The 57,099-nt window shown below is 49.7% G+C and carries 55 protein-coding genes and 1 pseudogene (1 of these 56 cut by a window edge); 25 read left to right on the top strand and 31 right to left on the bottom strand.

Annotated features, from left to right (window positions below; all coding sequences use genetic code 11):
- From ACXYMU_RS11070 to ACXYMU_RS11035, 8 genes are all read right to left on the bottom strand, one after another.
- A protein-coding gene (locus ACXYMU_RS11070; RefSeq protein WP_458986453.1) for a PAS domain-containing hybrid sensor histidine kinase/response regulator crosses the window boundary here: on the bottom strand, window positions 1-419 show its beginning. Its footprint begins 1,624 nt before the window's first position; the window shows 419 of its 2,043 coding nt (coding positions 1-419); its start codon is at window positions 417-419; the stop codon falls past the left edge of the window.
- Window positions 420-435: 16 nt separating this feature from the next.
- Entirely contained in the window at window positions 436-1,170 is a 735-nt protein-coding gene (locus tag ACXYMU_RS11065; RefSeq protein WP_458986452.1) for an alpha/beta fold hydrolase, read from the bottom strand.
- An 850-nt stretch (window positions 1,171-2,020) separates the two neighbouring features.
- Window positions 2,021-4,606 (bottom strand): BamA/TamA family outer membrane protein, encoded by a 2,586-nt coding sequence (locus ACXYMU_RS11060; RefSeq protein ID WP_458986451.1) that lies wholly within the window; start codon window positions 4,604-4,606, stop codon window positions 2,021-2,023.
- Window positions 4,607-4,814: 208 nt separating this feature from the next.
- Window positions 4,815-6,062: a glutamate-5-semialdehyde dehydrogenase gene (locus ACXYMU_RS11055; RefSeq protein WP_458986450.1), complete on the bottom strand. Its 1,248-nt coding sequence runs from the start codon at window positions 6,060-6,062 to the stop codon at window positions 4,815-4,817.
- A gap of 4 nt (window positions 6,063-6,066) precedes the next feature.
- Window positions 6,067-7,158 (bottom strand): glutamate 5-kinase, encoded by a 1,092-nt coding sequence (gene proB / locus ACXYMU_RS11050; RefSeq protein ID WP_458986449.1) that lies wholly within the window; start codon window positions 7,156-7,158, stop codon window positions 6,067-6,069.
- A gap of 192 nt (window positions 7,159-7,350) precedes the next feature.
- On the bottom strand, window positions 7,351-8,016 hold the full coding sequence (locus ACXYMU_RS11045) for a pyrroline-5-carboxylate reductase family protein (RefSeq protein WP_458986448.1): 666 nt from the start codon (window positions 8,014-8,016) through the stop codon (window positions 7,351-7,353).
- Window positions 7,998-8,243 (bottom strand): pyrroline-5-carboxylate reductase family protein, encoded by a 246-nt coding sequence (locus ACXYMU_RS11040; protein ID WP_458986447.1) that lies wholly within the window; start codon window positions 8,241-8,243, stop codon window positions 7,998-8,000. Before ACXYMU_RS11040 ends, ACXYMU_RS11045 begins: the two co-directional genes overlap by 19 nt.
- 632 nt (window positions 8,244-8,875) lie before the next feature.
- The gene (locus tag ACXYMU_RS11035) at window positions 8,876-10,306 is read right to left on the bottom strand and encodes an FAD-binding oxidoreductase (RefSeq protein ID WP_458986446.1); all 1,431 of its coding nucleotides are present in this window, start codon (window positions 10,304-10,306) and stop codon (window positions 8,876-8,878) included.
- A gap of 525 nt (window positions 10,307-10,831) precedes the next feature.
- Between ACXYMU_RS11035 and ACXYMU_RS11030 the strand changes: the two genes are divergently transcribed.
- Genes ACXYMU_RS11030 through ACXYMU_RS11020 form a run of 3 tightly spaced genes read left to right on the top strand, consistent with a single transcriptional unit; the run spans window position 10,832 to window position 14,535 of the window.
- Window positions 10,832-11,980, top strand: coding sequence for a hypothetical protein (locus ACXYMU_RS11030; protein ID WP_458986445.1), 1,149 nt, complete (start codon window positions 10,832-10,834; stop codon window positions 11,978-11,980).
- 18 nt (window positions 11,981-11,998) lie between these two features.
- Complete coding sequence (locus ACXYMU_RS11025) at window positions 11,999-13,663, top strand: BCCT family transporter (RefSeq protein ID WP_458986444.1); 1,665 nt, start codon at window positions 11,999-12,001, stop codon at window positions 13,661-13,663.
- Window positions 13,660-14,535, top strand: coding sequence for a universal stress protein (locus ACXYMU_RS11020; RefSeq protein ID WP_458986443.1), 876 nt, complete (start codon window positions 13,660-13,662; stop codon window positions 14,533-14,535). The genes ACXYMU_RS11025 and ACXYMU_RS11020 overlap by 4 nt, the downstream gene beginning before the upstream one ends.
- Before the next feature lie 101 nt (window positions 14,536-14,636).
- On the opposite strand, the gene ACXYMU_RS11015 is transcribed toward ACXYMU_RS11020, so the two are convergent.
- The 4 genes from ACXYMU_RS11015 to ACXYMU_RS11000 form a co-directional block, all read right to left on the bottom strand.
- Window positions 14,637-15,251, bottom strand: a complete 615-nt coding sequence (locus ACXYMU_RS11015) for a MarC family protein (protein WP_458986442.1) — start codon at window positions 15,249-15,251, stop codon at window positions 14,637-14,639.
- Between the two features lie 118 nt (window positions 15,252-15,369).
- Window positions 15,370-16,050 (bottom strand): site-2 protease family protein, encoded by a 681-nt coding sequence (locus ACXYMU_RS11010; protein ID WP_458986441.1) that lies wholly within the window; start codon window positions 16,048-16,050, stop codon window positions 15,370-15,372.
- Between the two features lie 138 nt (window positions 16,051-16,188).
- A complete protein-coding gene (locus tag ACXYMU_RS11005; protein WP_458986440.1) occupies window positions 16,189-16,644 on the bottom strand; it encodes a YybH family protein in 456 nt (151 codons plus the stop codon).
- An 82-nt stretch (window positions 16,645-16,726) separates the two neighbouring features.
- Window positions 16,727-17,239 (bottom strand): glycine zipper domain-containing protein, encoded by a 513-nt coding sequence (locus ACXYMU_RS11000; RefSeq protein ID WP_458986439.1) that lies wholly within the window; start codon window positions 17,237-17,239, stop codon window positions 16,727-16,729.
- Window positions 17,240-17,694: 455 nt separating this feature from the next.
- Between ACXYMU_RS11000 and ACXYMU_RS10995 the strand changes: the two genes are divergently transcribed.
- From ACXYMU_RS10995 to lepB, 4 genes and pseudogenes are all read left to right on the top strand, one after another.
- Window positions 17,695-17,991, top strand: coding sequence for a Sec-independent protein translocase subunit TatA/TatB (locus ACXYMU_RS10995; RefSeq protein ID WP_458986438.1), 297 nt, complete (start codon window positions 17,695-17,697; stop codon window positions 17,989-17,991).
- 128 nt (window positions 17,992-18,119) lie between these two features.
- Window positions 18,120-18,467 carry a S26 family signal peptidase gene (locus ACXYMU_RS10990; protein ID WP_458986437.1) on the top strand — a complete coding sequence of 116 codons (348 nt, stop codon included), beginning with the start codon at window positions 18,120-18,122 and terminating at the stop codon, window positions 18,465-18,467.
- A pseudogene (locus ACXYMU_RS10985) lies at window positions 18,413-18,559 on the top strand (S26 family signal peptidase); the annotation flags it as partial. The gene ACXYMU_RS10990 and the pseudogene ACXYMU_RS10985, both read left to right, overlap by 55 nt.
- Before the next feature lie 90 nt (window positions 18,560-18,649).
- A complete protein-coding gene (lepB, locus tag ACXYMU_RS10980; protein ID WP_458986436.1) occupies window positions 18,650-19,207 on the top strand; it encodes a signal peptidase I in 558 nt (185 codons plus the stop codon).
- A gap of 43 nt (window positions 19,208-19,250) precedes the next feature.
- Here the strand turns inward: lepB and ACXYMU_RS10975 are convergent, their stop codons facing one another.
- Both ACXYMU_RS10975 and mtgA read right to left on the bottom strand, forming a co-directional pair.
- Window positions 19,251-19,703, bottom strand: a complete 453-nt coding sequence (locus ACXYMU_RS10975) for a YybH family protein (protein ID WP_458986435.1) — start codon at window positions 19,701-19,703, stop codon at window positions 19,251-19,253.
- A complete protein-coding gene (mtgA, locus tag ACXYMU_RS10970; protein WP_458986434.1) occupies window positions 19,693-20,433 on the bottom strand; it encodes a monofunctional biosynthetic peptidoglycan transglycosylase in 741 nt (246 codons plus the stop codon). Before mtgA ends, ACXYMU_RS10975 begins: the two co-directional genes overlap by 11 nt.
- A gap of 154 nt (window positions 20,434-20,587) precedes the next feature.
- Between mtgA and ACXYMU_RS10965 the strand changes: the two genes are divergently transcribed.
- Window positions 20,588-21,223 carry an LON peptidase substrate-binding domain-containing protein gene (locus tag ACXYMU_RS10965; protein ID WP_458986433.1) on the top strand — a complete coding sequence of 212 codons (636 nt, stop codon included), beginning with the start codon at window positions 20,588-20,590 and terminating at the stop codon, window positions 21,221-21,223.
- A gap of 18 nt (window positions 21,224-21,241) precedes the next feature.
- The gene (locus ACXYMU_RS10960; RefSeq protein ID WP_458986432.1) at window positions 21,242-22,465 is read left to right on the top strand and encodes a metallophosphoesterase; all 1,224 of its coding nucleotides are present in this window, start codon (window positions 21,242-21,244) and stop codon (window positions 22,463-22,465) included.
- A 2-nt stretch (window positions 22,466-22,467) separates the two neighbouring features.
- Here the strand turns inward: ACXYMU_RS10960 and ACXYMU_RS10955 are convergent, their stop codons facing one another.
- Window positions 22,468-23,379, bottom strand: a complete 912-nt coding sequence (locus ACXYMU_RS10955; RefSeq protein ID WP_458986431.1) for a diacylglycerol/lipid kinase family protein — start codon at window positions 23,377-23,379, stop codon at window positions 22,468-22,470.
- A 582-nt stretch (window positions 23,380-23,961) separates the two neighbouring features.
- Here ACXYMU_RS10955 and ACXYMU_RS10950 point away from each other — a divergent pair.
- The gene (locus ACXYMU_RS10950) at window positions 23,962-24,159 is read left to right on the top strand and encodes a hypothetical protein (RefSeq protein WP_458986430.1); all 198 of its coding nucleotides are present in this window, start codon (window positions 23,962-23,964) and stop codon (window positions 24,157-24,159) included.
- Window positions 24,160-24,234: 75 nt separating this feature from the next.
- Here ACXYMU_RS10950 and ACXYMU_RS10945 read toward each other — a convergent pair whose 3' ends face one another.
- On the bottom strand, window positions 24,235-25,053 hold the full coding sequence (locus ACXYMU_RS10945; protein WP_458986429.1) for a murein L,D-transpeptidase catalytic domain family protein: 819 nt from the start codon (window positions 25,051-25,053) through the stop codon (window positions 24,235-24,237).
- A 247-nt stretch (window positions 25,054-25,300) separates the two neighbouring features.
- On the opposite strand from ACXYMU_RS10945, the gene ACXYMU_RS10940 reads away from it, so the two are divergent.
- Window positions 25,301-25,705, top strand: a complete 405-nt coding sequence (locus ACXYMU_RS10940) for a hypothetical protein (protein ID WP_458986428.1) — start codon at window positions 25,301-25,303, stop codon at window positions 25,703-25,705.
- A 39-nt stretch (window positions 25,706-25,744) separates the two neighbouring features.
- Here ACXYMU_RS10940 and ACXYMU_RS10935 read toward each other — a convergent pair whose 3' ends face one another.
- Window positions 25,745-26,137, bottom strand: coding sequence for a hypothetical protein (locus ACXYMU_RS10935; protein ID WP_458986427.1), 393 nt, complete (start codon window positions 26,135-26,137; stop codon window positions 25,745-25,747).
- A gap of 303 nt (window positions 26,138-26,440) precedes the next feature.
- On the opposite strand from ACXYMU_RS10935, the gene ACXYMU_RS10930 reads away from it, so the two are divergent.
- Entirely contained in the window at window positions 26,441-26,674 is a 234-nt protein-coding gene (locus ACXYMU_RS10930) for a hypothetical protein (protein WP_458986426.1), read from the top strand.
- A gap of 89 nt (window positions 26,675-26,763) precedes the next feature.
- On the opposite strand, the gene ACXYMU_RS10925 is transcribed toward ACXYMU_RS10930, so the two are convergent.
- Window positions 26,764-27,222 (bottom strand): DUF4199 domain-containing protein, encoded by a 459-nt coding sequence (locus ACXYMU_RS10925; protein WP_458986425.1) that lies wholly within the window; start codon window positions 27,220-27,222, stop codon window positions 26,764-26,766.
- Window positions 27,223-27,275: 53 nt separating this feature from the next.
- Entirely contained in the window at window positions 27,276-27,746 is a 471-nt protein-coding gene (locus ACXYMU_RS10920; protein WP_458986424.1) for a DUF4199 domain-containing protein, read from the bottom strand.
- A gap of 338 nt (window positions 27,747-28,084) precedes the next feature.
- Between ACXYMU_RS10920 and ACXYMU_RS10915 the strand changes: the two genes are divergently transcribed.
- Together ACXYMU_RS10915 and ACXYMU_RS10910 are read left to right on the top strand one after the other, a co-directional pair.
- Window positions 28,085-29,710 (top strand): ABC-F family ATP-binding cassette domain-containing protein, encoded by a 1,626-nt coding sequence (locus ACXYMU_RS10915; protein ID WP_458986423.1) that lies wholly within the window; start codon window positions 28,085-28,087, stop codon window positions 29,708-29,710.
- A gap of 27 nt (window positions 29,711-29,737) precedes the next feature.
- The gene (locus ACXYMU_RS10910; protein WP_458986422.1) at window positions 29,738-30,457 is read left to right on the top strand and encodes a hypothetical protein; all 720 of its coding nucleotides are present in this window, start codon (window positions 29,738-29,740) and stop codon (window positions 30,455-30,457) included.
- A 78-nt stretch (window positions 30,458-30,535) separates the two neighbouring features.
- On the opposite strand, the gene ACXYMU_RS10905 is transcribed toward ACXYMU_RS10910, so the two are convergent.
- Both ACXYMU_RS10905 and ACXYMU_RS10900 read right to left on the bottom strand, forming a co-directional pair.
- Window positions 30,536-30,685 (bottom strand): lmo0937 family membrane protein, encoded by a 150-nt coding sequence (locus ACXYMU_RS10905; RefSeq protein WP_377480564.1) that lies wholly within the window; start codon window positions 30,683-30,685, stop codon window positions 30,536-30,538.
- Window positions 30,686-30,752: 67 nt separating this feature from the next.
- Window positions 30,753-30,905, bottom strand: coding sequence for a lmo0937 family membrane protein (locus tag ACXYMU_RS10900; protein ID WP_108212983.1), 153 nt, complete (start codon window positions 30,903-30,905; stop codon window positions 30,753-30,755).
- Window positions 30,906-31,301: 396 nt separating this feature from the next.
- Here ACXYMU_RS10900 and ACXYMU_RS10895 point away from each other — a divergent pair, with 396 nt between their 5' ends.
- A complete protein-coding gene (locus ACXYMU_RS10895) occupies window positions 31,302-32,192 on the top strand; it encodes a 3-hydroxyacyl-CoA dehydrogenase family protein (RefSeq protein WP_458986421.1) in 891 nt (296 codons plus the stop codon).
- Between the two features lie 85 nt (window positions 32,193-32,277).
- Here the strand turns inward: ACXYMU_RS10895 and ACXYMU_RS10890 are convergent, their stop codons facing one another.
- Entirely contained in the window at window positions 32,278-33,090 is an 813-nt protein-coding gene (locus ACXYMU_RS10890) for a 2,3,4,5-tetrahydropyridine-2,6-dicarboxylate N-succinyltransferase (RefSeq protein ID WP_458986420.1), read from the bottom strand.
- Between the two features lie 54 nt (window positions 33,091-33,144).
- On the opposite strand from ACXYMU_RS10890, the gene ACXYMU_RS10885 reads away from it, so the two are divergent.
- The 5 genes from ACXYMU_RS10885 (at window position 33,145) to ACXYMU_RS10865 (ending at window position 39,180) form a co-directional block, all read left to right on the top strand.
- Window positions 33,145-34,284, top strand: a complete 1,140-nt coding sequence (locus ACXYMU_RS10885) for a glycosyltransferase family protein (protein ID WP_458986419.1) — start codon at window positions 33,145-33,147, stop codon at window positions 34,282-34,284.
- A 72-nt stretch (window positions 34,285-34,356) separates the two neighbouring features.
- Complete coding sequence (locus tag ACXYMU_RS10880) at window positions 34,357-35,355, top strand: 3-oxoacyl-ACP synthase III family protein (RefSeq protein WP_458986418.1); 999 nt, start codon at window positions 34,357-34,359, stop codon at window positions 35,353-35,355.
- 149 nt (window positions 35,356-35,504) lie between these two features.
- The gene (locus tag ACXYMU_RS10875) at window positions 35,505-36,161 is read left to right on the top strand and encodes a metal-dependent transcriptional regulator (protein WP_458986417.1); all 657 of its coding nucleotides are present in this window, start codon (window positions 35,505-35,507) and stop codon (window positions 36,159-36,161) included.
- A 101-nt stretch (window positions 36,162-36,262) separates the two neighbouring features.
- Window positions 36,263-38,146 carry an Nramp family divalent metal transporter gene (locus ACXYMU_RS10870; protein ID WP_458986416.1) on the top strand — a complete coding sequence of 628 codons (1,884 nt, stop codon included), beginning with the start codon at window positions 36,263-36,265 and terminating at the stop codon, window positions 38,144-38,146.
- Between the two features lie 50 nt (window positions 38,147-38,196).
- Window positions 38,197-39,180 carry an ABC transporter ATP-binding protein gene (locus ACXYMU_RS10865; protein ID WP_458986415.1) on the top strand — a complete coding sequence of 328 codons (984 nt, stop codon included), beginning with the start codon at window positions 38,197-38,199 and terminating at the stop codon, window positions 39,178-39,180.
- A gap of 46 nt (window positions 39,181-39,226) precedes the next feature.
- On the opposite strand, the gene ACXYMU_RS10860 is transcribed toward ACXYMU_RS10865, so the two are convergent.
- The 4 genes from ACXYMU_RS10860 to ACXYMU_RS10845 form a co-directional block, all read right to left on the bottom strand.
- On the bottom strand, window positions 39,227-41,884 hold the full coding sequence (locus tag ACXYMU_RS10860; RefSeq protein ID WP_458986414.1) for a malectin domain-containing carbohydrate-binding protein: 2,658 nt from the start codon (window positions 41,882-41,884) through the stop codon (window positions 39,227-39,229).
- Window positions 41,885-42,859: 975 nt separating this feature from the next.
- Window positions 42,860-45,313 carry an ATP-dependent helicase HrpB gene (gene hrpB, locus ACXYMU_RS10855; protein ID WP_458986413.1) on the bottom strand — a complete coding sequence of 818 codons (2,454 nt, stop codon included), beginning with the start codon at window positions 45,311-45,313 and terminating at the stop codon, window positions 42,860-42,862.
- Between the two features lie 91 nt (window positions 45,314-45,404).
- Window positions 45,405-46,403, bottom strand: coding sequence for a DUF4435 domain-containing protein (locus tag ACXYMU_RS10850; protein ID WP_458986412.1), 999 nt, complete (start codon window positions 46,401-46,403; stop codon window positions 45,405-45,407).
- On the bottom strand, window positions 46,390-47,853 hold the full coding sequence (locus ACXYMU_RS10845) for an AAA family ATPase (protein WP_458986411.1): 1,464 nt from the start codon (window positions 47,851-47,853) through the stop codon (window positions 46,390-46,392). Before ACXYMU_RS10845 ends, ACXYMU_RS10850 begins: the two co-directional genes overlap by 14 nt.
- Before the next feature lie 245 nt (window positions 47,854-48,098).
- Between ACXYMU_RS10845 and ACXYMU_RS10840 the strand changes: the two genes are divergently transcribed.
- Complete coding sequence (locus tag ACXYMU_RS10840; RefSeq protein WP_458986410.1) at window positions 48,099-48,644, top strand: REP-associated tyrosine transposase; 546 nt, start codon at window positions 48,099-48,101, stop codon at window positions 48,642-48,644.
- 353 nt (window positions 48,645-48,997) lie between these two features.
- On the opposite strand, the gene ACXYMU_RS10835 is transcribed toward ACXYMU_RS10840, so the two are convergent.
- Both ACXYMU_RS10835 and ACXYMU_RS10830 read right to left on the bottom strand, forming a co-directional pair.
- Window positions 48,998-49,348, bottom strand: a complete 351-nt coding sequence (locus ACXYMU_RS10835) for a DUF3140 domain-containing protein (RefSeq protein WP_458986409.1) — start codon at window positions 49,346-49,348, stop codon at window positions 48,998-49,000.
- A 189-nt stretch (window positions 49,349-49,537) separates the two neighbouring features.
- Window positions 49,538-49,909, bottom strand: coding sequence for a hypothetical protein (locus ACXYMU_RS10830; RefSeq protein WP_458986408.1), 372 nt, complete (start codon window positions 49,907-49,909; stop codon window positions 49,538-49,540).
- A 249-nt stretch (window positions 49,910-50,158) separates the two neighbouring features.
- On the opposite strand from ACXYMU_RS10830, the gene ACXYMU_RS10825 reads away from it, so the two are divergent.
- Entirely contained in the window at window positions 50,159-50,551 is a 393-nt protein-coding gene (locus tag ACXYMU_RS10825) for a spore germination protein GerW family protein (RefSeq protein WP_458986407.1), read from the top strand.
- A gap of 222 nt (window positions 50,552-50,773) precedes the next feature.
- Here ACXYMU_RS10825 and ACXYMU_RS10820 read toward each other — a convergent pair whose 3' ends face one another.
- The 3 genes from ACXYMU_RS10820 to ACXYMU_RS10810 all read right to left on the bottom strand — a co-directional run bounded on the left by ACXYMU_RS10820 (window position 50,774) and on the right by ACXYMU_RS10810 (window position 54,432).
- Window positions 50,774-51,226 (bottom strand): hypothetical protein, encoded by a 453-nt coding sequence (locus tag ACXYMU_RS10820; protein ID WP_458986406.1) that lies wholly within the window; start codon window positions 51,224-51,226, stop codon window positions 50,774-50,776.
- A gap of 165 nt (window positions 51,227-51,391) precedes the next feature.
- On the bottom strand, window positions 51,392-53,248 hold the full coding sequence (locus ACXYMU_RS10815; protein WP_458986405.1) for an OmpA family protein: 1,857 nt from the start codon (window positions 53,246-53,248) through the stop codon (window positions 51,392-51,394).
- A gap of 2 nt (window positions 53,249-53,250) precedes the next feature.
- Entirely contained in the window at window positions 53,251-54,432 is a 1,182-nt protein-coding gene (locus tag ACXYMU_RS10810; RefSeq protein ID WP_458986404.1) for a hypothetical protein, read from the bottom strand.
- 415 nt (window positions 54,433-54,847) lie between these two features.
- On the opposite strand from ACXYMU_RS10810, the gene ACXYMU_RS10805 reads away from it, so the two are divergent.
- From ACXYMU_RS10805 to ACXYMU_RS10795, 3 genes are all read left to right on the top strand, one after another.
- On the top strand, window positions 54,848-55,072 hold the full coding sequence (locus ACXYMU_RS10805) for a hypothetical protein (RefSeq protein ID WP_458986403.1): 225 nt from the start codon (window positions 54,848-54,850) through the stop codon (window positions 55,070-55,072).
- A gap of 500 nt (window positions 55,073-55,572) precedes the next feature.
- The gene (locus ACXYMU_RS10800; protein WP_458986402.1) at window positions 55,573-55,905 is read left to right on the top strand and encodes a CBM20 domain-containing protein; all 333 of its coding nucleotides are present in this window, start codon (window positions 55,573-55,575) and stop codon (window positions 55,903-55,905) included.
- Window positions 55,895-56,965 (top strand): DUF4932 domain-containing protein, encoded by a 1,071-nt coding sequence (locus ACXYMU_RS10795; protein WP_458986401.1) that lies wholly within the window; start codon window positions 55,895-55,897, stop codon window positions 56,963-56,965. The genes ACXYMU_RS10800 and ACXYMU_RS10795 overlap by 11 nt, the downstream gene beginning before the upstream one ends.
- Window positions 56,966-57,099 lie beyond the last annotated feature (134 nt).

Below are 57,099 nucleotides of genomic sequence, written 5' to 3'. Positions count from 1 at the left end.
TGCTCATACACTTTCCGGTCAGTGATGTCAAAAAAGGTGGTACGGAACAGCAGCGGCTCTCCGGTGGCGTCCTTCAGCATGCGGCTGTTAAGCAGCACCGGAAGCAGCTTGCCGTTTTTGCACCTCAGGTCGAAGTTTACCTCATTCACATAGCCCTGCATCTGAAGAAGCGGCCCGAAATGGGTTTCATAGTACATTTTGCCCCCGATCGGGAAAAGGTCCTGTAACTTTTGCTTGCGCAGGACTTCTTCCGGCCTAAAGCCGAGCCAGTTTAAAAGCGTCGCGTTTATCTTAACGATTGTACCGTCGGGCAAAGCGGACATATACCCGCACGGCGCATGTTCATACAGATCCTCCGCACTTTCAGCAATCAGTGCACTCAATCCTCCCTCATTCAAATCATCATCCTGTACCTGCATTCGTTTTGTTATTAACCTACAAGAATGCCTTCATCGCAACTATCGTTTCCTGGGGTGCACTCAGGTTGGGGCAATGTCCGGTTGCCTTCAATACCATCAGTTCACTGTCAGCAATGTTCTGCTGGGTATAAGCGCCTACTTTCATAGGGGCGATCACGTCTTCAGAACACTGCAGGATCAGCACTTTGGCTTTAATCTTTTTCAAATCGGCACGGTTATCCGAGAGGAAAGTGGTGCGGGCGAAATGCTTGGCAATTTCAGGGTTGGTGCGGCAAAAACTGTTGGTCAGTTCCTGCCCTAACTCCGGACGGTCCGAGTTACCCATAATTACGGGAGCCATGGCAGCAGACCAGCCCAGATAGTTGCTGTCTAATGACTCCAGCAGTTCCTGTATGTCCTGCTCAGAAAACCCGCCGGTATAATCATCCTTGTTAATGTAACAGGGAGACGGGCAGATCATCACCAGTTTTTCGAAGTGCTCTGGTCTGTCAATCGCCGCCAGGGCACCGATCATCGCGCTCACCGAGTGGCCTACAAAAACGATGTCTTTTACATTTAGCGCGTCACAGATCTCGTTCACGTCATTGGCATAGCCGTGCAGCGTTTCGTATTTTACTTTGTTGAAAGCCGAGCTGTCGGACTTGCCTGCACCCACTAAATCAAACAGAACAATTTTGTAATCGTCCTGAAAAGCCGGGGTGATGTAGCGCCACATGTTCTGGTCACAGCCATAGCCGTGGGCAAAGAGCATAACTTTATCGCCGCTCCCACTTATCTGTACATTATTTCTTTTTAGAATATCCAATGTTTTAGAATTAAGTGATTTAATCACGTGTGAAGTTATTTACCCAAATGTACTAATTGTACGCTTAAGTTTTATATGCAATTATATTGCATGATAGTTTGTAGTCCGAAGCGCTAAACGCTGCATGTAGCACGTATCAAAATAATTTGTGTCAAATCCGCTGTTCCTAAGCAATTTACTGGTACACGCAACAATGAAGTTGAAGAATCAACAGTAGGTATGATTTTTTGATTATCCTATGCCCAGGAAATTTCCAGATGCATTACTAAGGTTTCCAAAGAACTCTTTTAGTTACATACCAATTAACTTTATTGTGAGTTCGCTCCAAATAGCCGAAGCTTGGTTTAAACTGTACCGCACCCTCCGTCACTTCGTCTAGCCAAACCCTTAAATAAGATGTAACAGCCTACAATCATTTAACCTTCATTCGCATACGATCACATGCAATAATAAAACGTTTTTTTGTTATATTTATTATAATAAAGTTATTATAACCAATTATATCCTGGTCTATTTTATATCTTACATTGCATAGATCGGTCCACATTTCTCCCCCCATTAGATACGGGCTATATCAAGTGCCTGGATGAATGCAGGATTTGCCCCGCTTATCCAAACATGTTGGCAGTTCGCCCTGTATGCTTTGTTCCTGCGTTTGATAGATCATGCGTCTACAGACACCGGTTGATTTTATCCTGATGGGATTCGCAAGAAAAGAGTGAAAGCGCTTTCAACGCAAATACACTTAATACCCTTGGAAGCAAAGCGAAAGTCCAGCCATCACGTGGCCGTCTGCTTAAAACCTGAAACCCACCGATACATAGGGCAGTACGTCTTCTTCCGAGACGCCCACTACTCCCTGCAGTAAAATCAGTTTGGCAGGTACCAGATAAAAGCCACCGCCATAACCGGTGTGCCATTTATCGGAAGGCATGCCCTCCGCCCACACGCGGCCAATATCATGAAAACCGATCAGGCCAACGGAGCCGGGGAAGAGATATGATTTGAAGTCAAACAGCTTGTAGCGCAGTTCCAGGTTATGGTATAACATGCTTTCGCCGGCAAAACGGAAGTTGCGGTAGCCGCGCAGGTTGTTGTTCCCACTAAGGTACAGCAACTGATAGAAATCCGGCTGCCCGATGGTGGTACCGCCCCCTACCCGGTTCGCCAACACCAGATGGCTGTTGCCTCCTGGGTTCAGGTAGAAACTGAAAGCTGCCTGCGCCTGCCCGAAGCTGTTCCTGGCGTCATCTAACTGCTTCATGGCTTTTACCAACAAATCAAAATGCACCCCGCTAGACGGTAGCATTTTATCTGAACGCGTGTCCAGTTCAAGCCCCGTAACAGCACCCGCGAAGAGTTTTCCGGAGAAGATGCGCTCTGCAGGGCGTTGCTCCTGATAAGACACGATAAAGCGCCCCTCGTTGTCCGAAGCCTCATTGTTGTAAACCTGGGCAGCGAGTCCAGCATTAAGCTTTAGATGCGGCCCCATGTTGCGGTGCAGTTTTATTTCAGAAGTTACAAAGTCGTAGCGGGTGCGGTAGTAGCGGATGGGCCTGTCCCCCACTTCCAGAAAGTTGGTCTCGTTGCCGATACCGAAGAAATTGCTTGTATTGTTTGGGGCGCGCCCGTCCACATCCACCGACAAGCTCGTTTGGCCCCATATATCCGTAAAATAGCCGTTGTACCTGAAAAAGGTCGCATTGGTAGCAAGGGCATGGCCCAGCAGCAGCCGGTGTCGGGCCGCAAAGGGCTTTTTGCGGAAACCGTGCCTGGTATACAGCAGGCCTGCACCAACCAACACCCCATCGTCCAGGTTATACCCCACCGTCAGTAGGGGCATCACCACATCATACTCAAATGCCCGTGGATCAAATTCATTGATCGCATCGTTTTTAGCTGTGCGGATTTTGGCAAGCGATGCCTTCGGGAACACATCGTCCTCGTCTGAGCGGTCATAGATGTATAACCTTTGCCTGTTGCGAAAGCTATCCTCCACCTGAAACGTGTCGTCGCTGCCCCCGCCAACCAGCCTCACCTTAATAGGCGTCTTTGCCTGCCCCTTCACCACAAATGTGTCATCATCGCCCCTTCCGTAAAGGCGCACCTCCTTGGTTACCGCGGGGTCAAAGGTGCGTTGGTAGAGCAGCCTCCCTCGTTTGTCATTGTCCACTTTCTTGTGAATACTGACAGTTAGAGGCCCGTTTTCGTTTCCGTAGCTTATCTTAAACAACTCGTCTTTATCCGAAGCGGCCACATCCACGGTTTTTGCCAGGAAGCGGTAGTACCGCATGGCCTGCTCCATCAGGTTGTCGCGCCGCGCCAATAGCTTCGAGGCGATTTCCTTCCCCGACAAGCGGTAGATCGGGTCAGGCAACCGGCGAACTGCCTCCTGAATCAACTGGTCGGTCAGGGCCTGCTGCACGTTCTTCACCTGCGCCTGCCATTCCGACTCGCTAAGCCCGTTCAGGAACAGCCTGTCAAAGTAGCGGGCATTAAAATTATACCCTTCAATATCCCTGATCTTCTCATCAAACCCCTGAAACTTGGGCATGATCCACTTTCGGGAAGCCACTGTCGGGATGACGCCGGTATTCACAAAAAAAACCTGGTCCCGATCGCGGGGCAAGGGCAGGTATAAGTCGCCTAACGAATCCTCGCGCTCCACCCAGCGCCACTGGTCATCGTGCCGGTCCCAGTCGCCGATCACGATGTCAAGCAGCCTGGCCCGTAGCACCAGGGTTTGTTCCACGCGGTTGTCGTTGTCGTCTTCCAGCTCTTCCAGTACTTTCTCGGTATTGTCGGTGTCTCTGGCCAGGAGCGGCTCCCGCTCTTCAAACAGGTATACCTTCTCGGCAAACTCTTTTCTGTATTCTCCCAGGGCCTGGTCGTCGGGGAGGTATACGACCTCCGGGTTGGCGTGGGGCACCCCCAGGGCTTTGGCTAGCGGTGGCACCACCAGGGCCCCGAACGGGTGGGATGCAGAGATCTGGTCCTGCACAATGGATTTGGCCACAGTGGCGCGCAGGTTCTCAGGCAGGGCTAATCCGGGGTCTTTCTGGATCGTGCGCAGCACCCACTCGTTACCGTCCGCGTCTTCGAGCCGCAGTGATTTCGTCTGCTGCCCACCGCCCTGCTTCAGGATCTTCATCCCCCCTCTTTCCGCGCCCATGTTAAACACGCGCATTTTGACGGGCGTTGCCCAGATGGTGCGGTAGTTCTCGCCAAACCAGTACCGGTGGGCGTTGCTAACATCATTGTATTCAGGGGCAATGGCAAGGGTGATGCTATCTGGGAAAGCCGTTTGGCTGAAGCTTTGAGAGGCACTACCTAAGCAGATACTAAGCGATAAGGCGCTTAGCTTAATAAACTTTAGCAGCATATAGGGTTTAAATGTGTATGAAGCACATGTACGGAAAAAGAGGCATCACAGTCAACCTGATCTGCTGTTTGCCCCCAGGCAATCCAGGCCAAGGCCACCGAAGTATGCTGATAATGCATACTTCGGCCTAACCAAGGGGGTATAAACACAGCAGCCGCCAGCAGGACTTCCTGCTGGCGGCTGCTGTGTTAAGGATACTTTCATAAGGCTATGCCCTGACCAGTCCGTTGCTCTTCACGAGCCATTTATAACTGGTAAGCTCTTCCAGGGCCATAGGGCCTCGTGCATGCAGCTTCTGGGTACTGATGCCTATCTCGGCACCTAAACCAAACTGGGAGCCGTCTGTGAAGGCGGTAGAAGTATTCGCGTAAACGGCAGCGGCATCCACGGCACGCATAAACTGGTCTACATGCTCCTCGTTTTCCGAGATAATGGCCTCACTGTGCTGCGAGGTATGGGCGTTGATATGGTCAATCGCCTCGTCCAGGCTGGCAACTGTTTTAACCGCCATTTTCAGCGACAGGAACTCTGTGCCGAAGTGCTCGTCGGTAGCCGGGTGCAGCAGGTTTTCCGGGTAAGTAGCCTTCAGTACACCGTAGGCAGGCGCATCGGCAAACACCTCCACTTGCTTCTCGGCCAGACCCTTGCCAATCGCCGTGAGGTCTGCCAGCCTGCTTTGGTGAATCACCAGGCTGTCCAGGGCATTGCACACGCTTACCCGGCGGGTCTTGGCATTCACCACGATCTCTTTGCCTTTCTCCAGGTCGGCAAACTCATCGAAGTAAGTATGCACAATGCCTGCGCCGGTTTCGATCACAGGGACTTTGGAGTTTTCGCGCACATAATTGATCAAGCCCTGGCTTCCGCGCGGGATAATCACGTCCACATACTCCACAGCGTGCAGCATTTCGTGCGTGGCCTCGCGGTCTGGCGGAAGCAGTTGCACAATGTTCGTATCGACGCCATGCTGCGCCAGCACTTCATGAATCAGCTTCACGATCGCCACATTCGATTCGTTGGCATCGCTGCCGCCTTTCAGGAGCAGGGCATTGCCTGAACGAAGGCAAAGGCTGAAAACGTCAAATGTCACGTTTGGCCGGGCCTCGTAAATAATACCGATCACGCCGAGCGGCACGGATACTTTCTTCAGCTGCAGGCCATTCTCCAGGCTACGCTCCGACAGCACCCTGCCAAGCGGCGAAGGCAATTTGGCCACGCTGCGCAGATCGGCGGCGATGCCTGCGATACGGTCAGCGGTCAGCTTCAGCCGGTCGTATTTGGGGTCATCAGCGTCCATGCGGTCCAGGTCCCTTTGGTTCGCGGCCAGGATGGTATCGGTAGCCTCCACTGCCCGCGACGCCAGGTCCTCGAGCACCTGCACGACTTTTTCCTCTGGCAATAGGCTCAGCTTTCTGCTGGCCTGCTTAACACTGCTAAAAACCTGTTGTAAACTCATATTGTTAGACACTGTGGTATTCAAATAAATAAAGATAATCGTAATGTACGATAGGTTTTTGATTACTCAAACCTATTCTCTCGGTTGCTTTCTTAGAGCCGTACTCTGCTTTTCCGAGGCCCAGGCGTTCGCCCTGCTCATCGGTCACCCGGATGATGTCCCCTTTCGAGAAGTTGCCTGACACGGCTACGATGCCCACCGGAAGCAAGCTGTTGGCGTCATCGGAATGCAGGGCCTCTTTCGCCCCCGCGTTAATCACCACTTCGCCCTTGGTGTAGTTATCGCTGTGAGCGACCCACTTCTTCAGGCCCGGCTTCATCGACTCCGGCTCAAAATAGGTAGCCGTCAGTTCGTTATTGTAAAAATCGACCAGCACATTGTCGCGGTTACCGTTGGCAATAAACACATGGATACCCAGGTAAGCGGCCTTCTTGGCCATCTTCATCTTGCTCTGCATCCCCCCGCGCCCAAACGACGACTTGGAGGAAGATACATAGCGGCCCATACCCCTGCTTCGGCTGGCTACGCGCTCTATGAGTATGGAGGCAGGGTCATCGGGGTGCCCTTTATAGATACCGTCCACATTGGTCAGCAGCAACAGGGTGTCGGCGTCGATCATGGCGGCGGTCATACTGGCCAGCTCATCGTTGTCCGTAAACATAAGCTCCGTTACAGCCACAGCATCGTTCTCATTGATGATCGGGATGATGTTGTGGTTTAGCAGGCCCGTCAGGCACCCTTTGATGTTCAGGAAGTGCCGTCGCGACAGGAAATCCTGGGGCGTTACGACAATTTGCGCTACCTGGTGGCCTGCCTCGCGAAAGAGGTCCTTGTAAGAGTGAATGATGTCGATCTGCCCGACTGAGGCCAGGATCTGCCGCTGCACGACAGCCTCCGTTTTTTCATCAAACGTGATGTTGTTGCGGGCAAAGGCAACCGCCCCCGAAGAGACGAGCACTACTTGAACGCCTTTCTCCTTCAAATAAACAATCTGGCCGACAATTTTGGCCATTCGTTCTTTGTCTGGTGAGCCGTCTGCTTTGGTCAGTACATTAGAACCGACTTTCACGACGACCCGCTGAGGTTGATAATCCATGTTTGTTTTTGCTGATGTATAAATAGGCAGCGGGCAGAAAACCACTGTTAACTGCCGCGCTGTCAGGCTTTAAAAAGTATTGTAGTACAGAAGCACCCCGCCTGGCTGCTTAAGCAGCCAGGCGGGGTGCTTGGGAGGAGCGCCGATTGGTTAGCCTTCCGGGAACAGTCTGTGAAAGAGAAATGGCGTGCCTTACTTCAAGAGATCCTGCAAGGCACCCAGGGTAATTCTATCGTTGCTATTGCTGCCTGCGCTTTTCTCGCGCTGCTCTTTTAGGGTAAGGATACGCTGATGCGACTCTACCAGTCCTTTGATCACGGCAGAACTCAGGCCCTGGTGCTCCATCTCGTTCAGGCCGGTAATCGTGCAGCCCTCCGGAGTGGTTACCTTATCAATTTCCTGCTCTGGGTGCGATCGGTTGATCTTAAGTAGCGTGGAAGCGCCTTTACTTACCTGTACGGCAATCTTCTGGGCGTCCTCGGCATCCAGCCCCAACTGAATCCCACCCTGCGTTACAGCCCGGATGAACCGCATGTTAAACGCGATACCGCTGGAACAAAGTACCGTGGCACCGGCCATCAGTTCCTCCTCGATCACCAGGGTTTCGCCAAGGCAGTTGAATATTTCCTGCACGTCATCCTCCACACCGGCTGCTCGCGTGTTGAAAGCAAGGCTGGTCATGGACTCATGCACCGATATAGCGGTGTTTGGCATGCACCTTACAATCGGGAAGTCTCCCGCCAGGTCATAAATGTTTTCGATCGTGACCCCGGCGATTACGCTCATCAGTACATGCTTCTCAGGGTCCAGGTCAGGCTTGATGGCGTTGAGGACATGCTCTAATTGAGCGGGCTGCACACAAAGCCGGGCTGCACACAAAGCAATATATACCGGCAATTCTTCACTGCAAAGTTATTGTCGCTGGTCACGTGCAGGCCTTTATCTTTGAGATGTTGTAGTGATTTCGTGTTTCTCCTGGTCACATAGATATTCTCCGGCTCATATTTCCCATTGCTCAAAAGTCCTTCTGCAATGGCTTTTCCAAGATTACCTGCTCCCAGGATGGCTACGTTATCAATCTGCATGCTAATGTGTTTTTTGTTTGTTCGGTGAATATAAATGTCAGGCGATTGTTGAATTGCCTGACTGCAAAAGTACAAAAAAATGAGGTGGATAAAAAATAGACAGGGTGTTACGCACCACTGGGACACTGTTTCTGAAGTCGTTTCACATAGCCAATCTATATAGCTAATTATACCGTGTAAATTGCGGTAATATTAGCGCTTCATGATATGATGCGTGCATAAGGACCACTGGCACACAAAATCACATCAAATTGAAATAAAGGGATTTACACGCGCCTAACAACTTACTAAACGAACTGATCATTTCACTTTTAAGCCTAATCAAATTAGTCTTCGCATTTTTGATTTAATATTGATCTAAAATCATGCTTGCATGAGCTTTTATTTTATTTTTAAATTAAGCCGCACTTTTATATCAAGTTGGCAAAAAAGCATGGTATAGCCCTGGCGTGGCGTGCAAGCAACCACAACGGGAAATTGCAATTTTCTACTATTACACACCCTTCAACTTACGTCAGGGGGAGGTGCTAAACCGCTGCGTTAATTTGCCTGCGCTACTGCGCCTGCCCTAAGAAACTGACAACTAAAAACGCCTCGCCAGCGGTGTAGCCTATCGCACGGTGGTCCTGAATTTATGCCATCGCCAGCGGTTTAATGTTTTGGTTGCTTCGGAACAGGTTTTGTGGGTCATACTTCGACTTGATATGGACGAGACGGTCGTAGTTCGGGCCATAGGCAGAGCCAATGCGGCTCGCATCATCCTGCGTCATGAAATTGACATAAACACCACCGGTGGCATAAGGGGCCGTTGCCTCGTAGAAGTCCCGCGCCCACAAAATGCAGGCATCGTCCTGAGCGGCATCGTCCCAGCGGGTGTGCACATTCATCACATAGTTAGCGGTGCGGTGCGGATAAGCAGTCGCATCCGGGGCAACCTCGTTCATCTTGCCGCCTACCTGACCGATGAAGATTTCTGTTTGCGATGACGGCAGTTTTTTGGAAAAGGCAATCAGTTGTTCAATCACCTCATCCGACAGCGATTCGAAATTGTGGGACTTCCAGTAGTTGCGGGAGCCCGGCGTCAGCAACGGATCAAAGGCTTGCTGCCACTTGATAAAGGGGTGTGGACCGATCACATCCACAATTGGTCTCATAAATTCACGAAGCGGCTTGAACACCTTTTCGCCTTCCTGCATGTTGCCCGTGTGGAAAGCAGCCAATATAATCACAAGCTTCCCGTGCCACTGCTCGGGTAAAAAAGGCAACGGGGGCGCATAGCGCGTGATAGCCCATACGGTGGATTCGTTGGAAAGCTTAGCGGAAAACGCGCGGTAGTAATCCAGGACTTTTTTAGTTTCCTCAAACGGGTATATTAAGAGCCCGGACAGGACTTCGGGCCCCACTGGGTGCAGCTTAAACTCAAAAGAGGTGACGATGCCAAAATTCCCGCCCCCTCCTCTTATGGCCCAGAACAAATCAGGGTGCTGCTGCTCGTTGGTGTGCAGCAATTTCCCATCTGCCGTTACCAAATCCGCGCTGAGCAGGTTATCAATGGTCATCCCGTATTTTCGGCTTATCCACCCGAAACCTCCCCCAAGGGTTAGTCCGGCTATACCTGTCGTAGAACTCACGCCAATTGGGGTAGCCAGGCCAAAAGCCTGCGCTTCCTGGTCGAAGTCACCCAGCGTACAGCCTGGCTGCACCCGTGCCGTCCTGTTTTCCGGGTCTATCCTGATTCCCTTCATCGGCTTTAGGTCAATCATCAAACCGCCCTCCGTTAAGGCGCTGCCTGCAATGTTGTGGCCAGCGCCGCGCACCGATACTAACAACCGATGCTCTGCCGCCAATTGCACGGCCTGTTGCACATCGGCCGTGCCTGCGCATTGCACAATTAAACTAGGGCGTTTATCTATCATACTGTTCCAGATTGCCCGGACTTCATCATAATTTGATGCATCCGGGGTTACCACCTCACCCCGCAGTTTATCTGAAAACTGGTTAAGCGCTTCTGACGACAGTTGCTTTGTACCACCGTCTATTGTTTTGACATTATACTCCTTCATCACAGCCTCCTGTTCTAAAATGTTACTTTATACATTTTAATTTATACGTTATCTATTTCAATACCCGTATAACTTACCTCAGTATAAACTTAGCTTTGCCACAAATAATCAACTGTTTATCAGTAATTTACACTAAACAACACGCATGTATATAGGTATAAGCTACTACAGCGTGGAGCGCACGTAGTATGAATTTAAAATAGCTTTCCTCAGGTAGGGGAGCAAAAGCCAGACGGTAAAAATCAGCGGTCACAGGTAAAGAAACAGGGCTACTACAACGCCAGACGCGGTATTAAATTAGATGTAGGCATATCCACCCTATCACCCCCTCGACCTTTTTTTACCATATTTTCAGCACAACAAAATTAGTATATAGCACACATGATATCATTGATTTATGCTTTTCATAAAGTTAAAACACGAATGAATGTAACACGGGAATAATTGATTTATGACAACATTTCTGCCATAATATCGTCCAAACAATAGATATGCTAAATACCGTTGTATGAAATAATACAAAACATGAATAAAATACTTCTACTCGCTTTTGCGCTGTTTTTATCCAATTTTGCTTCTGCGCAAAGCCCGGATGACAAACCGGAGGAAAAGCCGACTTTGCAGCTAGGCGGCGCGCTTCGCTTTAATTATAACCTCTCTACCTGGAAGGATGACCAAGTGGAACGCGGCGGGGATTTCGGGTTTGATGTCTTCCGCATCAACGCCATCGCAGCCTACAAGGGCATTAAACTGAATGCGGAATACCGCCAATATTCCGAAGGGTTCGGTGGCGGCTTCTTGAAGCAGGGGTGGTTTCAATACGACTTTTCGGATGTCTCCCAGATACAGGTCGGCCTCAACCAGGTGCCTTTTGGTATTCAGCAGTACAATTCGCATAACTGGTTCTTCAACATTACTTATTATGTGGGCTTCGAGGATGACCACGACATGGGCGTGAAGTATATACACGATACGGGCAGGTGGCAATGGCAGGCAGCTTTTTACAAAAATGCGGAGGAGTTTGTATTCGGACCATCTGAACCGAGCCCAAACCGCTACTCTTATGACATAACCGGCCGCAACAAAGAAAACAACCAGCTTAACTTCAAGGCGCTCCGCCGTATAGGTGAAGGCATGGAGCATGAGCTGGGAGCATCGGTGCAAGGTGGTTTGGTGTATAACCTCGACACAGAGGAAAACGGCACCCGCCACGCCAGCGCCATCCACTATGAGTACAAGCCACAGGAAAGCCCTTGGAACGTGAAGCTGCAAGCCATGTATTACCGGATTAACCCGAAGTACGCTACAGGGCAGGATCTCGATTTTGTGGAAATGGGCGCTTACGGAGCCAATTACAATGTGGCAGACAAAGGCGAGCTCTATACGGCTAATGTTTCCTACCACCTTCCCATCGACTCCAAGGTGCTGCAGGGCATCACTTTCTACGACAACTACGGCTACTATAACAAGCGCGTAGCAGGCTTCGAAAACTCGCACATGAACGTATTAGGCGCCCTATTTACGGCAGGCTCTATGTATATCTACACCGATGCCGCCTTTGGGTATAACCAGCCCTGGCTAGGTCCGCAGTGGGCAAATGCCTTTACCGAAGGCACCCCCGGCGATACCGACTGGCACATGCGCTTTAACATCAACATGGGATATTATTTCTGATCATAAAAAGCTAGATGAATGAGTAAAGTAGCAAGAAGCGACACCAAGAAATCATTTGGGCTGGAAGTAAACGGTCCTGTTTTCTGGTCTTCCATTATCATATTAATTCTAAGTATTACCCTGGTGCTCATTTTCCGGGAGGGTGCAGAGGCATTTTTTGCGGACGTACAGGCGGCGGTTACCTCCACCATGGGCTGGCTGTTCATCCTGAGCGTGAACGTATTTGTGGTCTTCTGCCTTTACATGGCATTTGGCAAGTTCGGCGATATACGGTTGGGCGGCAAAAACGCAAAGCCTGAGTTCAGCACATCCTCCTGGTTTGCCATGCTGTTCAGTGCAGGTATGGGTATCGGCTTGCTGTTCTGGAGCATCGCTGAGCCGATCAACCACTTCCAGACGCCGCCGATGGGTGAATCGGGTACACCGGAGGCCGCGCGCCAGGCTATGAACTTCACGTTTCTGCACTGGGGTTTTCATGCCTGGGCCATTTATGCACTGGTGGGGCTTTCATTGGCATACTTTACATACAGCCGTAAATTACCGCTCACCATCCGCTCAGTGTTCTACCCGTTTCTAGGCGAACGCATTCATGGCCGGATCGGTGATGTGATTGACGTGTTGGCAGTGATCGCCACGGTGTTCGGCCTGGCCACTTCCCTGGGATTGGGTGTAAAGCAGGTGGCAGCCGGTTTGCACCATGTGTTCCCGGTGATCTCCAGCGACGTTACGACCCAGGTCATGCTGATTGCCGGCATCACAGGTATAGCCACTATTTCGGTGGTGACCGGTGTAGACAAAGGGGTACGTATCCTGAGCGAGTGGAACATACGGATTGCCCTGTTAGTGTTGGTAGCCGTGCTCGTTTTAGGACCGACAGTGTTTATTCTGGGCTCTTACGTCCAAAACACCGGATCATACCTCGGTAATTTTCTGCAGTTATCTTTCTGGAATGAGGCCTATGCCACTACAAACTGGCAAGGGGGCTGGACCGTCTTTTACTGGGCCTGGTGGATCTCATGGGCGCCATTCGTGGGTATTTTTATTGCCCGTGTCTCGAAGGGCCGTACCATCAAAGAGTTTGTGCTGGGCGTGCTGATCGTGCCTTCTCTGCTTTCTTTCCTCTGGATGACCGTTTTCGGAAGTACTGCCCTGCGCGATGTGCTGGCCGGGGAAACTGCCGTAGCAGAAGCGGTGGCGACCGACATGTCCACTGCCTTGTTCGTGTTCTTCGAGCAACTCCCCTTCTCCACGGTGCTCTCCGTGATCGGCATTATCCTCGTCACGGGCTTCTTCGTCACGTCTTCCGACTCCGGTTCATTGGTGGTGGATAGCCTGACCTCCGGCGGTCGCGCAGACTCCCCGGTGGCCATCCGTATCTTCTGGGCCCTGGCCGAGGGTGCTGTGGCGGCTGTACTGCTTTTAGGCGGAGGCCTGCAGGCCCTCCAGACGGCGGTGATCATCACGGGACTGCCTTTTGCCATTATACTGCTCATTATGTGCTACAGCTTATACCGTGGCCTGAGCGAAGAACTGGAAGAGGAAACTAAATTGGGCCATGCACAGCAGCGCAAGGACTACCAGCAGCTGGTGTCTGAGGTACTCTCAAAGCGTGCCGTGAAACATGAGGCTAAGTTGGCCGAGGGAAATAACAGAGAAAATAACACAAACAAACCGATACTATGATAGCGATCGACGCGATGATGGTCTGCCTGGACCTGAGTGACATAGATGAGAAATTAGTAGCGTTTACCCGCTCTATCTGCGAGCGCCTAACCGTTAGGAAGGTATACTTCGTCCATAATGTCAGAACCTCTGAGTTGAGCGACGATTTCAGGGACTTCTTCGGGGACGTGGATTTGGTAAGCGAAATCGAGGGCAACATCTCCGACATCGTGGCGGAAGGATTTGGAAACGCTGCCGAGTATGAGATCCTGGTAAGCGAGGAGCCGAACACGGAGGTGATCATGGCTGAGCTCGTGAAGCGCTACAAGATAAAACTGACGCTGCTTGGCAAGCGTATGAGCGACAAAAGCACGGGAGCCCTTGGCAGGAAGCTGCTTCGCATCCTGCCCTGCAGCGTGCTCGTGCTCCCTGAAACAGCCAGCTTCAACATCAGCAATGTCCTGACGCCTATAGATTTCTCGGACACCTCCATCCACGCCCTGCACCTGAGCAAGAGCCTGGCAGACCAACTGGGCCTTCACCTCGAAATTGTACATGTGTATAAGCTCCCGACGCAGTATTTCCCCCTGATCTCAGAAGAGAAAGCGATCAAAAAGGCTGAAGAAGTGGTGCGGAACAGGTTTACGGAGATGCAGAAAGACCACAAGGAAATTGCTGACCTACCCTATACCCTGGTGCGGGCTGCCGGCAAGAGCATTGCGGAACGGATTGTGTTACAACTGCGCAAGGGCAAGCATGACCTGCTGGTGCTTGGGCTAAAAGGGAATAACCCAATTCCGTCGCTCAGCCTGGGTAGCGTGCCTACGCAGATTTACAACATGGAAATCAACACGCCGCTTTGGCTGGTTTACTCCGAAGAGGTCATCAAATAAGCGAAATCAAATTACCCGGGTATAATAAGACCCATCCCCGTTTAACCTTTTTGATTGAAAGGTATAAACGGGAATGGGCCTTTTTTTAGCTTTGATGCGAACTAGGTGTTCATGGTATTCTGCACCAGGTTGCTGATTCCGGTTACGACCATATCCACGCCAATGGCCCCTACAAAGAAGCCGTTGATGCGCAGCAGTAATTCCATGTTCTTATCGAAAGCGGTTTGCACCCTTTTGGAGCGCATCCCTCCCCTGATCATCTTCAAGCCCATAATGATGGCAAAGTTAAAGAACATGATCAACACCAGCGAAAGCACGCTCTGCCAAAGCACCAGTTCGTCGGCCATCAGGATGGTCAGGGAAATGGTGCCCGCGCCTACCATAAAGGGCAATGCAATCTCAGAAGCAAGGTCGTGCAGGTCTCCCTTAATCTGGATAAAGGCTTTTTTGCCCTGCACAATAAAGATATAGGCAAGCGAGAAAAGAACTATCCCGCCAAAAATCCGAAAGGACTCAAAATTTATCCGGAACACTTTCTGGAACACCACATCACCGAACAATAAGAACACCATAAAGATGAAAAACGAGATGATGGAGGCTTTCAGGAAAACGGAGCGAAAATCCGCGTCCGAGAGGTCCTGCATGACTGGCTTTAGGTATAAAAAAAGCGCAAATGGATTCAGCATCACTAAAAAGCTAAAAATTGCTGCGATCATAGGCTGGTGTATGGTAATTATCGGTAAAACAATGTTTTGAGCTCCTGCAAATGCGCCTACGTAAGCGCTCCGAGCAGGAAGAAGCCACAAGTTGAGAAATCCTGAGGCAAAACCAAGGCTAGAGCGGCACCCGCGGGTAATTTTCTACCTCCTCCTCCTTTCCTTCCCTGGATTTCACAAGTCGACTTGGCCTGTTCTGCTGTGCTGCTGCGCGGGCATTTTCCAGTGCTTGTGCCTCGTCCTCGTGCTTATAGAGGCACTCCCCGTCTCGGTTTAGCACACACCACTGCTGGGCGCCCTCATCCCACTGCACCTTAAAAAAATTGCCGCCCGGCGACTCTTTGTTACGTATCAAGTCGAGGATGATCTTGCCGTCACTTTTGTTGCCATCGGGGTATAGCATGGGCAACATGGCGAAGAAAATGTAATACAGGGAGAAATAGGTAAACTGATACGTCAGCATGCCCGCTTCCAAATGGTTGTGCTCAATCAGGTAGATGATAACCAGGGCGCCTATGGCGTTGAAAAAAGAGCCTCCGGCAAACACCAGGATATTGGCAAGCCGGTTGTTGCGCCTCAGGTTATCAAAGGTGCATTGGCCGTACCAAAAATAGTATTTGCGCACCTCCACCATGCCTACCCTAAGGATCACGTTCCCGGACCCTATGGTTACCTTGATGTTTTTAGCCCCCATGAGCCAGGCAAAAAAAACATGCCCTGATTCGTGCAGAAAAGAGATGATAGGTAACACCAGGAAGAAAGCCAGAAAAAACTTAGGCAGATCTTGTAACTCAAACATAGGCTATAACATACGCTTTCGAGCTTATAGGTTTACATCTTTGGGTATAGAGTTACCCGCGCGCATAGAACTGTGTTGAAAAAATTAAAGGCCGCCTTCCATTTCAGGGAAGCGGCCTTAGGTATACGTTTCAATATGCTAATTCTTTGCCTGAACGGGCATGTCTTCCAGTTGGGCGTAGCTTAGTTTCCAGGAACCGTCTTCGCCTTTTTTCCAGAGCAGGATAAAGTTCCCCTCACCGTACCCATGGGGCATCTCCGGAGAACTTGGCAGTACATCCACAGAGAAAGTACCCGCCTCGTATGCAATCTCCCCGTCTTCGCCAGAGCTGACAACATTTGTCTTCAGATCTTTGATGGTGCCCAGCGTTTCGCCTACCCACTTTTCCGCAACTTCGGCTTTGCCTTTGTAATGGGCCTCGCCCTGCACAAAATCTACATCATCAGCCAACAAGGCATTCAGCTCACTGGCGGCATTATTGTTCCAGGCGGCGATAAACTGCTTGTTCAGGTCCTGAATGTTTACCGTTTCCGCTGTCTGCTTGCATGAAGTGAATAGGGTAGCAAAGGCTAATATTAACACGAATGGTTTCATAATCTTATTTCTTTAGGTGGAAAATAGGCAGCTGGCAGCGGCAGGTCTATACAAGTCTATTGACCTGCCGCCGCAGCATGCTTTACCAGCTTTTTCTTCGATATTCTGAGGTATAGTAAGGTTTGGTTGGGTCGCCATACGAGTCGTTTGGCAGCAGGGCCATGTTATAGATAACCGGGTCCTGCGCAGTTTGGTAAGAATTCAACGCGGCTACCGCAGGTGGTATAGAGGCTGGCGTTGCGGCTCTGTTAGTGGCTGCAACAGTATTGCTCTCAGCACGGCGCGCGGTAGCGGCTCTGTTAGCGGCTGCAATCCGGTTGGCTTCCGCAATTCGGGCGGCCTCGCGCTCTTTATTCTTATTGTCGATTCGCTTACCGATGACATAACCGGCACCTCCGCCGACCGCACCGCCAATTACGCCTCCTACCACACGGTTGCGCTTATGGATCACAGCACCGGCTGTCGCGCCGGTGGCAGTACCGATGATCGCCCCCTTCGCTTGTGGGCTCCACTTTTTCTTTTGTGCTTCAGCTGATCCGCCAAATGCTACCGCTACCAGCAGTAACAGGCTCAGAATATAATGTAACTTGTTCATACAATTTTTCTTTAGTTGAATAAAACTTCTTACTCCATGAAAATCAGGTTAGCAATAGATATGCCAAATAAGTTTTCACCTTCTATTAAAGGCTCTATTTCGATTTAGCTTTAATGCCTAAATATCCCCTTTCACCTTTATGAATGGACTCTTTACCTGACATATTACCGCTTTCACAAAACATGACGCTCAATTAAAATATTCCTTGAGCGTATAGATAGAAACAGTATACTACATCCTGCATATACTTGTTGCCTTCCTGACCCGCAATGCCCAGAGAGGGACTTTAGTTAAAAAAACAGGACAATAAATACGGTCATCAACTTGCTCAATACGAAAGCCCTAGCGCCTGTCGCGAAGCCGCGAAACTGACAAATTCGGCACTACAGCAATCCATAACCCGGTTGCTCCCGTTAGTATAGGCATAACCTTTAACAGAACTCAAACAGACGAAAATGGTATTAAACAACATATTCTTATTTATAGGCGGCTTAGGTGGCACAGAGGTAATCCTTATTTTAGTGGTAGTCTTGTTGCTTTTCGGTGCTAAAAAGATACCTGAACTTGCAAAAGGCCTTGGCCGCGGTATCCGGGAGTTTAAAGACGCAACCAACGAGATCAAGAACGACATAGAAGATTCTTCGAATAATCATGAGCGCAGAGCTTCTGATGAGCGCAGAACCCATCAAGAGGTACGCACCCCGGAAACGCACCACACCACTGAAACACACACTGGAAAAACCACGCTATAAACTGGTTTTTAGCTTGATCCTTATATACTTTGCTTAAGTTTAGCAGGAGTTATAGGGGTTAAAACAATAGCGTAGGCGTAGCAACAGTTGTATATAGTAAAATCATATACTAGACTGTTGCTACGCCTATGTCTTTTAAGTTCTGGAAGAAAGGAAATCCCAACAAACAAAAATCCGTTACCCGCGAGTGGGCGAATGCGGCACTTTTCGCTGTGGTGTTTGCCACGCTTATCCGCTGGACGAGTTTTGAGCGCTATGCCATACCTAGTTCCTCGATGGAGGGCTCGCTACTGGTTGGCGACTATATCTATGTGAGCAAACTGCATTATGGCCCCCGCACTCCGGCCACACTGCTACAGGTTCCGCTGACTCACCAAAAGCTCTGGGGAACGGCGTTACCTGCCTACTCAGACCTTACCGGATTCAACCATACCGCCTGCCCGGCTTTTCTTCTATCCATCGCCACGATGCCGTAGTATTTAATTTCCCTGCGGAACAGGAACACCCGCTCGATCAGAAGACGCATTATATCAAGCGTTGCCTGGGCCTACCCGGCGATTCCATGAGCACTCGGGGCGGGGATGTTTTCATTAACGGCAAAGTCATACCCCTACCGGAAAATTCTCAAACAAGTTATTTTGTAGTCACTAGCAGGGTGTTGAATCAGGCTTTTTTTAAGGAAAGAGGTATAACCAGCAGCTATCCGGACCAGGGAGGGTACAAGGTTTACGCCTCAGCAGCGCAGGCAGCAGCGTTACAAGAACTGGAATTTGTGCAGGAGGTAAAAAAACAAACGATGCCTGCAGACCAGGCAGATGAGGCCATCATCCTGAAAAGCACTCGTTCACACCCCTCTAACGCCGATAACATGGAGACGTTCTACATACCGGCGGCAGGCGCCAGCATAGCCATCACCCCTCTTACGCTGCAGCTGTACCAGGATATCATTAGGAGGTATGAAAACCAGGGAAAGGCTGTTATCCGCCATGGCAAGCTATACCTCGACGGGAAGGAGCAGCAAACGTATACTTTCCGGCAGAACTACTATTTTATGCTCGGGGACAACCGCCATAATTCACTCGACTCCAGGTTTTGGGGATTTGTGCCCGAAGACCATGTGGTAGGCAAGGCACTGTTTGTGTGTATGTCCACCGACCCCGAAGCTGGTTGGCTGGACAGCATCAGGTGGGAACGTCTTTTTACGCGCATTGATTAAGGCAGGATAGGCCCTCAACTCCTGTTAAAAAAGGTATCCATAGCTAGCTGGAGTGATCGGCAATAATGCGCCACCCCTCCTCAAACCTGCGGAAGATTACGGAAAAATGCCCCTGCAGGTCGCCGGCGGCAACTTCCCGCTTCAGGTGCCATCTGCCTACTACCAGCATAGTTTCAGGCGACAAGGGGCGTACCTCTTTCAGGTCAAACGAGAGTTGGCCCATGGCAGCGGCATCCGGGTATCCTTTCCGGTAATTCTGCAATGTTTGCTGCCAGCCATACGTCAACCCTCTCGAGCCGATAAACAGCAGGGAGTCTGATTGCCAATAACCCTGCATGTAGCATTCCAGATCGCCCTTGTTCCAGCAGGCGCTTTGCATCGCCAGCACCTCCCGCACGGCTTCGCCTGCATTGGTGGTGCTCACTGCCTGTTCTTTAGCGATGTTGCAACTCAGGAGCAGAAATAGGCCACCTGCCAGAAGTAGGTTATTTCTCATCTTCCTCTTTTTGGGGTATAATATCTTTGATGTAGGTGACGCCTCCCAGGCTGCGCATGGCGCGGGCAATGCGTGCCCGCCGCCTTAAAACATACCCGGAAGGCCGTTGCGCGGAGAACTTAATTGGGTTGGGCAGTACCGCCGCAAGCAGCGCTGCCTGCTGCCGCCCAAGCTCCAGGGCTGGCTTCTTGAAATACGTTCTGCTGGCTGCCTCTACCCCGAAAATGCCATTGCCCATTTCGGCAATGTTCAGGTAAACCTCCAGGATGCGCTCCTTGCCCCACAATGCCTCTATCAGCACCGTAAAGTAGGCTTCCATGCCTTTGCGAAGGTAGCTGCGCCCGTGCCACAGAAAAACGTTTTTGGCTACCTGCTGACTGATCGTGCTGCCTCCCCGTATGTTACCGCCCTTTTGGTTGCGCTTGAAGGCATCCAGGATCGCATTGACATCGAAGCCACTGTGCATCGGGAAGAGCTGGTCTTCGGAGGCCACCACTGCCAGGGGGAGCTGGTCCGACATCTCCTCTAAAGTCACAAAAGTGTATTCTATCTGGGGTGATTCTTTGCCAGCATCGGCAGCCTCAGCACGGCGCTTTAGCATGTGCAGGGTAGCGGGCGGCGACACCCACCGGTATAGCAACACCCAGGCAATGCTCAGCAAAAACAGGGTCAGCACCAGTTTTACGAACAACAGCCTAATCGCTTTCAGCCCCAAACGCTTTTTACTCATCTTCATTATGTCCTTCCAGCAGCAAAGGTAATGAGTTCTCAAGACGAAGCAAGGGTCCGGCCATACCCCTAACACTGGCAGCCTTGCTACGTAACATGAAAAAACCTTGCACAATCTGTTCACTTGTTTGTTACGCTTATAACAAATCGACAAAATGGCCCGATATATCCCGCTCTTTCCCCTGAACCTTGTGGCTTACCCAGGCGAGAAACTGAACCTGCACATATTTGAGCCGCGCTACAAGCAACTGGTGCTGGAGTGTGAGGAAGCAGGCAAAACCTTCGGCATCCCAACCTACATCGACCAGAGTGTCGGAACATTCGGCACTGAAATGGAGATACTAGACATCGAGAAAAAGTATGAGAACGGGGAGATGGATATCCGAACGAAGGGGGTTCACGTGTTTAAAATCATCCACTTCGACAAAATGGCACCGGGCAGGTTGTATGCGGGCGGCGAGGTGGAGGAAATGCCCTCTATCCTGAACGAGGACATCGTGGTGAAGACAAAGATCACTGAGGCGCTGCGCGTGCTGTACGATTCTTTAGGCCTGACACGGCTGTTCGATGACCTGCCCGCCAATTACATTAGTTTTGACATTGCACACAACCTTGGCCTGACACTGGAGCAGGAGTATGCCCTGCTGCAACTACAACACGAAGGGGCGCGGCAGGAAATGATTCTGGAGCACCTGGAGCGCATCATGCCCGTGCTGCAGGAAACCGAGCGCCTAAAAGAGCGGGTGCGCCAGAACGGGCACTTCAAAAACCTGCAGCCACCTTCGTTTTAGCCTTTATCCCCCCGCCTTATGCTGACTTACTTTCTCATCATTGTACCCACGCTTTTATTGTCGTTCCTGGCCTTTAGTTATTGGCAGGAGCGCAAGTACAGGCGCAAGCCCTACTACAAGCTCTCAGACCTGGGCTGGCAGCGCCACTCCCCTCCTGCCGATGCCAAGCTGGTGCATTCGGTGGCGATGTTGGGAGACGTGGGCGCCATTGCCATCGACGGCAATGACCCTGTGATGAGCTTATTTGAAAGGTGGCAGCAACAGGCGGGCAAGGCAAGCACCGTGCTTTTTCTGGGGGACAATTTATACCCCATCGGGTTGCCGGAACCGGGCCACCGGCTGCGTGAAGCGGCCGAGACGCGGCTGAACATCCTATTGGACCATGTAAAGGCTTCTGCAGGCAAGGGTATTTTCCTGAGCGGCAACCACGACTGGCTGAAAGGACGTGCCGGTGGGTATGCGCAGATGCTGCGCCAGGAGAAATTTGTGCTGGAGAAATTGCAGGATAAAACCTCCTATTTACCACAGAACGGTTGCCCGGGGCCAGATTGCCTGCAGCTGGCCCCGGGGCTATTGCTGGTCATCATCAACACGCAGTGGTTTGTGCAGCGGGGCGAAAAGCCATTAGGCAGCAAAGACGGCTGCCCCTATACCCACATCGAAGAGTTTTTCATTTCCTTTAACGATATCCTGCGCCGCAACCAGCACCAGCGCATCCTGATCGCGGCACACCACCCCTTGTACAGCAACGCCATGCACGGCGGCAAATTCACGATGAAGCAGCACATTTTCCCGCTCACGGCGGCGCATAAGCGCATCTACATCCCGCTGCCTATCTTCGGGTCGCTTTACCCGTTTTATCGCAAGCTGTTTGGGGCATATGAAGATATGTCGCACCGCAAATACAAGCAGATGCGCAAGCGCCTGCTCCGCATCATGCACCGCTACAGCAACATCATTTACGTGGCCGGCCACGACCACAACCTGCAGCATTTTGAGGTGCAGCAAAACCATTATGTCGTGAGTGGCTCGGGCAGTAAAACGGCTTTCGTGAAAAAAGGCAGCAAAGCCACTTTTACGTTAGAGGAACTGGGCTTTTTTGTCTTCAACTATTACAGCAACGGCGACATCTGGATGGAGGCGTTGGCGGCTGAGGGAACTGACGAAGGCACAGTTGTATTCCGCAAGAAGCTGGACAGTGTGCTGCAGCCGTCACCTGAAAAGGCAACGGCGACAGCATAACCCTAGATTTCCGTGTCGTCCTGGTGCGGCGGCAAAATCACCTTAAGGCTTTTAGGGTGCATCTTCACCTCGATCCGCTTGCCCAGGTCAACCGGCTCGCCGTCAATATGCAGCACTTCGCCTTCCAGGTTATGGATAACCGCTGACTTGCAGCTAAGCCGATGGCTGTACACGGAGGTGTCGATGCTGTCGGTATACAGCTTGTACATGATGCCAATGCCCGCCGCTTTCGGGAAAGGGTCGATCAGGCAAATCTCAAATTGCCCGTCGTTCAGTATTCCGTCCGGGTTGATCGCCGCATTGCTGCCAAAGGCGTTGGCGTTGGCAATCGTCACCATAAAGGCCCTTCCTTCAAACACTTCCTTGTCTGTTTCTATCCGGTATAGCTTGGGTTCATAAGACAGGTATTCCTGGAGCGCAATGCGGGCATAAGACCCTGGGCCGCGCACGCCACTCTCGCAAAAGCCTTTCACCACCAAGGCATTAAAGCCAAGGTCGCTTAAATGAATAGAGGGTAAGCCGTTAAGCGTAAGCGTATCGATGTTGCGGATAATGTTGTGGTGCAGCAGCTCCAGCGCCTCTTCTGTGTCCTGGGGTATGCCGAGGTCCTTGGACAAGCCGTTGCCCGAACCAAGCGGAATCATGCCCAGCGGTATCTCTGTGCCGATCAGCAGGCTGGCCACCATGCTCACCGTACCGTCGCCTCCGGCCGCAAACACGGCATCATAGGAGTGCTCTTTAAGTTTGGCCTTGATTTTCGCCTCATCGTCTTCCCCGGAAGTGCGGTAAATCTCGCAGTTGATGGCATGCGCCGCACACATTGCTGCGATGTCTTCCTCCAGGTCCTCTTTTTCTATATCTCCTGCTATCGGGTTAATGACAAAAAGCAGGTTGCGCAATGTTCTATTTTCCATAAGTTGTCGTTCACGCTAATGCCCCTTCATACGCATTCAGGTGGTATAAGGTAGCAATTGCGGAAAGTAATCCAGCAGAGACTGATTACCTGCCCCTTAGCTTCAAAGTGTTTTAAAGTTGATCCTGTCGCTAGGTATAAATGCTAGGTGTGACTCTGCATAAACCCCGGCCCTCCGGCACTGCCACACGCCGCTCTAAACACATGCAGCACGGGCAACATAGCTTTTGGGTTATCGCCAACAGCAGTAGTCCACTTAAAAGCGACTTTGTCCGATTCCAGGGCATCATCGCGGCCCTGGCGCATGCTCAGTGCATGCCCTACCCTGGCTGCCACTAGCACCGCCCCCTACGGTATAGCCACGTTGAGCTTTAGGCTCGCACTCATTTGCCTCTCCGCTAGATTGTAAATGCAGCCTATGCCATTGCCTCAGCAGCTAGCACATCATCGCGCCCCTGGAGCTGTTGTTTCCATAACGTGAGGGCTGTTTTTTTCACCACTCTTTTACTTTTTGAGGGTATTGTCGTACTACCTGTATGGTTTGGCCAAAATAAGACCAAGCTTAACCTAAACCTTAAAAACTATGAATATGAAGCGTGCATTCGGTGCCATCCTGACTATACTGGGGATTATTGGTATCATCTGGGGCGCATATGCCTTCGTGATGGGAGGTGACGGTGCCATGATTGGCAAGTTCACCTCAGCTGTGCCTTTCGTGGTGGGCCTGATTTTCTTCTTTGCAGGCATCAACCTTGTGAAGACAACCAAGGATACAGCCTAACTCGAGAATAGCTGCAAACAGAAAGCCCCGGAAGACTGCACTTCCGGGGCTTTCTGTTTGCAGCTATTTATCCTGTTAAAGCATTGCCACTGTATTTGTGGCGAAGTGCTCCTTCACATAATCTTCTGCGGCATGCGTTGTGTCCAGATACTTTGAGCTATAGTTGCTGTCGTTTCCATGAATATACAGCACTGTTTTGTCCTTGATGGCCATGATCACATCCTTAGACACTTCCTGAGGCACGGCAGGGCACCCTAAGCTCCGGCCTAAGCGGCCATACCGCTTCACAAAATCAGAAGTAGCGTAATCTGCGCCATGCATCACGATAGCGCGCTCCATGGCATTGGAGTTATACTTGCCATCCATCCCGCTCAGGCGCAGCGACAGGCCGTGCTTGCCATAATAGGTCGCATCTGTGAGGTAAAAACCGAGGCTGCTCATATAGGAGTTCGGGCGATTGGAGAAATTCAGGGCTTTGTCCTCGCCGGTATTGCGGCCATGCGCCACCAGCGTATTGAACAACAGTTTTTTCGACTTCAGATCAACAATCCAAAGGCGCTTCTCCCGGCTAGACTTCGTAAAGTCGATCACCGTCAACACTGATTTTGATGGAGAAACCAGGCGCTGGCGCTTGAGGTTCTGAAAACCAACCAATGCCTTTTCAAAAACCTCAATAGAAAGGCCTTTCTTCTGTAAATTGGCTTCGTTGTATACTTCAAGGGTATAGTCCTTGAAGGCCATTTCCTTTTCGGTTAACGAAAGGAGGGCCATGTTGTCGCTTAGCGCAGCATCAGCTGCAGGCGCCAAGGTACGTGATACATCAGGAGAGGAAACGAGTGGGGAAGTAAACGATAACAAGCCGAGGGCGAGCGACGCTAGGGTTACTTTTAACATAGATTTCTTTGGCTTCAAGTTTGGGTTCATCTAAGCAACAGGCTAAACGCCCTAAATTGTTCCGCTACGGGCAAAACAGCTTGTTCAGGGCACGTAATGTGTGTCTGGTTGCAGCACTTCTACTATTGCACTTAACTATTGCTGTGCTGCACTATCACTTACATAACGGCAGCATTAAACTCAAAATTGTGCCTATAGCTTGTGTGACAGAAATACTTGCTGCAACTTTACCTTATAAAACTAAAATATGAAAAGTCGTATTGTATATACCCTGTTAGTGTGCGGGCTGGCAGGGCTTGGCGCCTGTGGCACTCCTGATGGCTTTGAGGATTTCGACAGCGCCGCCTGGAAGAAGGATTCCTTTGCCTGCGCCGGCGATCGTCAGAAATTGGTCGAAGATTTTGAGCAGGTACGCAAAGAGCTTTACGGGAAGAAAGAATACGTGCTGCGCAATGTACTGGGCAGACCCGACAGCGAGGAATTGCTGGAACGGAACCAGCGTATTTACTATTACTATATCGAGCCCGGCACGCAGTGCTCTGACCGTACAGCGCTGTCAGCTGCTAACCGGGTAGAAGTACGCATCAATGCGCTCGGGAAAGTATCGGAGGTGGCTTATAACCACCCCTATAAAACGACAAGGCCCGAATAATCGGGCCTTGTGCAATATCTTATAGTTTGCTGTGGCGCATTATTTATTTCCTGATATGACCTGTGCGTTAAACCGGCCTTCCAGCTCTAAGTAGCGGTGCATCTGCTCCTCGCTCAGTACCTGCTTTAGGCTCAGATCGCTTTCTGCAAAAATGTGCTGGTAAGCCTCTGATAACAGGAGTTCATTGTTTTTATTCCCCTGCTCCGCCTCCAGCATTCTCTCAAACCGTGCCGCATTTAGATGCTCCACCTGCCTGCATTGGTCTGTGCTGAGTTTCAGCTCCTGCTTCATTTCCAGGTTTGCCATTTCAACCCCATCCAGCTGCATAGCTAACAATACTTTGTCTAACCTGTCGTCCGTTAAGCTCATCTGCTGCCCGTAGGTCCCGTAAGCCAACACCAGCATTCCTAACATTAGTAACCCTTTTCTCATATCTGCTTAAATTACGTCCCTTCTAATGCACTAATTCCTGCTCTCTTAAACGCTTCTTTCTCAGATTAGTTAACCGTTACGCAATTGTAACTCTTGCTGAAACTCCTGTAATTCATACTATACCTTAAATAGATTTTATCTTTAAATAAGATTTTTCAACTAAAGGATTAATTTCCCAGATTTCCCTGTTTGCTCGTAACAATAGCTACTCAAGCGGGTATACCTTTAAGAAGAATAATTGGATTTTTACATCATGTACTGATTGCTAACTGACCGTGGTGCCGGTGCATACAAAAAAACGATATGAGGACTACTTACTATAACCCCAGTAAACTAGAAGTAAATTTTGCAAAGGCTTTGGAAGAGCTAACACCGCACCTCGAAAGCAAGCTTGACAAAGGAGAGCGTGTTGTGGGCATCGAGGCCATCCATGACGCTGACAACCCGATGGTTATCTATAAACTGGAAGACAAGGAGGGGGATTTGCACGAAGTAGTGGTACAGATCATCCAGCGCCCCGACCACATAGTAAAATAGCGCCTTCCCTACACCACATACAAAAAACACCCGGCCACTTATTAAGTACAAGCCGGGTGTTTTTTTGATGCCAAATTCAGTGTTAAATATCAGGGACTGTTGGGTACCTTGTAGTCGCGGCGTTTGAAGTACTGCATGGCGATGAACGAGATCATGAAGCCGGAGATAACTCCCTCCAGCATCAGGACAGAAAAAATCACGATGCCCGGCGTGCTCTTGATTCGCTGCCCAAAGTAATCCTCTGCCGACAGCACCTCCAGCATCTCGCCATTGGCCAGTTTAGCATACACCACCATAAACGTTGCGAAGAGCACGGTAGACACCGCCGCCGTGATCATACCGGTTCCAAGTCCTTTGAAGTAGCCGACCTCTCCGCCCGACACCTTTTTCAATCCTTTGATTGCGAGCACCACCCCCACAGCCATGATAAGCCCGTTCAGGAAACGGAGCTCCACCACGTGTGCAAGGCCAACCAGCTTCATCAGCAGAAAGTATGCGATGAATCCGGCAGCAGTGAGTAAGCCGTATTTCAAGCCTATTTTTTCCATATTCAGCAGTAAGAATTCAAAACTCTTTTATAGCTTCTGTAGCGATGTACCAATTACATCTGCCCTGGCATGGAGTGGTCGCGGCGCTTAAACCATTGCATAGAAATAAAGGCAATGAAAAAGCCCGGCAAGGTGCCATGCACCAGCGTTACCAGAAACATCGAAAGCACGGAAAGCCCTTCCGGGAACAAGCCGCTCGTGCTCAGCGCATCCAGGTACTCGCGGTTAAGGGTAGTAACGAAAACAAGCAGGAACAAACCCAGGATTAGCGAGGAAACAAAGGCTGTGATCACGCCAATGGCTAAGCCCGGGAAATAATGGACGATCCCGCCTGATTTGCGCTTATAGTTTGATATAGCCACCACAATACCAATGATGAGGAAAATACCACTCAAGTACGAAAGCTCCACGTTCTCGCTGAAGCCTAACATCCACATCAATAAAAAGAAAACGATGTGTGCTATCCCTACCAGAATACCATATTTGATTGCAACGTTCTGGAAAGACACATTAGTTGATGCCATATTAAAGTCTATTTAGATTACGGTTTATTAATTTTGCTATAAGGAACAGATTAGCAGCACATTTGGTTAAAGAAAGGCGACACGAAGTGAATAAGATGCACCATTTGCCGGCTTAATTGTATATTATCAAAACTATATACTAAAGAAACAGGGCTGGCGTTGTGATTTGAAGGATGTTTTTTGACGCAAGCATCATAATTTCCTAAATTATAAAGACTTGCATCCTGCCTGATATTGCATTTTAGCCCATTCTGGAAGTGACTGAAACACCTCATTCCACGTTTTTATTTCGTAGCTTTGTACCCTATACCTGTGTTCATTCTCATTAAAAAGCATATATGATCAGCACTAACAATGTCAGCCTGTCTTATGGCAAGCGCACATTATTTGAAGACGTTACAATAAAGTTTGTTCCTGGTAACTGCTATGGCCTGATTGGTGCCAACGGTGCCGGAAAATCTACTTTCCTGAAAATACTCTCCGGGGAAATTGACCCTAACACGGGCACAGTCGATATTCCGGCTACTGCCCGTTTGGCTATCCTGAAGCAGAACCACTTTGAGTATGACCAGTATCCGGCGTTAGAAACGGTGATAATGGGCCACAAGCGCCTGTACGCCATCATGAACGAGAAAGACGCCATCTATGCCAAGCCAGACTTTGATGAGAAGGACGGTTTACGCGCGGCTGAGCTGGAAGGCGAGTTTGCTGACCTGGAGGGCTGGAACGCCGAATATGAGGCAGCCGAACTACTGAGCGGGCTTGGCATCAGCGAGGACTTGCACCATTCCCTGATGCAGGACCTGAGCGGTAGCGAGAAAGTGCGTGTGCTGCTGGCCCAGGCTCTGTTCGGAAACCCCGACATCCTGCTGCTCGATGAGCCGACCAACCACCTGGACGCTGAATCGATCATGTGGCTGGAGAACTTCCTCGACAATTTCCAGAACACGGTGATCGTGGTATCGCACGACCGCCACTTTTTGGACGCCGTGTGTACGCACGTGGCCGACATCGACTTCGGTAAAATCAAGTTATATGCCGGTAACTACGGCTTCTGGTATGAGTCTAGCCAACTGGCACTGAAACAGCGTACCGACGCCAACAAAAAGACGGAGGACAAGCGCAAGGAACTGGAGGAATTCATCCGCCGCTTTAGCGCTAACGCCTCCAAGTCAAAGCAGGCAACCTCGCGTGCCAAGCTGTTAGAGAAACTGACCGTGGAAGACATTCAGCCGTCATCCCGTAAGTACCCGTACATCGCCTTTAAGCCAGAGCGTGAAGCAGGGAACCAGTTGCTGAACGTGGAGGGCATGAGCAAGTCGGTGGAAGGCGTTACGATTTTCCAGGACGTGAACCTGATGGTGAACAAAGGCGACAAGATCGCGGTGATTGGCCGCAATGACCTGGCTGCTTCTACGTTCTTCCGGGTGATCATGGATGAGTTGCAGCCTGACAGCGGAAGCTATAGCTGGGGTACTACCATTACAGCCTCTTTCTTCCCGAAGGATAATGCCGCGTTTTTCGACACCGACCTGAACCTGGTGGATTGGTTACGCCAGTTCAGCGTGGAGAAGGACGAGAGCTTTATCCGTGGCTTCCTGGGCCGCATGCTGTTCTCGGGCGAAGAGTCCCTGAAGAAGGCAAACGTGTTGTCTGGGGGCGAGAAGGTGCGTTGTATGTTCTCCCGTATGATGCTGCAGTCTGGCAACGTGCTGGTGTTTGACGAACCAACCAACCACCTCGACCTGGAGTCTATCACGGCCCTGAACAACGCCCTGCGCGATTTCGACGGCACCATCCTGTTCTCTTCCCATGACTTACAGTTTGTGGATACCATCGCAAACCGCATCCTGGAGCTTACACCGAACGGTATCATCGACAAGCGCATGTCTTACGAAGAGTACCTGTCCGATGAAACGATCAGAGAACTGCGTAAGAAGATGTATGCCACTGAAATGGTTTAACCGATTTCTAAACTGACTAACCGACCCATGCAAAAGCAATGGTATACTTTATGGCTTTTCTGCCTGTTTTTGGCAGGAACCGCCACCGTGGCACAGGCGCAGGTTATACCTGATAGCACGCAGACGCAGCAGCAAAAGCAGGAACTGCCTACCGGCCCCCCCATGCCTCCTGTTGAGCAGGCTGAGCCGCGGGTAAGGCCTACACAGCAAGCGCCTGTTAAGCAGGAGCCTACTGCTTACCCTGCTCCCCCAGCGCGTCAGGAAGACATGGAGGAGCCGCTCCGCCCGATTGACCGCATGTACTTCGGCGGTAGCTTTGGGCTGCAGTTCGGCACGTATACCAATATATCGTTGCTACCCATACTGGGGTATAAAGTAACGGACAAGTACAGCGTGGGGGCTGGTGCCGTTTACCATTACATCCGGTACCTGGGCAGCTCGTACAGCAGTTACGGGGCGCGGGCTTTCACACAGCTCGAGTTATTCAACATCAGTGACGGGGCAGTGCTTGGGCATGCGGAAGTGGAGTTTCTGAACACAAAGTCCGAGGACCAAAACGGGAACATTGGCCAGAGCCGTACCACCCTTACCCTGCCCCTGGTCGGAGTAGGATACCGGCAGCGCATCAGTGATAAAGCCTCTTTGGATATGCTGCTGCTTTACAACGTGAACAGCGAGGTACGTGGCAACCCCTACAGCAACCCGGTTTTCAGGGTGGGCTTTAACATTCCGTTTACCAGCAGGTAAGGATTTAGTGAATTATGCATAAAAAAAGCGGCTGCCAGAGTTTGGCAGCCGCTTTTTTTATGCTATCGGTATTGGGCTTTAGCCCCGTATGAGTCGTAACAGTACTACGATGATGGCAATCACCAGCAAAATGTGGATCAGGCCGCCTACAGCATCAGGGAATCCAAGGAAACCGATCAGCCAAACAATTACTAGTACGACAGCTATAATATACAATAAATTTCCCATAGTTTTATGTGTTTAGTGTTCAAGTGATTAATAGTTACAAAATTATTACGAGTTCTGTTTAAAAGGGTTAAGCGCTTCGGATAAGCCGCAGCAACACCGCAATCACCGCCAAGACTAAGAGCACATGTATAATCCCACCAACCGCATCCGGAAAACCCAGGAACCCGATCAGCCAGAAAATCACCAGTACCACGGCAATTATGTAAAGTAAATTTCCCATTGTGTATATAAGTTTATTTGATTGATTAAGGCATTTTGCCAGCTGCTTTCCTGCCCGTTATCAGTTGTACTATTCGTCAATTACAGCTTTTTACGACTAGTTTTTTTAAAAGATTTATATTAATCAATTAGTTTATATAACCGTTCAAATTTAACTGCATCACGCGCGCATTTTCATGCATTTTAATAGCTATAAACCAACGACTTATGGCCATAAATTAACTCCTGAATTATTTTTAAAGCCTGAGATAGTGCTAAACCCGGAGCTACTATACCCCTGGAATTAAGTTTTGCATCAGGGAATCCTGCATTTATACTTTCCAAAGAAAATGGCGCCATTCTTAAACAAGTATAGAAATTAGTAGCTTTGTAGATAAACTAACCTACTCACAGATATATGAAAAAAATAGCAGTTATAGGCTCGGGCACCATGGGCAATGGCATAGCGCACGTATTTGCGCAAAACGGTTACCCGGTTGCACTAGTTGATGTTTCGGAAGAAGCCCTGCAAAAAGCATTGCAGACGATCACTAAAAACCTTGACCGCATCATTGCAAAAGGTAACCTGACGGAGGAGCAGAAAGCACAGACGCTGCAGAACATCACGACCTATAGCAGCATGCAGGAAGGCGTTCAGGATGTGGACCTGGTAGTAGAGGCTGCTACCGAAAACGTAGACCTGAAACTGAAAATATTCCGTGACCTGAGCAGCTTCACCAAGCCCGGAACCATACTTGCCTCCAACACCTCCTCTATCTCCATCACAAAAATTGCTTCCGTGACTAACGAACCGGACAAAGTGATCGGGATGCATTTTATGAACCCGGTGCCGGTCATGAAGCTGGTAGAAGTGATTCGGGGGTACGCCACTTCCGATGAAGTAACCAACGAGGTGATGGAGCTAGCGGAGAAGCTGGGCAAAGTGCCTGCCGAGGCAAACGATTATCCGGGCTTTGTGGCTAATCGCATCCTGATGCCAATGATTAACGAAGCTATTTATACTCTGTACGAAGGCGTTGCTGGTGTAGAGGAGATCGATACGATCATGAAGCTGGGTATGGCGCATCCGATGGGCCCGCTACAGCTTGCTGACTTCATAGGTCTTGATGTTTGCCTTTCCATCCTACGCGTACTGCACGACGGGTTCGGTAACCCAAAGTATGCGCCTTGTCCGCTGTTGGTGAACATGGTGCAGGCAGGCCACAAAGGCATAAAGTCCGGCCAGGGCTTTTACTCCTGGACGCATAGCACCAAGGAGCTGGTCGTGGCCGATAGCTTCCGTAAATAATAACGCTACAGTATGGCATAAAAAATGCCCCTCTGAAATTTCAGCAGGGGCATTTTTTATGCTTCACTACAAACGTTTGATGAAATTACACCGCTACCGAATGGTCACGCAGCACATCGTTCAGTGACGTTTTCAAGTCGGTGCTTTCCTTGCGCTGGCCAATGATCAAGGCGCATGGCACCTGGAACTCGCCTGCAGGGAATTTCTTGGTATAGGAACCCGGGATAACCACCGAGCGTGGGGGCACATAGCCTTTGTAAATCTTCTCCTCAGTGCCGGTCACGTCAAATATTTTAGAGCTTCCGGTGATGGTCACCCCCGCGCCAATAACAGCTTCCTTGCCAATGCGGCAACCCTCTACCAAAATGCTTCTAGAACCGACAAAGGCACCGTCCTCGATGATGACAGGTGCAGCCTGCACGGGCTCAAGCACACCGCCAAGGCCTACGCCACCGCTCAGGTGCACGTTTTTGCCTACCTGTGCGCAGCTACCCACGGTTGCCCATGTATCTACCATCGTACCTGAGTCCACGTAGGCACCAATGTTCACATAAGAAGGCATCATCACCACGCCTTTGTTCAGGAACGAGCCGTAACGGGCCACGGCGTGAGGAACCACGCGTACGCCCAACTGCTCGTAGTTACGCTTCAGCGCAATCTTATCATGAAACTCAAAGGGACCTACCTCTATTGTTTTCATTGACTGGATCGGGAAGTACAGCAACACAGCCTTCTTTACCCACTCATTTACCTGCCACTCGTCGCCGTTTGGCTCGGCCACGCGCAGAATGCCTTTATCCAACTCATCGATTACGGCACGGATGGCCTCTACGGTATTGCTTTCTTTCAGCAGCTCACGGTTTTCCCAGGCCTGCTCTATAATTTGTCTAAGCTCCATATCTAACTGTAAGGTTAATTAAGAATGATGCGCAAAAGTAATTAAATTTAACCGATGTCTGAAAAGAGAATCCTGATTGCTTCGCTGCTAAAGCCTGTTAACGATACCCGCATGTACGAAAAGCTGGGCAACTCACTTGCCAAGCTGCCGCAGGTGCAGGTGCACATTGCCGGTTTCCAGGCTCCACTGCCGCCACAAGCCCCGGCCTCGCTCTCTTTTCACCCGCTCTTTTCTTTCAAGCGGCTCAGCTTTGGTCGGCTTGGGGCGCAGCTGGCTTATTTCCGGCTGCTGCAAAAGCTACAGCCGCACCTTATCATTGCCTGTACCCACGAGTTGCTGGTAGCAAGCCACTGGTATTGCCGCACGCATGCCTGCCAACTGGTGTATGACGTGCAAGAGAACTATACCCTTAACCTTACCTCCCAGAGGAACTATGCCGGGATGCTGCGCTACTTACTGGCTTGGGGAGTGGGAATGGCAGAGCGCTGGGTTGCACCGCACGTAGCGCACTTTCTGGTTGCCGAACAAAGTTATGTGCAGGAGCTCCGTTTTTTAGGCAACCGCTATACCCTCCTGGAAAACAAGTACAAACCCAACAGCGCCTATCCCCCTCCCCCGACACCGGTGCGCCTGGGCCAAAAGCCGCTGCGGTTGTTATACAGCGGCACCATCGCTGAAATCTACGGCGTATTTGAAGCCGTAGCCCTGGCGGAGCAGCTGCACAGGGTAGCGCCTGACACTACCCTGACCATTATCGGCTATTGTGCCGACAAAAACACCTATACCAAAGTATGGCAGCAGGTACAAGAACGGCCCTACATCCAGCTTATCGGAGGCAATCAGTTAGTCCCGCACGGGCAGATCATCAAGGCCATACAGGAAAGCACCGTCGGCTTGCTGCCTTACCGACCCCACGAAAGCACCTTTCGCTGCATCCCGACAAAACTCTACGAGTATGCCGCCCATGGCCTGCCCATGCTGGCGCAGCACAATCCTTTATGGGCTGATTTTCTTTCCAAAAATCAAGCGGGTTTATCCATAGATTTCGCGAATGCCGATGCCATGGAAGTTTGCCAGGATATCCGGAATACACTATTTTACAAACCCGGTGTGCCGAGTGGCGTATTTTGGGAGAGCGAAGAAATTAAATTGCAGCGTTTAATTCAACAACTCCTGCAACAACAAAACAATTAACTTAAATTTATTTTTAGATGTATCTAAAATTTAACTTTAAATCACTATCTTTAAAAGTTAACGAGTATATATATGCGTAATTCAAAAATTGCCGGCGTGGGCCATTACGTGCCTGAGCAAGTAGTGACAAATAAAGACCTTGAAAAGATAATGGACACCTCGGATGAATGGATCCGGGAGCGGACTGGTATTGTGGAGCGCCGTTATTTCCAGGAAGGCATTGACACCACCGCCAACATGGGCGCTGAGGCTGCCCGCAGGGCGCTGAAAAAAGCGGGCCTGGAGGCAAAGGACCTCGACCTGATTGTGTTCGCCACGCTTAGCCCAGACTATATTTTCCCGGGGTCCGGGGTATTGCTGCAGCGTGAGTTGGGCATAAAGGAAATTCCAGCCCTCGATGTGCGCAACCAATGCTCAGGCTTCATTTATGCCTTGTCGGTTGGCGATCAGTTTATCAAAACGGGTATGTATAACAACGTGCTGGTGGTAGGCGCTGAGATCCACTCTAGCGGGCTTGACTTCTCGACGAGAGGTCGAAACGTTTCCGTGATTTTTGGAGACGGTGCCGGTGCCGTAGTCCTGACACCTGCAGAAAGCACTGACAAGGGCATCCTGTCCACGCACCTGCACGCTGATGGCGAATTTGCTGAGGAACTAGCTGTGTTGGCCCCCGACACGAACAAAAAAGAGCGCCTGACGCACGAGATGATCGACGATGGTTCGATCTACCCTTACATGAATGGTAATACGGTGTTCAAACATGCCGTGACCCGTTTCCCGGAAGTGATTATGGAGGCCTTGCAGAAGAACGGTTATAAGCCGGAGGATATCGACATGCTGATCCCGCACCAGGCAAACCTGCGCATCACTTCTTATATTCAGCAGAAAATGGGGCTACCGGCCGAACGTGTGTTCAGCAACATCCACAAATACGGGAACACCACGGCCGCCTCTGTGCCGATTGCCCTAAGCGAGGCGGTGGAAGAAGGTCGCATCAAAGAGGGCGACCTTGTATGCCTGGCAGCCTTTGGCAGCGGCTTTACCTGGGCTTCCGCCCTGATCCGCTGGTAAGTAACATCTTGAATGAGTGGATGCGTGCTTGGGATATATAAGGAGGACTAAAAAATCAGTCGTGCAGCTTTTATACCTGCCCCGTTAACCAACCTACTGTAACTGAAAATCACGCATCCGCTCATTCACTCATTCAAACATTAGCACCCGTGCATAGCTTCACCGAAGAAAACTACATCAAAACCATCTTTAAGCTTTCTGCCAACGGCGCGCAGGAGGTGAACACCAATTCCATCGCGGAGGCCCTCGACACCAAAGCCGCCTCAGTAACCGACATGCTCCGAAAGCTGAGCACGAAGGAGTTGGTAAATTATGTAAAGTACAAAGGCGTTTCTTTAACACCCGAGGGCACGAAGGTAGCCCTGAAGGTCATCCGGAAACACCGCTTGTGGGAAGTGTTTTTAGTAGAGAAGCTGAAATTTAACTGGGACGAGGTGCATGATGTGGCTGAGGAACTGGAGCACGTTACCTCAACTCTATTAACGCAGCGCCTCGACGAGTTTTTGGGCCATCCGCAAACTGACCCGCACGGTGACCCTATCCCGACTGAAAACGGCGAACTGAAACAGAAAAAACAGCGCCTGCTCTCAGAACTTCAGGTGCAGGAAGCGGGCCTGGTAGTGGGCGTGAACGATTCCCAACCCTTGTTTCTGCAATTCCTGGATAAAGTGGGTATATCCCTGGGCACGCGCATCCAGGTACTCGACCACATCCCCTACGATAACTCCCTGGAGATTGTCCTAGGCAACGAGAAACAGATTTTGATTTCCAGCGAAGTCTCCAAAAACATCTTCATTTCAGTGTGAGTGCTGACCATGATTTCCGCGCTATCAACAAAAACACAACAACCACAGGCATTTAGCATTGATGCAGCTAAGCTTATAACAAGCATCATACACCAACCATTATGTTAGAACAGGAGCCATATACAAGCAAGTCGTTAGAAGAAGTACACGCTTCCATCGATACCACCAAGAACACCGGTTTCTGGAAAAAACTGTTTTCCTTTCTGGGACCGGCCTACTTAGTAAGCGTTGGCTACATGGACCCGGGCAACTGGGCCACCGACATTGCCGGGGGTAGCCAGTTCGGGTACAAGCTGATTTGGGTATTGCTGATGTCCAACATCATGGCCATACTGCTACAAAGCCTGAGCGCCCGCCTGGGCGTGGTACGTGGCAAGGACCTGGCGCAAGCCTCCCGCGAGGCATACCCCAAGTTCATCAACATCCCGCTCTACATCCTGGCCGAGATCGCGATTGCCGCATGCGACCTGGCGGAGGTGCTGGGTATGGCCATTGGTTTGCAGCTGCTTTTCGGCATTCCCTTGATCTGGGGCGTTTGCCTTACGGTGCTCGACACTTTCCTGCTGCTCTTCCTCATTAACAAGGGCATGCGCAAAATGGAGGCTTTTATACTGGTGCTGGTCACCATTATTGGAGGTGCTTTTGTACTGGAGATGATCTTTGCCAAACCCGACATGAGCGAACTGGCATCTGGTTTGGTGCCAAGCATCCCAAACAGCAGCGCACTTTACATTGCCATCGGCATCATTGGTGCCACGGTGATGCCGCACAACTTATACCTGCACTCCTCGCTGGTGCAGACCCGCAAGTTCGAGCGAACCTCGCAGGGCATCTGGCATGCCATCAAGTATAACTTTATAGACTCGGCGGTAGCCCTGAACCTGGCCTTGTTTGTGAATGCGGCCATCCTGATTCTGGCAGCAGCGGCCTTCTATAAAAACGGAATGTTCGATGTAGCCGAGATCAACGATGCCCACCGCTTCCTGGAACCCTTGCTGGGCACCAAATGGGCCCCTATCCTGTTTGCCGTCGCCCTGATCGCAGCGGGCCAAAGCTCTACGCTTACCGGCACGCTGGCCGGCCAGATCGTGATGGAGGGTTACCTGAACCTGCGCATCCAGCCATGGCTGCGCCGTATGATCACCCGCTTACTTGCCGTAGGGCCAGCCCTGTTCGTGATCATTTATTTCGGCGAAGACCAGACCGGCGAGCTACTGGTGCTGAGCCAGGTGGTTTTGAGTTTGCAGTTAGGCTTTGCCGTGATACCGCTCATCCATTTTGTGAGCCACAAGAAGCTGATGGGCGAATTCGCGATTGGCCCCTGGCTGAAAACCGGTGCCTGGTTGATTGCCTCCGTTATTGTGGCACTGAACGTGAAGCTTGTATGGGATGAGGTAACGGGTTGGCTGACGCAAATGGAGTCTCCCTGGATTATTTGGGTGACAGTTATACCCATTACCATAGGCTGTGTATTGCTCCTGGCATACATCATTGTCCAGCCGTTTATATCGGGTATGATGGCCAGCCACGCACTGCCAAAGCATTACCAGCCGGTGCAGTACCAGCCCCTGGAGCGGCCCTCTTACAGCCGTATTGCAGTGACCCTTGACTTCTCCTCATCCGATAACAATGTGCTGAACAATGCGCTTGCCATGGGGTCTCCGGGTGCCAGCTACCTGCTGATCCATGTGGTGGAAACCGCTGGCGCGCTTGTGATGGGCCAGGACATCCACGACTTCGAAACCAGCTCGGATAAAAATAACCTGGAGCGTTATGCCACGGATCTACGCAGCAAAGGCTTTGATGTGCAGGTAGCCCTTGGTTTCGGTACGCCAAAGCGCAAAATCCCTAAACTCGTCAAAGACTTCGATGCCGACCTGCTGGTTATGGGCTCCCATGGACACCAGATGTTGAAAGACCTGATTCTGGGCTCTACCATCAATGCCGTGCGCCATGCCGTGAACGTGCCGGTTCTGGTTGTTTAATCATACGACTCCCAACCCGCCTCATTTTCTAAAGCATTAATCAATCCCCTATGAGTTTACTGCAGGTATCCGGTATAAGCATGGCAGAAGGTGGGAACACCGTGCTACATGACATTAGCTTCAGGCAGGAGCCGCGGCAGAAAATTGCTATTTCCGGCGAAACGGGTTCCGGTAAGAGTACGCTTCTCAAGATTATAGCGGGTTTTATACAGCCGACTGCCGGCTCAGTCCTGTTTGAGGACGACAGGGTGTTGGGACCGCATGAAAAGCTCGTGGCTGGCCACCCGGACATTGCCTACCTCTCGCAGCAGTTTGAACTGCCTAAGTCGCTGCGGGTAGAGCAGGTGCTGCGCTATGCTAACACCTTAACCAATCTGGAGGCGCAAAACCTTTATGAACTGTGCCGGATAAGCCATTTGCTCCAACGCCGTACCGACCAGCTGTCTGGGGGCGAACGGCAGCGAATTGCGTTGGCCCGGCTCCTAACCACGTCCCCAAAGCTGCTGCTCCTCGATGAGCCTTATTCTAACTTGGACATGGCGCATAAGAGCCTGCTAAAAGCGGTGATTCAGGACATAGGTGAGCAGCTGGACATTACCTGCACCCTCATCTCCCACGACCCGCTCGACACGCTGTCGTGGGCTGATACAATTCTGGTGATGCGAGGCGGCAAGGTGTTGCAGCAGGGCTCGCCACAACATATCTACAGGCAACCCGTGGATGAGTACACCGCTGCCCTATTTGGCGCTTATAACCTTGTGTCTGCTCAGGCGGCACACCTGCTTGCAGAAGCTACTACCGCAAACTCCCTGGCAGAGCAGGCCATCATCCGCCCTGAGGCCATACGCATTGAGGCAGCGCCCGCACCGGGTGTGGCTGCAGAGGTGAAGCAAGTGCGCTACTTTGGAGGCTATACTGAGGTGGAGGCAGTGGTGGCAAACGAACTGCTGAAGCTGCGCACCCACACACACACCTACCAGCAAGGCGATGCTATTCAGGTGGCCGCCTCACCCGAAGATGTCTGGTATATATAATTTTCAGCTTTGCCGTTCGAAACAAACCCGTGAACAAACTTGCCTGCTACAGCACCAAAAGCTTGCACTGCAGCTTGCCGTGTTTGCCTGTAAGTTGTATTATATACATGCCCGGTCGTAATGGCTGTGGCAGCGCTATAGATTCATATAAGCCGCCGGTTGCCTCTGCTTGTATGGCATGTTGGTAGAGCATCCGCCCAGCCATATCCTGAATGGATAAATCCAGGTGCTCACTTGGCCCAAACTTATCGCCCCACACATTGATCTGGTGACCTGCGTTAGGATTTGGCGAAACGTTAAGAAGTGGTTCTAGCGCCTGCTGCTGAGTTTCCGAAATATGGGTTACTGCGGCTGTAGCCGAGAGCTCGTGCCTTACTTCGATGGCACAAATAATGGCGTTGTTGACGAGGGAGATGAAATCTATGTTGAGCGCGCCATCGCGCACCTGCACGCCGGGAAAGCTGAGCACCACCGCCGCACCCCGCCCGTGCGCGGCGAAGATGTCGTATCCGCTGAGCACACGCTGCCCTTCCAGGTCCACGTGGAACTGCCGCTCCCCCGCCCGCCTGAAGACCGGCTCCATCAGGTGCAGCCGCACCGAGTAAGTCCCGACGGCAACCACCGGGATGCGGTAGCCGAACGGCAGTCCGGGTGCCGAGGAGCCGGAGCCGCTGGCGTAGCGGTACTTCAGGTAAAGGGGATCGTCGGAGGTGCCCGACACGTCGAAGGACTTTGACGAAGTCTCGCCGCCTGTGGCATAAGCGTCCGCCGCCCAGGAAACCCCGTCCTGGCCGGTGTAGGACTCACCGCCTACGTTTATCCGAACAGGTGCTTCCATTATCACCTCGACACCGGAAACTATGGCATTATTGACAAGGGATGTAAAGTCTATATTAAGCACGCCGTCGCGCACCTGCACGCCGGGAAAACTGAGCACTACCGCCGCACCCCGCCCGTGCGCGGCGAAGATGTCGTATCCGCTGAGCACACGCTGCCCCTCCAGGTCCACGTGGAACTGCCGCTCCCCCGCCCGCCTGAAGACCGGCTCCATCAGGTGCAGCCGCACCGAGTAAGTCCCGACGGCAACCACCGGGATGCGGTAGCCGAACGGCAGTCCGGGTGCCGAGGAGCCGGAGCCGCTGGCGTAGCGGTACTTCAGGTAAAGGGGATCGTCGGAGGTGCCCGACACGTCGAAGGACTTTGACGAAGTCTCGCCGCCTGTGGCATAAGCGTCCGCCGCCCAGGAAACCCCGTCCTGGCCGGTGTAGGTCTCACCGCCTGCATTTATCCGAATAGGAGCTTGGGCAGCATCATTGGGAGCCACTGTCAACTTAATGCAAAAAGTGGCATTTGTATAATTCTTGTCTGTGGCCACCGCAGTGATGTTGGCCGTGTACTTGCCAGGCTGCAAACCCAAAGCATCTACCGAGACCTCCACTGTGGTTGCGCTCGGCACGGTAACACCAGAACTGTTTCGTGTAAAAGTTACCCAAGGCACGTCAGCAGACAGGGTATAGCTTGCCTGGCCCTCCTGTGCAAACAGCAGGTTCTGGATGGTGAGAATACCGCCAGTTTTCACAGATTTGCTAATGCACGCCTCAGTGAAACCCAGGCGATAAGAAGGATTGCGTGCGATAGGTGCAGTATAGGTGCGGCGCTGCGTATTGTTGCTGCTCCCAATGCCGCCGTGCGACATAATAAAAGTGTTTCCGATTACCTTTGCTGCTAAGCCCTCATAAACGTTCGGGAGCGTATAGGCCGGGTCATGCTCCCAAGCTCCTTGCCCGTTGTTGCGGTCAGGGTAAAACACAGTCACTTTATCTACATTGTCACTGCCTTCTCCTTGCCCTGCTACCACATAAATCTTACCGTCGAGGGCGAACGAGCTGCCCTCCGCATGCGAACGCGCACTGGGTAGGCTCGTGAGCTTTTTCCAGGTATCCGTTACTGGATTATACACATGGGTGTCCGGAATATCAAACCCGCCGCTGCAATCGTGGCCTAACTGCCCGCCAATGGTATAGATTTTCCCTTCCAGCGCCACAGTGCTAAAATGGTTGCGCGGAAGCGGCATAGGAGCGCGCTTGTTCTGCCATGTGGTTTGAGTAGGGTTTTGCAGCCAGTCGTCTATCTGCAGCGTCAGGTGGTAGGCTTTCTGGTCGCTGTTGCAGGCACTCTCTACAAAACCCCCAACTACGTGGAGGGTGCGCCCTACCAGCACAAGCCCACCACCGGCCCAACGGACAGGCAGGCCAGTAGCCGGGTCTTTGAGCTCCGGCCCCGGAAGCCACTTATCTGTTTTCATGTCGTAGCGCCATACCTCGCTGGTAAGTGGCCCGGGGTGGCGCCCCAACCGACCTCCGACAAACCAAACCTGGTCATCAACCAGCGCCACTCCCATATGTGTTACGGCTTTTCCGGAGGGCATTGGCGCTAACTGCTTCCAGGTATTTAACACTGGGTCATATACTTCTGCCGAATTCTCAATTTCAGGAAAGTCGCCAAAGCCGATGAAGGTGTAAAACCTGTTTTGGTAGACCACACTCGTCACCTCCGACCGATCTTGATTGGCATAGGCAACACGGGTCCACTGGGCAGCTACTACATGTGCACACAAGAGTAATGCGAGCAGCAAAGTAACGCGGGAGCAAATAGCGATGAATAGATCCGGATAGTTAACAGAGGGACGGTAAAGATTTTCCATTGATAAGTTGATGATAGATAATTCATTTATAAACTATACATACCTGCCGTCCACTTAACCACAGACAATCAAAATCTTTAAATAAAACGACTAGCAGCTTTTTTACCTTCAAAAAAGCCTATTATGTAGTATTATATAAAAACCCGATTCTTAAGACCTTGAAAGCTAACATTAAAGTAAATAAGTTTTAAGAATTTAAACTTTGCATAATTTAAGTATTAGTATACATATTTTAATAATCCAGGTTACGTATGCCTATTAAAAAAAGAGCATTAAATCATTATTAATTGTACTAAACTAACCAAAACAGCCATTGTTAAACTTCATGAGTTTAAGTATTTTGTGATACCCTCATAGCGGATTGCTGCTATAGGGTAAAAGAAATGCTATGAATAATTGCAGGAAAAATGTGAGGCAGCAGAGGGAAAAAAATATCCGGTATTATATTTAGAAGTGGCCCGTATGTAATAAGCCTTTAAGGTATATTATCCCGCAATTTTTGAATGGTTTATTGCTAAAGTAGTTTTGGGCAGTGTGATTGTTCCTAAGGTGTAATCATTCCCCTACCCCCAAGCAGGGTCGTTTCATTCTCTATTTTACTGGCGCCCCGAATGCTTTCGGGGTGTCTAAAAATGGTGGCGAGTTTGCAACTCTACTGGGCCAGAGGCCTAATTATACTTTACGCGAGTTAAGGCAATGTTAAAATGAAACGGCCCTGCTACCCCCAAGGGAATGATTACACCTTGCCCCCAAGGGAATGATTACACCTTGCGTAAAATATCGTTTACAATGCTTATTTGAATATTTCATAACTCACAAACATTTAACACACAGGGCAATAAGTATCAGAAACAAGATAGCGAAAAAAATCCCGCTTAGGGGTAGGGGCCCTCCATAAAAAAGGAAGTAGGGAGATGACAATCGTACACTGAAAAATTGCCAATCATCCCCCCATTAACTCTATATCTCTAACTCTTAAACTCCTCTCTCCCACTCCACCTCCGGAAACACCACCTCCAGCTGCCTTTTGATCACCCTGTAATTCCCTTTCCAGAAACTAGCAAGGTCTGATACAGTTGTGATCGGTTTTAACTCTGGCGTTAATAAAGCTAGTTCTACTGTCATCTCACCTTCGTCTACGGTTGGGCTTTGCTCCCAACTTAGCACGTCTTGCAGGCGAATTTCCAGTTTTGGCTGTGCTCCGTCGGGTTTATATGCTAATTCTATACCTGAGCCATCGGGCAATTCCAAAGAAGCCGGAGCCAATATATCCAGCCTGGTGCGTTGCTCATCGTTCAGGTATTTGGCTTCCAGAATCGGTTGGAGGTCCAGCTCCATCAGGTTGTCGGGGTGCTCTATGTCGTAGAGGTGTGGGGTTAGCCAATCGGCATTGGTCATGAGCAGCGTGGAAGTGCTAATGTCGGGCCAGAACTCAGAAGGACGCCACTTCCGCAGACTCAGCAAACGGTTTTGCCATTGGGTGAGGTCATGGTTGAAGTCCAGGAGGTGCTCGCCTTCGTGTTTGATGGCTTCGATCATGGCTGGTATGCGGTGCTTCTCGTCGGGGGTTGGCAGCGGCTTGCTTTGCAACACGATGCTACCAATGCGGGTGTCCATAGAGGCGGTAAGCTCTCCGTCGTTTACATCCCAATGGTAGCTTTCCTGCTGTTTTACCAGCGGGGCCAGGTCTTTGGGGTTAAGCGGTGAGGCCATGAAAATACGGCCCGGATTATCCTCACCTCCGGCATGCAGGTGCGCGATGGCCAGCCAGGGTTCGTAAGCCAGGTCGTCGCGGTGGCCTGCCGAGGCATACTTTCCGTTTGCCAACTGGAACTGTGCGTTGTTACCGGGGCGTGCATAGGCAATGCGCTCGGGGTAGCAATGCGTTAGCAGCACACCAGTTTCATACTCATCAAAAGTACTGTTATCAGCCTCTATGTTAAACATGCTGCGGTACGAGCGGGCTACCTTCTCTATCTTCCCGAAACGCTTGCCCTGCCCCTGCTCTTTTCTATACCTGCGCAGGGCTTCTATTCTTAAATTTATGTCGATGCCTGCGTTGCGGTCCAGTGGGTCGCGCTCTTCCAGGATAGCGGCAATATCAGAGGCCAGGGCCACCTGGTCGGTTTCCTCAGCTTTGAGCAGCATGTGGGCTATACGCGGGTGACATGGCAGGGCATGCATTTTTTTACCGTGCTCGGTAATACGGCCATGCTCCAGTGCCTGCAGTTGGTGCAGCATTTCGGTGGCAGACTGCAGCGCCGCTCTCGGAGGAGGGTTCAGCCAGGTAAGGCCAAGGATATCCATGATGCCCCATTGCGCCATATCCAGCACCAACGACGACAGGTCTGCTTCCAGAATCTCGGGGGTGCGGTGCGGGGCCATGCGCTCGTGCGTGGTTTTGCTCCACATACGGTAAGCCGTACCTGGGCCTAAACGACCTGCACGACCTGCACGCTGGTCGGCTGCGTCTTTGGAGATGCGTACTGTTTCGAGCCGCGACAAACCGGACTTCGGATCGAAGCGGGAGGTTTTGCCGAAGCCTGTATCCACTACCACCGAAATGCCTTCTATGGTTAAGCTAGTCTCGGCAATGCTGGTGGCCAGCACCACTTTGCGTTTGCCGTCGCGGTTGGGCATAATGGCTGCGTACTGCTTATTAAAAGGCAGCATACCGAACAGCGGGTGTATCTTAAAATCGCGCAGTTGTCTGCGAAGCAGTTCTTCTACCTTCCGGATGTCGTTTTCGCCGGGCAGGAACACCAGGATATCCCCTTCCCGCTCCTTTGCTGCCTGTTGCACAATGCGGGCCGTCATTTCGGGCAGCATTCTGTCGTCGGCATCGCCGGTGTAAAAGGTCTCGACGGGGTATTGCCTGCCCATACTTTGCGCCACTGGTGCCTGCAGCAGTTTGGTAAGCTGAGGCATATCCAAGGTGGCTGACATCACCATAATGCGCAGGTCCGGGTGAAGCGCGTGCTGCGCCTCCCGGCTCAGGGCCATGGCTACATCGGCGTGTATGCTGCGCTCATGAAACTCATCAAATATTATGATGCCCACACCCGTAAGCGCCCTGTCGCTATGGATCATGCGGGTAAGGATGCCTTCAGTTACAACCTCGATGCGGGTTTGCTCCGAAATGCGCGTCTCGAAACGGATGCGGTACCCCACGGTTTGGCCTACCTCCTCGCCCAGCAGTTGCGCCAGGCGTTCGGCAATGGTTTTGGCTGCCAGGCGCCGTGGCTCCAGCATAATGATCTTCTGGCCCGAAAGCCAGGCCTCGTCCATGATAGCCAACGGCAGCAAAGTGCTTTTACCGGCTCCGGGAGGGGCGTTTACGATTAGCGTGTTCTGTGCCGCAAGGTATTCCCTAACAGCATGTATGATTTCCCTAACGGGTAAGTCTATGGTAAATGGGTTGAAGGGCAAGGGACTACAACATTATAATAAAAAAAGAAAGCAGGTATATGATTATACCTGCCTACAAAGTTACAAAGTAGTATTAGCAATGTTTATACACTCATGCCTCAACTTGTCTTTTTCTGTTTGTTCTTCTTACATTAGAAGTTAAAAAGCTCTTTACATCAACAGGTATTTTTAATCTAGTAGCAAATAGTTCGACTATATTACTTTCTTTTAATTCAACATTGACAACATACTTTGGTTGCTTTTTCTCTCCACTAGCTAACCGCTTATTATTTTGGCTAATCTCTTCGTTTAAGCCTGTTATAACGATTTCGATTACCTTTTTGAAAAAGGTGTATAGAAACCAAAGTTCAAACTTACCTCTTAAATAAATTTTATGTTCTGGAATTTTAACTAGCTCTTTGCTAATCTTCAACAAATCACTCCTATCGCTTGGTGTCCCAACATTATTAGTAACCCTTTCAACATAATCTATAGTTGATTTCAAAGATTTTTTCCTAATAATGTGCAGATTCGAATTGATAGCAAAGATTTTAGACAAATCTATATTCGCCAAATTAGCTGGTTTAGTTGATTTCCTATTATCTACTAACCATGCGGAAATAGGAAGAACTAGTTTATTATAAATCTTCAGTTGTTCTTCGAATACATCTACTATACTCTGAATAAGTATTTCATCTCTTAAGTGGCATGTTTCTCTCAGAAATCTTTTTAAAATATCTGAACAAACTAAATAGTTTTCAAAAGAATAATACTTAGTCACAAAAATATTATCTGAAGTAGGATATGATTTTTGTATAATATCATCTAAGTCTTTATCAGTAAAGAACAATACTCGTCGGTTACTATATTTAGTCCAATTGATGTCATTATAGCACTTATATAAATTTTTTTTCCCATTACATATATAGTAAAAAGGTTCAGGACTTGATGAGAAAATACTATTTATATAATTTATATAAAAAAACTGATCATCTTGTCCTTCAAAAAGGAAATGATAAGTTTTTTCATCAAATTTATAGTTGAGCAAGAGCTTTAAATATACTGTTTCTGTTGCTTCACTATATTTGTTAAGCAAACTAAGAAAGCTCATACTTCCTATTTTTTTTGATTGAAAACTCTTCTAAAGAATGCGCATACTGTTTAAGTTCATTCTTAAATATAAAAGGAGAATGTGTTACAGCGATGATACCAGTACATTTTTGAGAAGAATTTATATCTGGTAGAAACCTTTCTTGCCAAGGTACTGAAAGCGAAAGCTCTGGCTCATCAATTATTATGAAATAATCTTGTTTAGAAAGGTAAATGTGGCTGAATAAAGATACAATTTGCTTTTCTCCAGAAGAAAGATCTTTGAAATCAATATTAAAGAACTTATTATCAGATAATTTGATACTATTAGGAACCCTTATGCTGACCTCGAAATTGTCGCTATCAAAATGAAATTTCTTACTCTTATTTTTTATGTAGTCATTACAGATATCAACAAATTTGTTAATATCTAACTCCGCATTTTTCTGCTCTTGGTAAATTTGAAACAACTTCCATACAAAATAAGCGTTGATTTTATCTTCAACATTTAGAGCTCCATTCTCCTTAACTTGCTCTACAAATGCTTTCAACTCCTTCTTGCCAGATGAACTTAAAAAGCTATCGTCTAGTCTTTTTAAAATATAATTTAGAGCGTCTTCATTGAAGTCTTGTATTCTTGTGGTGTCAAAGTCACGATAATTCCTTTTTAAAATGTCTTCCAAATATGAACCTGTTATCTTTTTACCTAAGTTATTATAAAAGAAATTCTTCAACTCATCACACCTTCGCGTTATCCTGTCTTTAACATCCTGCATACCGAACTCTACTAATTCAATATATTCAGGGGACTCTTGATTTAGAGACTTATATCTTCTCTTAGATTCATATCTTTCCATACTTTCGTCAAGGTCTGGAAAGATATTTTTTAGATCTTTTTCAATTCTTCTATATGTAGGTAGGTAAATAATTTGAATTCCTTTGAATACATTTTTAAGATACTCTTCTACTTCTTGTATACTTTCATCATTATCAAAATCAATCTCTAACTCATTAATGTGATGCAGGATGTTTTGAATACCTCTAGTAGAGATATTAAACATATCTGACAGTTTAGCATAGTACTCTTTTAATGAATAATCTTTTTGATTGATAAAGTCTAACCCTTCATTACTACTATAAAGGTGTTCAATCAATGGTCTATACCTAACTGGAAATCTCTGATATAATTTTGAGTCTCGGCGAACCAGTTGATTGTACTTGCTTTTGTTAAAAGATAACTCTCTTCCTTTTACAGTAGCAGTAATTTTTTCAAACTTATATTCATTAAGCTTAACCCATTGCCTAGTTAAAAAGTAGTACATCATATTAACTAGAGTAGTCTTACCAGAACCATTCTCTGCAACTAAAACCAAAGTATTGTTTTCGTATCTTATGTCATACGAAGCTTCACCGTGTAATTTATCCACTCTAAAACTTGATATTAGAGGCTCTTGATTCTTTGCTATCTCCATGTTGAAAAATATCTATACTGATAATTACAAATTTGATATAATATTTTAATTTATTAATATACTTTCTATCTTTTTTCATCATCTCCCCGCTGGCGCGAGCTTGTAGCTCGTGCCTTTTCTTTTCCACGCAGCTATACCTTCAGCACAAGTAACAGTACGAGCTACAAGCTCGCACTAGCAATTTTACTCGCACTAGCATACAAATACCTAAACCTGCAAACTGCTGTTTAAAGTATAAGCCTTACATGAGCAGGAAATATAAATTCCATAACAAGGAAGGGCTATACTTTGTGAGTTTTGCCGTGGTGTACTGGATAGACGTATTCACGCGTGAGGAGTACTTTGCCATACTTGCAGACAGCCTGGACTATTGCCGCAAAAATAAAGGGATGGAGATATATGCTTGGTGCATTATGCCCAGCCACGTACATCTCATATTCCGGGCCAGCGATAACAACCCGAGCACGTTGCTGAAGGAGCTGAAGACTTATACTTCAAAGCAACTGCAAAAAGCCATTGCCGAACACAATCAGGAGAGCCGGAAGGAATGGATGCTTTGGCTGATGGAACGAGCTGGCCTGAAGAACAGCAACGTAAAGCACCGGCAGTTTTGGCAGCAACACAACAAGCCTATCGAGCTTTGGAGCGCTGACGTGATAGATCAGAAAATCGATTACATCCACAACAACCCTGTAGAAGCTGGCTTTGTATTGGAGCCGGAGCATTGGAAGTATAGCAGCGCGATAGATTTTAGTGGCGGAAAGGGTTTGCTGGAAATTGATATTGCTTAATGGTGGAGATACGAGCTACAAGCTCGCACCAGCATGTGCTTGCACCAGCATGCGTTTAGTTGAGACTGATATTGCCTGAAAGTGAAGGTACGAGCTGCAAGCCCGCACCAGCATGCGTAAACTCAGCCACAGCGAAGGACAGCTTTACCTTCGCTGGCCCCCGCTGACCCTTCGCTGGCGCGAGCTTGCAGCTCGTGCCTTTATCCTTTCCACGCAGCAATATAATCGGCACAAGTAACAGTACAAGCCAGAAGCTCGCACTAGCACGGCCCTTCAAAGAGGGCCCCTCGGCACGCGTATTTCTCTATTTACTATAAGTTAGGGTTCCAACAATGCACTGGATTTTCCCATCATTATTTCATAGGTTCGTGGCCCCAGTTTTTGAGGGAGTAGCGCCACGGTGTGTTCTCAACATCCCCGGAAGGGCGCTGTGCTACATGCCGGTGCACATAGCCTACTACTTTGCGCATGTGTGCAAAATCGGAGTCAGTCAGGTTTGCTTTTTTGGTGTGAAGGATTTTGATGATTTTGCTACCTGATTCATGTCCCACAGATTCATCAGCATCATCTTCCTTGTACCCTACTTCTTTAGACTCATCCGTTTTCAGCCAGTCTTCCAGCTCTGAAGGAGTCATGTTCACGGCTTCTTTAAAATCCTGATAAATCTGTTCGCGCTCTTGCTTGTCGAAATCTACTTGTGCCATACTATTTTAGAGTTAATGGTTCACAGATTTATACTTACAAGCAGCGAAGTGGTTGAGGTTAAATAGACTTATACAAATTTATTACCCTACTACTTTTGGCACAGGTTATAGGGGCATGGCTACAGACTTCCAGGTATTACCTGCCTTTGGCGTCCAGATGAAGGTTTAGTTAAAGATTTATTGCAAAAGCTAGTCCTCGAAGCCTTCCCGCAGTCCCTTTTGGTGGGCGTAACATACGGGGCTGCTGTTTTCCTTCCGCGCTGCCTTTTCCTTTACCAGTTCTTCGTAGTTGCCTGGGGTAGCCAAGATTCTGCTCTTCGGGTAAAGTACCACGCCCCGCCGGACGATCTTGCTATTCGGTTCTATCAACTGCGCGTTTACCCCTTCCGCCCCATACACATGAATCGTGAAGAAATGGTAGTTCGTTTTCTTCGCATACCCTTCTGCCGTTATCCTGCCGGTTATCGTCCGCTCCCCGATAAAGTCTGATGTCTCCCCTTCAGTATAAGGCGTGTACACCGACTCCGTCCACTCTACTTTACAACCTACTGTCAGATTCATGATCCTGCTGTGTGCTTTGTTAGCGTTTACGTTTAATATTGCGCAACATAGGAAGTCTGTTCTCCATCTCTTAAAAGATCCTGCGCCTCGCTGCTGCAAGCCTATAGCGCGTGTTGCATTTCTTTTCTAAGAAGTTAAACCCCTGCTGCAGCCATTGTGTTCCTATCAAACCTATCCGTACTGCCATTCCTAAACATCGGTTAAAGGCACACGTATTTATATATTCCTGTTTAAACTAAAATCAAGCATATGGATAAAGATACTAATCCGGTTAACGTTGCCGCGCCGCGCTTTGTGGAACGGCTAGCTGAAAAATTAGGCATAGCGGCTGATAGCGCTACTATTTATGGCGAGCCAGTGGAACGGGAGGGTGTTACGGTTATACCTGTCTCGAAAGCTACGTACGGTTTTGGTGGTGGTGAGGGTATGGGCACCGAAGGAAAAGGAGCTGGCTCTGGCGGCGGTGGCGGCATGGTGTTAACGCCGGTAGGTTATATTGAAATGAAAGACGGAGCTACCCGGTTCCGTGCCATCCGTGACCCGCAAACGGTGGTGAAAATTGTTGCCATAGGCAGTCTGGCGTTACTAATGACCACTAAAAGCATTGTGAGTATCTTTAAGGACAGGAAAACTGCAAAGTAACTGAAGCAGTAGGCTTTCGTGGTGGTAAAGGTGTGCCGGAAATTGACATTGCCTGAAAGAGAAGGTACGAGCTGCAAGCTCGCACCAGCATGCGTAAATTCCCTTCGCTGGCGCGAGCTTGCAGCTCGTGCCTTTTCATTTCCACGCAGCTATACCTTCAGCTAAAGTAACAGTAAGTGCTACAAGCTCGTGCCTTTTTGCTACAAAGTTATACCTTACCCTTTACAACATAAAGCCCACGCCGGAGGTAAAGCTTAGGATACGGGTACTTTGGCCACCTGCAGCATAAAGCTGCTGCTTGCCCGCATAATAATCGGAGGAGAGCATCAGGCACCAGCGGTTTGTAAATTTCTTGCGATAACCTATACCGATTGAAGTGCCAAGCGTTCTGTTTTCATATGCAGACGCTGATACTTCCGTAGAGGACTTTTCACTGGTATAAAATGAGCCTACTCGAAGCTTGACATCTATAGCGGAGTCATCTGTTACATTCAACGTGTACATAGGCCCAACCATCAGCACGCCATAGCCCACCTCAACGCGTGCCGGTAAAGTGGATGTGTGACCTTGGTTATGAAACGTTGCTTCAGCATCAAAAGCATGTGCACCTCCCATCCATGTGCCAATAACTCCAAATCCTTTGCTTATCGTGTAGCCAACATTCAGCAGGTTCAATTGTAAACCAGTGCCAACTTTTGCATCATGGTTACCAAGTATGAAGCTTGGCCCTAGCCCTACCCCAATGGGCCTAGGAGTAACATAAAACGTCTCTTTACTGCCATAATGATATGGCCTCTCGGATATCTTTCTGAGTCCACACCACTACTAATCATCCCACTACTAATCAACAACTTCTATTTCTACTTTCCGATCTAAAGGGTTTTCTTTTTGGGAGGCAGCGGCGTCGCCCATATACTGCACCCGGATACGCGCTTTATCTATCCCTTGAACGGTTAGGAAATCAACCAGTGCTTCTACACGCTTGCGGCTGAGCGCCAGGTTATAGGCAGCATTTCCGGATTGGGAGGAATAGCCGGTGAGTTGCGCGGTTATGGCTGGCATTTCCTGCAATTTTTGCACGACCTGGTTTAAGTCGCGCAGGCTTTCTAAAGGCACTTTAAAGGTGTTAACCGGATAATAAACTGTTGTGGTATAGGCTTTGGGCACAGCCGCTGGGGCTACTGCTGCCGTTTTCGCTTGTTGCAAGAGAGCCAGCTCCCGCTCATACTGGTTCAGGCGGTACAGCACACTGTCGTTCAGGTCGGCTTGGCGTTGCAGGTATTGCACTAAACTGGTGTCTACCGCAGCTACCTGGTGCAGCGTATCGTCAGTAGGAAGCATTGTCTGCAGCGAGTCGATGTGCGCCTGAAGCCTTCTGTTCTCCGCATTCACGGCTGCAAGCTGTTGCTTTTCCTGATCGCTTTGTGCGGCTTCTCCGGCTGCATCCTGCACGTATACCACCCGTTCTTTCACGCGCGTTCGCTCTGTTGTTTTACTGGTTGCTTCTACCTCGGCCTTTGCTGGGGCTTTGCTCTCCGTTTTTAAAGGAGTTTCCTGCCCCTTTGTTGGTGTTACTTTTTCCGGTGAAATGGTGGTTGGCTGAGGCTGCTTCTGAGTTACAGTCGCCGCCTGCCGCTGAACCACTGTGTCCGGGCGGAGGGTGCTGCGCTCCGATGTAGCGGGTATGGGCTGCGCCTCTTGTTGCTTAACCTTATCCTCTGCTGTTTCAGATTTTTCAACTGTAGTTGCAGTAACCGTTGGCGTAGGATCAGGCGTGTTTGTTGTGTCCTGAATTTGGCGGGTTTGCGGAGGCACGCCTTGCACCACACGCTTGCGCTGCACCAAACTGCTGTCCGTTACGATGGTAGTATTTCGGGTTTGAAGCGTGTCGGCTGGCGCGAAAATTGTCCTTTGAGTCTGCTCCTCGGTTATAGTGCTAACAGATTGGTCCTGCTCCAACTGAGTCGTTTTTGACGGGAGCTTCAGCATCATTTCCAATACATTTTGCTGGGGTTGGGTTTGCTCCTCCCCTTGTCCTGAGGCTGCGGTGCTGGAATAATACTGCGGCGCTTTGAACGTCGATTTCCGGAAGCCGAAGCTATACCCTACCGTAACACCGGTGTGCAAATAAGCACTGTTGTAGTCGTTCTGCTCCAGCGCGAGCCCTTCCAGGTGCGGCTCGGTCAGGTATACCGCTTCCGTTTGCAAGCCCAGTTGCCACCGCTCGCCCAGCCTGAATTTCAGGCCGATACCCACCGGAATGGTAGACACATAACGCGACTCCGTTTTGGCAGCACCACCGGATGTCTCCAGAATGCTCAGGCTATACCCCCCGAAAACATACGGCGACATCCATGCCGAGCTGTTAAAGAGCCAGCCGTTATCGGTATAAAAATACCCTCGCAGGGCAGCCATGTGCACCTCCGTTTCAAATGCGTTCCGCTGCAGGTCGCGCCCGCGCACGTTGCCAAGCGCATAACCCACCGATAGCCCCAGGCTGTTGCCGATGCTTCGGGTCAGCTCGGCACGGTATAGCAGGTTATCGTGCACGGAATAGTAATCAGAAAAGCGGTTGGCGTCGTTGCTGTACGCAGCGATACCGGTATAGCCGCTGAGTTGCCACTTATAGAGGTCGTGCTGCCCGAGGGCTAGTTGCCAGCTGAGCAATAAGACACTTATCGTTAGAAGTCGTTTCATGGTTAGCGGTTTAGGTCCATCCAGAAATTAAGCTCCAGGCTCAGACCGACAAATGGGCAAATGTATACCCTGTCTACACTGAAATCGGAGATCCTATTCGATGCCTCATCGCTCTGCAGCACGGTGGCACCCGCATGGATGCGCACAAAGGGGAGCGCTCTGTAGCCCAAGGCCACATAGACCGGGCGCTTCACCAGCGGCCCGGTTGCTTCATCGTCCTCACCGAAATCCAGATTCTGAAGCATCACACCCGTGGAAATACTGGACCGAGACCAGAAAGCAGAGGAAAATGCAGCCCGCCCAAAAGGGATGGAAATGCCCACATAGGGTGCCGTATCCGAAGTGAAATTATCGACATTGCCCGAGTTGTACACCCCGCCATATCCCACGTTTATCGCGACCACATTCCGGGTTTTCTCAGTAGCATAGTCGGTTATCTTTTTACTGTCAGTGAGCACGAGCAGTTGCGCGTTTCCGTATTGCGCCACTTCCTGGTGCACCATCACTTTCAGGGCCTCCACCTGTTCCTGCGCATATTTAAGCCGGACGGTCTTCTTATCCTCACCTTCGCCGGCAACAATATTGCGCCTTGCTTTGCGCAGGCGCAGGTTGTTGATCTGCTCCAGTTTATCCAGTACAATATCGGAGAAACCATTGAAGGTATAATTGATATGGCTTCGGTATAGCCCGAGCCCCTGCGTCACGATGGCGTTCATGTCGCTGCGCATGTTTTTGGGGTGCTTCCGCAGTTCCACGCTGCCTCTGCTTACCACAAAAGACTGGTCGATATAGGCATCCAGGGCTGCGTTGAGCTGGCGCAGGAGTTGCCGCTGCTGCCGGGCCGGGGCCGCGCCATAAAAGTTGAGGAGAAAGGTATACTTCTCGTTTCCGCGAAGGGGATAATTCACGGGCAGGGTAAAGTTATTGTCTGTGCCGGAGGGACGCTTTTTCCAGACGTTGCGGTAGAGCGGGTCTTTGCTTGTGTCCTGGGTGCCGTAGATGGTAAGCTCTACCATGTCCACTGCGTTTCCGGCCTCCCCCGTCACGATGAAGTTGCTCTCGGCGGGCAGCGGCTGCCCCTCGTTAAAGTAGGTCCTGTCGTAGTTGAAAACCACCGTTTTATACTGGGCAAAAACAGAAGTACTGCTCAACAGGAAAATGAAAAGCGCGTAATATTTTTTCATGTAGTTGATATTAAAGGTTAAGGAAGCATGCACCTTGCGTGCTTTAAGGGAAGAGGTAAACGGAAGCAACTACTTGAAATTGAGGCTCTAGCAGCCTACAATCTGATGCATCGCTATATTAGTATACGTATACTATAGGTATACGCACAATCTGAATTAAAACACTATTATTCAGACACTTGCAGTTGATGCTTATTTAGATTCGGCATAAGTGATTGCCTGACTTAGATACTAAAACCACAAACCCCAGCGCAGGCAGCCGCTTGCGCCAGAGGAGTAGCAGGAACCATAGCTGGTTGCTAACAAGACAATCCGTTGATCATTCACTTAAGAACCTCCCGCGCTTGTGGTCGTAAATTCATATGAGGCCTGCAAGTGCTGTGGGCAAAAATCATTTACGTAATTTTTAGAAACTATGGGAAATAACAAAAATAAGACTGAGCCTACCAAAAGAAACTTGGCCAGCAACGCCACCGCTAACCCAAATCCAGAAGACTACTCGAACAAAGCGAATATTCAGGGCGCTGTAGACACTGGAAAAAACGGCACGAAGGCCACCGCTTCGCAACAGCATGGCCAGGGAGCCGAAAATAAGAACACCGATACCCGCACCGGCTCAGACAGCGGCCAAGACGGATAGGGCGGCGACAACCTTACCGGTAAGTAAGCATTCAAACTTATTCATAAAAAGTCCCCTGCAGTTGAAGCTGCAGGGGACTTTTTTGTGGGATATCTATAAAAATATAGCAATTGGCATGTAGGGTAATGGGAATGAAGTTAACGTTTTACCTCTTAACGAACGTGCACGTATGCATTGGCTTATTTTGAGGAAGTAATTGTTATATGGGGAACTAGTTCGAGGATAAAGCATCCCCTGAACTAGTTAATCCAGTAATGTGCACTTGAGATTTAATCCAATATTCTATCGAGGTCAAACCTTTAGTTTTTATGTCCAGAAACATATAGGCGATCAGCCCGAACATACAGCAAAGGGGGAATTTGCCCTGCATATCCCCTTATAGTGAATCCACAAAAAGAACTACTCATTCATGAAGTATTTCTATATTTGCAAAAATTTCACAGGGCATGCAGGCAAGTTTTTCAAGGCTTGTTTCGCAGAGCCACTAATTCGTAAAAACCATGAAAAAAATCATTCCGCTTAGCATTGCCTTTTTCCTGCTGTGCTTTCAACTGCTGGCTCAGGAAGTCCAGACACGCATCACCGTAAAAGTCCCTAAAGCAACAGATGAAGTCTACATCGTCGGAAACCAGCCTGTGTTTGGTAACTGGAACCCGGCAGGCGTAAAGATGCAGCATACCTCCGACTTGGAGCGCAGCATACAGGTAAAGGCAAGCTTCCCCGCCGAATTTAAGTTCACGAAAGGCAGCTGGGCCAGCGAAGGCTATACCGGCGACAAGCGCAACAACGCCAACCTTGTTCTCAGCGAACCGGACAGAGCAAGTGGCATATGAAGTGTTAGGCTGGTACGATGACAACAGTCGTACGTTCACAGCACCGTACATTAAAGCATTCAAAGGGCAGTACAGCTTCGAAATACCTGAAGTGCAGGAGTTGGCACACATCTTATTTGCCCTCACGCCAACCGGAAAGCAGGACACGAACATGGTGAACCATGAAGGCCCTTATTATCAGGAGGTAATGAGTAGCTTTGCGGCATTCGAAAAAGACACCCTGGTACAGCAGCTAGATGCGCTGCTGCAACAGGGCTTGTATGCGCAACTGAAAATGGATGCCAACGCCTTTTACTTTAAAGGCGACCAGATTGAGCAAGACAGCGTGTATGATAAGCTGAGTTGGAGCAATCTGAATCATCTCGAGCCTTTTATGCCTGATCTGGAGCTCTTCGCCAGACAAAGCAACTTCCGGTCGTTTTACAAAAAGCACCAACCGTATTATGCGCAGCAGATCCGGGAGATGGAGGCTGTAATCTCTATTCGGAAACAATGGCAGTGGCTTGAGCAAAACTTCAACAACCAGTACGACCATTACCGCATCACGTTCTCGCCGCTTGTTTACGGCATGCACTCCACCAACAGCTTCGTACAACCCGATTTCAGGCAGAAAGTTATGTTCATCTGCGGCCCCATTATTGACCCGCAGTTTGAGGGCGCCTTGCGAGAGGGGATCATGAACATGATCGTGTTCACGGAGATAGACCATAACTATGTTAACCCCGTGTCAGACAAATACTTTGCGGAGATCCGGGAGGCTTTGCCAGAACTGACGGCATGGGCCACACCGGAGGCGCTCAGCAGCTATGATAACGAGTATGCTGTGTTTAATGAGTACATGACCTGGGCTGTTTACGCGCTTTACGCCAAAAAGCATTTCAAGAAAAAAGACTTTGAGACAGTGAACACCTATATGGAAACGATGATGGCGGAGCGGCGCGGATTTCCGAAGTTCAGGGAGTTTAACCGCGAACTGCAAGCCCGATATAAGCAGCGAGGCAAGAAAGGCAAGCTGGAAGCGCTATACCCTGCCATGCTGACGTGGTGCAAGAACAACTAATCTTTATAGAAGCAATTTATAAAAACAGTCAGGATGGACTTAAACATCCTGACTGTTGTTTTTAAGGGAAATGACTAATGTAAGAGACAGTATTACCCACCACTTGGGAGGTCGAAAAAAACAAAGTTCTCACT

Source organism: Pontibacter sp. CAU 1760, assembly GCF_054482735.1.
The sequence above is the reverse complement of the archived record's forward strand: the minus strand, read 5'-3'. Positions and strand labels throughout refer to the sequence as shown.

Coding starts and splice junctions, on each gene's coding strand:
- ACXYMU_RS11065 (WP_458986452.1), bottom strand. CDS start 1,170: ATGCTCTTTGCCCACGGCTATGGCTGTGACCAGAACATGTGGCGCTAC.
- ACXYMU_RS11060 (WP_458986451.1), bottom strand. CDS start 4,606: ATGCTGCTAAAGTTTATTAAGCTAAGCGCCTTATCGCTTAGTATCTGC.
- ACXYMU_RS11055 (WP_458986450.1), bottom strand. CDS start 6,062: ATGAGTTTACAACAGGTTTTTAGCAGTGTTAAGCAGGCCAGCAGAAAG.
- proB (WP_458986449.1), bottom strand. CDS start 7,158: ATGGATTATCAACCTCAGCGGGTCGTCGTGAAAGTCGGTTCTAATGTA.
- ACXYMU_RS11040 (WP_458986447.1), bottom strand. CDS start 8,243: ATGCAGATTGATAACGTAGCCATCCTGGGAGCAGGTAATCTTGGAAAA.
- ACXYMU_RS11035 (WP_458986446.1), bottom strand. CDS start 10,306: ATGAAGGAGTATAATGTCAAAACAATAGACGGTGGTACAAAGCAACTG.
- ACXYMU_RS11030 (WP_458986445.1), top strand. CDS start 10,832: ATGAATAAAATACTTCTACTCGCTTTTGCGCTGTTTTTATCCAATTTT.
- ACXYMU_RS11025 (WP_458986444.1), top strand. CDS start 11,999: ATGAGTAAAGTAGCAAGAAGCGACACCAAGAAATCATTTGGGCTGGAA.
- ACXYMU_RS11020 (WP_458986443.1), top strand. CDS start 13,660: ATGATAGCGATCGACGCGATGATGGTCTGCCTGGACCTGAGTGACATA.
- ACXYMU_RS11015 (WP_458986442.1), bottom strand. CDS start 15,251: ATGATCGCAGCAATTTTTAGCTTTTTAGTGATGCTGAATCCATTTGCG.
- ACXYMU_RS11010 (WP_458986441.1), bottom strand. CDS start 16,050: ATGTTTGAGTTACAAGATCTGCCTAAGTTTTTTCTGGCTTTCTTCCTG.
- ACXYMU_RS11005 (WP_458986440.1), bottom strand. CDS start 16,644: ATGAAACCATTCGTGTTAATATTAGCCTTTGCTACCCTATTCACTTCA.
- ACXYMU_RS11000 (WP_458986439.1), bottom strand. CDS start 17,239: ATGAACAAGTTACATTATATTCTGAGCCTGTTACTGCTGGTAGCGGTA.
- ACXYMU_RS10995 (WP_458986438.1), top strand. CDS start 17,695: ATGGTATTAAACAACATATTCTTATTTATAGGCGGCTTAGGTGGCACA.
- ACXYMU_RS10990 (WP_458986437.1), top strand. CDS start 18,120: ATGTCTTTTAAGTTCTGGAAGAAAGGAAATCCCAACAAACAAAAATCC.
- ACXYMU_RS10975 (WP_458986435.1), bottom strand. CDS start 19,703: ATGAGAAATAACCTACTTCTGGCAGGTGGCCTATTTCTGCTCCTGAGT.
- mtgA (WP_458986434.1), bottom strand. CDS start 20,433: ATGAGTAAAAAGCGTTTGGGGCTGAAAGCGATTAGGCTGTTGTTCGTA.
- ACXYMU_RS10965 (WP_458986433.1), top strand. CDS start 20,588: ATGGCCCGATATATCCCGCTCTTTCCCCTGAACCTTGTGGCTTACCCA.
- ACXYMU_RS10960 (WP_458986432.1), top strand. CDS start 21,242: ATGCTGACTTACTTTCTCATCATTGTACCCACGCTTTTATTGTCGTTC.
- ACXYMU_RS10955 (WP_458986431.1), bottom strand. CDS start 23,379: ATGGAAAATAGAACATTGCGCAACCTGCTTTTTGTCATTAACCCGATA.
- ACXYMU_RS10950 (WP_458986430.1), top strand. CDS start 23,962: ATGAATATGAAGCGTGCATTCGGTGCCATCCTGACTATACTGGGGATT.
- ACXYMU_RS10945 (WP_458986429.1), bottom strand. CDS start 25,053: ATGTTAAAAGTAACCCTAGCGTCGCTCGCCCTCGGCTTGTTATCGTTT.
- ACXYMU_RS10940 (WP_458986428.1), top strand. CDS start 25,301: ATGAAAAGTCGTATTGTATATACCCTGTTAGTGTGCGGGCTGGCAGGG.
- ACXYMU_RS10935 (WP_458986427.1), bottom strand. CDS start 26,137: ATGAGAAAAGGGTTACTAATGTTAGGAATGCTGGTGTTGGCTTACGGG.
- ACXYMU_RS10930 (WP_458986426.1), top strand. CDS start 26,441: ATGAGGACTACTTACTATAACCCCAGTAAACTAGAAGTAAATTTTGCA.
- ACXYMU_RS10925 (WP_458986425.1), bottom strand. CDS start 27,222: ATGGAAAAAATAGGCTTGAAATACGGCTTACTCACTGCTGCCGGATTC.
- ACXYMU_RS10920 (WP_458986424.1), bottom strand. CDS start 27,746: ATGGCATCAACTAATGTGTCTTTCCAGAACGTTGCAATCAAATATGGT.
- ACXYMU_RS10915 (WP_458986423.1), top strand. CDS start 28,085: ATGATCAGCACTAACAATGTCAGCCTGTCTTATGGCAAGCGCACATTA.
- ACXYMU_RS10910 (WP_458986422.1), top strand. CDS start 29,738: ATGCAAAAGCAATGGTATACTTTATGGCTTTTCTGCCTGTTTTTGGCA.
- ACXYMU_RS10905 (WP_377480564.1), bottom strand. CDS start 30,685: ATGGGAAATTTATTGTATATTATAGCTGTCGTACTAGTAATTGTTTGG.
- ACXYMU_RS10900 (WP_108212983.1), bottom strand. CDS start 30,905: ATGGGAAATTTACTTTACATAATTGCCGTGGTACTGGTGATTTTCTGG.
- ACXYMU_RS10895 (WP_458986421.1), top strand. CDS start 31,302: ATGAAAAAAATAGCAGTTATAGGCTCGGGCACCATGGGCAATGGCATA.
- ACXYMU_RS10890 (WP_458986420.1), bottom strand. CDS start 33,090: ATGGAGCTTAGACAAATTATAGAGCAGGCCTGGGAAAACCGTGAGCTG.
- ACXYMU_RS10885 (WP_458986419.1), top strand. CDS start 33,145: ATGTCTGAAAAGAGAATCCTGATTGCTTCGCTGCTAAAGCCTGTTAAC.
- ACXYMU_RS10880 (WP_458986418.1), top strand. CDS start 34,357: ATGCGTAATTCAAAAATTGCCGGCGTGGGCCATTACGTGCCTGAGCAA.
- ACXYMU_RS10870 (WP_458986416.1), top strand. CDS start 36,263: ATGTTAGAACAGGAGCCATATACAAGCAAGTCGTTAGAAGAAGTACAC.
- ACXYMU_RS10865 (WP_458986415.1), top strand. CDS start 38,197: ATGAGTTTACTGCAGGTATCCGGTATAAGCATGGCAGAAGGTGGGAAC.
- ACXYMU_RS10860 (WP_458986414.1), bottom strand. CDS start 41,884: ATGGAAAATCTTTACCGTCCCTCTGTTAACTATCCGGATCTATTCATC.
- ACXYMU_RS10850 (WP_458986412.1), bottom strand. CDS start 46,403: ATGAGCTTTCTTAGTTTGCTTAACAAATATAGTGAAGCAACAGAAACA.
- ACXYMU_RS10845 (WP_458986411.1), bottom strand. CDS start 47,853: ATGGAGATAGCAAAGAATCAAGAGCCTCTAATATCAAGTTTTAGAGTG.
- ACXYMU_RS10840 (WP_458986410.1), top strand. CDS start 48,099: ATGAGCAGGAAATATAAATTCCATAACAAGGAAGGGCTATACTTTGTG.
- ACXYMU_RS10835 (WP_458986409.1), bottom strand. CDS start 49,348: ATGGCACAAGTAGATTTCGACAAGCAAGAGCGCGAACAGATTTATCAG.
- ACXYMU_RS10830 (WP_458986408.1), bottom strand. CDS start 49,909: ATGAATCTGACAGTAGGTTGTAAAGTAGAGTGGACGGAGTCGGTGTAC.
- ACXYMU_RS10825 (WP_458986407.1), top strand. CDS start 50,159: ATGGATAAAGATACTAATCCGGTTAACGTTGCCGCGCCGCGCTTTGTG.
- ACXYMU_RS10815 (WP_458986405.1), bottom strand. CDS start 53,248: ATGAAACGACTTCTAACGATAAGTGTCTTATTGCTCAGCTGGCAACTA.
- ACXYMU_RS10810 (WP_458986404.1), bottom strand. CDS start 54,432: ATGAAAAAATATTACGCGCTTTTCATTTTCCTGTTGAGCAGTACTTCT.
- ACXYMU_RS10805 (WP_458986403.1), top strand. CDS start 54,848: ATGGGAAATAACAAAAATAAGACTGAGCCTACCAAAAGAAACTTGGCC.
- ACXYMU_RS10800 (WP_458986402.1), top strand. CDS start 55,573: ATGAAAAAAATCATTCCGCTTAGCATTGCCTTTTTCCTGCTGTGCTTT.